This window comes from Lentzea sp. NPDC004782, assembly GCF_040609115.1.
GTDB lineage: Bacteria > Actinomycetota > Actinomycetes > Mycobacteriales > Pseudonocardiaceae > Lentzea.
The window spans coordinates 1-43,978 of sequence record NZ_JBEXJN010000070.1 but is presented as its reverse complement, the minus strand read 5'-3'; the positions used below and the strand labels follow the sequence as shown (position 1 = coordinate 43,978).

The following is a 43,978-nucleotide window of genomic DNA, read 5'->3' as shown; positions in this document are numbered from 1 at the left end:
CAGCTCCGCAATAGCAAACGGCCCTAGAAACCCCGCAGAGCCCACCCCGCAGCAGCGGGGTGGCCTCTCCGTCGTTTCGGCATCAGCCGACCGGCACCGCGATCTCGCCCCGCCGGGATCCATGTAGCGGACCTGCAGCGTGGCGCCGCCGGAGGAGCCATCGGCCCTTCGTCACAGATCCGGCTGGATCGGGCTGGTGTGGCTGCCCAGGTGGATCGGCAGCGAGTGCAGCCCGTAGACGATGGAGAGCTTGCGGAACGACAGCGCGCCCGGGTCGACCGCGAGACGCATCTGGGGGAACCGCCGGACCAGCGCCGGGTAGGCGATCCGCAGCTCCGTCTTGGCCAGCTCGGCACCGATGCAGCGGTGCGCGCCGTGACCGAACGCCAGGTGCTGCCCCGCCGCCCGCTCCGGGCGGATCTCGTCCGGCGAGGAGTACACGCTCGGGTCGCGGTTGGCCTGCGACAGCGAGCACGCCACGATGTCGCCCGCGCGCACCTTCGTCCCGGCGACCACCACGTCCTTGCGCGCGACGCGGAGGAACGCCACCTGCACGACGGACTGGTGGCGCAGCAGTTCGTCGACCACCCCGCCGATGGCCTCGTCGTCGTCGCGCACGCGGGCGAACAGGTCGGGGGAGCGCAGCATCGCGAGCGTGCCCAGCGAGATCATGCTCGCCGTCGTCTCGAACCCGCCGGTGAGCAGCCCGTCGGCCAGGCCGGCCAGTTCGTCGTCGTCGAGCTCGTCACCGTGCTTGCGGATGAGCTCGCCGAGCAGCCCGTCGTTCGGGGCGGTGCGCAGGGTGCGCACCAGCTCGCGGAAGTACGCGACGGACTCCGACACCGCGGACAACGACGCCGTGGCGGCACCACCGAGGTCGAACCGGGCGACGCTGCGGCGCTGGAACTCCTCGCGCTCGCTCGCGGGCACCCCCAGCAGCTCGCAGATCGTGAGCGCCGGCACCCGCATGGCGAAGTCCTCGACCAGGTCGACCGGAGCGTCCTTCATGGACATCAGGTCGAGCTGGTCGGCCACGATCGCCTCGATCCTCGGCACCAGCCGCGACAGCCGCCGCATGGTGAACTCGGGCGTGAGCACCTTGCGCAGCCGCGTGTGCTCCGGCGGGTCGCTGAACCCCAGGCCGCCCGGTGCCTCGTCGGCGAACAGGCCCAGCTCCTTGAGGTGGCCGAAGTCGTTGCTGAACGACTCGCTGTCCACGAGCACGCTCTTCGACGCCTCGTAGCCGGTCACGAGCCACACCGTCACCGGCAGCGGCAACCGCGTGACCGGCCCGTGGGCCTGCATCCGCGCGAGCTCCGGCACCGGGTCCAACCCGTTGCGCCGCAGCGGTGCCAGCACGCGCGACGGCACGAACCAGGACGACTCCAGGTCGAACCCGGTCTTGCTGAGGTGCGCGAGGAACCTCCGCCCCATCCACCCGGTCACCTTGGACCGGACGTCGGTCGCTGACTGCAGAACGTCCCTCATGACGCGGCTGTCCCTTCGGCGGAAAGGGTGAGGTGATCGCTGATGACCACAGGACCGGACAATAACGACGACGCCGCTCGCGCGTCGTCATACCCAGGCCTAACGCGCCGTCATACTTTGGTCCAGAGGTCGATCAGAACCAGTGCAGGCAGTGCGGAGGACGTGCCGCGCGGAACAGGAGATCGGCCGTCGCGGCCGCCCGGGCGTTGTGCGCCCGGACGTGTCCTGCCCTGATCAGCGTGCTCGGCGTGGTGCCGCCGAGGTAGACCGAACCCAGGTCGCGCACGTCGAACGACAGGTCCGGCTCCCGGTCCGTCGCAACGCACGACGCCTCGCCGTCCCGGACGGACAGCAGGTGCCGGCCGTGCTCGCCGAGGAACGGGTCGCAGACGTCGAGCACCAGCTCGCCGTCGCTGAGGTAGCGCCGCGCGGTGAGCGCTCTCGGCACGTCCAGCAGCCGCACCCACAGCCAGTCGATCTCGCTGCTCAGCTTGCCGGCGTTGAGGTCCGCGAGCTGCCGGCGCAGCGGATGCCCGGTGGGGAAGTGCCGGAACGTCACCTCGGTGACCAGGTCGTGCTCGCGACGGCGACCGCTCCGCGCTGATCAGGGGGCAGCGCCCTCCAGCAGCTTGCCGTCCTCCAGGCGCAGCCACCGGTCGATCCGCACCTCGTTCAGGAACCGTTCGTCGTGGCTCACGACGACGAACGCGCCCTGGTAGGAGTTCAGCGCGCTCTCCAGCTGCCCGGCGCTGACCAGGTCGAGGTTGTTCGTGGGTTCGTCGAGCAGCAGCAGTTGCGGCGCGGGCTCGGCGAACAGGACGCATGCCAGCGTCGCCCGCAGGCGTTCGCCGCCGGACAGCACACCCACCGGCAGATGAGCCCGCGCGCCGCGGAAGAGGAAGCGCGCCAACAGGTTCATCCGCTCCGCCGGTGGCATGGCCGGGGCGGCCGCGGCCAGGTTCCCGGCCACCGTGCGGGCGTCGTCGAGCAGGTCGAGCCGTTGCGACAGGTACGCGACGCGGCCGTCGGCCCGTTTCACCTCACCGCTGTCCGGCGTCAGCGAGCCGTGGACCACCCGCAGCAACGTGGACTTCCCCGCGCCGTTCGGGGCGGCCAGCGCGATGCGTTCGGGACCGCGGACGGCGAAGTCCACGCCGTCGAACAGGTCGCGGACCCGGATGCCCGTGCCGAGGAACAACGTGCGGCCCGCGGGCACGGCGGTCCGCGGCAGTTCCAGGCTGATCCGCTGCTCGTCCTTCAACGCCCGTTCGGCCTGGTCCAACCGGGTTTTCGCGGCACTCAGCCGAGCCGCGTGCGTGCCGTCGGCCTTGGCGGCGGACACCTCGGCGTTGCGCTTCATGTTGCCCGCGAAGATCCGCGGCAGACCGGCGTTCGAGAGGGTGCGCTGGGCGTTGCTCGCCCGGCGGGCCGCCCGTTCGCGGGCCTGCTGCATCTCCCGCTTCTCGCGTTTGACCTCCTGCTCGGCGCTGCGGATGTTCTTCTCCGCGACCTCGCGCTCGGCCGCGACCGCGTCCTCGTAGGCGCTGAAGTTCCCGCCGTGGAACCGGATCTCGCCGCCGTCGAGCTCGGCGATGCGGTCCATCCGGTCGAGCAACGCGCGGTCGTGGCTCACCACCAGCAGGCAGCCGCGCCAGTCGTCCAGCACCGCGTACAGCCGATGCCTCGCCTCCAGGTCGAGGTTGTTGGTCGGTTCGTCGAGCAGCAGCACGTCCGGCTGCCGCAGCAACTGCGCCGCGAGACCGAGCGAGACGACCTGGCCGCCGCTCAGCGTGTCGAGCCGCCGGTCCAGCGCGAGATCGCCCAGGCCGAGCCGGTCGAGCTGGGCGCGGGTGCGTTCCTCCAGGTCCCAGTCGTTGCCGATGACCGTGAAGTGCTCCTCGCCGACGTCGCCGGACTCGACGGCCGCGATGGCGTGCAGGACGTCGGCGATCCCGAGCACCTCGGCCACGGTCAGCCCGGCGGTCAACGGCAGGTCCTGCGGCAGGTGGCCGAGCACGCCGTCGACGGACACGCTGCCCTCGGCGGGGCTCAATGCTCCGGCGATGAGCTTGAGCAGGGTGGACTTCCCGGCACCGTTCGGGGCGACGAGACCGGTGCGGCCGCCGGGCACCGTGACGGAGAGGCCGTCGAACACCGGGGTGTCGTCCGGCCAGGCGAAGGACAGGGCGGACACGACGATGCATGCGTCGGACATGGATGAGACCTCAAGACGTGCTGCGCGCGAACCGAGATCGCGCGAGAGGAAAAGGGGACGACGAAACGGCCATCACGATCGATGGCCTGTCACATCTCGGGCTCACCCTGAGATGTCGTCTTCACCCACCAGCAGCACGTCGAGCTCCTCTTCGAGACGTTGATCTCCACGGTAGCAGCCTCGCGCTCGTTCCTCGGGGAGAATTCGACCGAGGTGCGGAGGGAAAGGGTGCGGAGTGACCGTTCTGGAGTTGCTGCGTGAGCGCAGGAGGCAGGGGAGCACACCGGGACAGCGGGCCGACGGCGCGCGCCTGGCGCTGCTGATCGAAGGCGGAAGCTCGCGCGGCGCCTACTCCAGCGGCATGACCGTCGCCCTCGAACGGCTCGGTCTGCTGCCGCTGTTCGACGCGGTCTACGGCAGCTCGGCGGGGTCGCTCAACGGCGCCTGGCTGTTGTGCGGACGTGCCGACAAGACGAAGCACGCGTGGTGGGACCCGAGAGTCATGCGCACGACCATCAACCCGATGCGCGCGTTCAGCCGGCAACCGGTCGTGGACACCAAGCACCTCGTCCACACGATCTACACACAGGTCATGCCGATGGGGTTCCAGGACGTCCTCGACAACCCCGTCGAGTTCCACCCGATCGCCACCGACGCCCTCACCGGCGACTCGGCCGACCTGCACGGCAAGATCCACGACGTGCCGAGCCTGCAGACCGCGCTGCGGGCGTCCACCGCGATGCCGCTGCTCGCCGGCCAACCGGTGGTGATCGACGGCCGCCCGTACGTCGACGCCGGGCTGAGCGAGATGGTCGGCGTGCGGTCGGCACTCGCCCAGCGGGCCACGCACATCGTCGCGTTGCGCACCACGACAGCGGACGAGCAGCCCGTGGCGCCGACGCGCGGCGAACGGGTCGTGCTGTCGCGCTGGTTCGCCCGGCACGCGCCGGGAGTCGTGCCGACCTGGTTGCGCCGCAAGGAACTCCGCGTCGAGGAGGAGGAGCTGCTCGCGACGCATCCGGCGTGCCTGCAGATCCGGCCCCCGCTGGGCAGCCTCCGGGTCGGGCGCACCGAACGCCGTCCGGAGGTGCTGAAGGCCGTCGTCGACATCGGCATCCGGGTCGCGACGGACGAACTGGGGGCGGTCTGCGGGGCGGTCGAGCGTTTACCTTGACCGGATGGACTTCGACGAGTACCGCAAACACGACGCCACGGGCCTGGCGCAGCTGGTGGCCGCGAAGCAGGTGTCCGCGGCCGAACTGCTGGCCGTGGCACGGCGGCGGGCGGCGGAGGTGAACCCGAGGATCAACGCGATCGTCCGCGACATTCCCGTCGAGCCGTCGGAGGACGCGACCGGACCGTTCGCCGGGGTGCCGTTCCTGATCAAGGACCTCGGTCAGGACTACGCGGGCCTGCCCACGTCGAACGGCTCGCGGTCGCTCAAGGCGCACCCGGTCGCCGAGCACTCGACCGTGGTGCGGCGGTGGCTCGACGCGGGCCTGGTGATCTTCGGTAAGACCAACCTGCCGGAGTTCGGCGCGAAGGCCATCAGCGAGTCGCTCGCCTGGGGACCCGCGCGCAACCCTTGGGACCTGTCACGCACGCCCGGTGGCTCGTCGGGCGGGTCGGCGGCCGCGGTCGCCGCGGGGATCGTGCCGTGCGCCGGTGCGAACGACGGCGGTGGCTCGACGCGGATCCCGGCGGCGTGCTGCGGTCTCGTCGGGCTGAAGCCGGGCCGCGGGCTCACGCCGTTCGGCCCGGAGACCGCCGAGATGATGCACGGCGCCGCGGTGCAGGGTGTCGTGTCACGAACCGTGCGGGACACCGCGGCGATGCTCGACGTCATCTGCGGTGGCGAGTTCTCCGGCCCGTACTCGCCCGCGCTGCCGTCGTCGTCGTTCACGTCGTGCGTGGGCGAGAACCCCGGGAAGCTGCGGATCGGCGTGCGGGTGCCGTCCGCGATCAACGCCCAGCCGCACGCCGAGGCGTACGCGGCCGTCGAGAACGCCGTGCGGGTGCTGACCGATCTGGGCCACCACGTCGAGGAGCTGCCCGAGGCACCGTTCGACGACGCCGCCCTGGCCCGCGACTTCCTGCTGACCTGGTTCGTGAACCTCGCGTGGAAGGTCGCGGACGCCAAGCGGGTGTCCGGGGCACCGGACGCCGCGTTCGAGCGCGACACGTTGCTCATGGCCGCGCTGGGCCGCGCCACGAGCTCCGTCGACTACGTGGACGCCGTGCAGCGGCGGCACGAGCACACCCGCCGGCTCAGCACGTTCTTCGAGTCCTACGACCTGCTGCTGACGCCGACCCTGGCGACTCCGCCGCCCGTGGTCGGGGCGTTCGACCTGCCGCTGTCGTTGCAACGCGCGACCGACGTGCTGCTGAAGACCCGCACGGCGCGGTTGCTGCGCTACACGTCGATCCTCGACGACATGATCTCCGACAACCTCGGCTGGGTGCCGTACACGCAGCTCGCGAACATCACCGGTCGTCCCGCGATCTCGTTGCCGTTGCACTGGACGGCGGACGGGCTGCCGCTGGGTGTCCAGTTCGTCGCGCCGCTGGCGGGGGAGTCGTTGCTGATCAAGCTCGCGTGCCAGCTCGAAGAGGCGTTGCCGTGGGCGGACCGGATGGCCGTCATCCGCTGAGGAAGCGCAGCAGCTCCGCGGCGACGAACTGAGGGTTTTCCTCGACGAGCCAATGTCCTGCGTGCGGAACGTCCACCGCGCGCACGATGTTCGTCAGCCGCGGGGCTGCGGTGTCCCTGACCGCCTCGGCCTGGCCCTGGGCGGCCATGATCAAGGCCGGTGCCTCGACCGGTGTCGCGGCTTCGTTGTCCCGGACGTCCTGATCGAGCGCGCGGTACAGGTCGAAGCCGCCTTTCAGCGCTTCCGGCCTGCGGTAGGTGCGCGCGTACTCGTCGATCTCGGCGTCGGTGAACGGCGACTGCGTGGCGGTGCCGCCGAACGCCCTGCCGTTGAAGGAAACCTGCGGGTAGAAGAGCTCGAGGTACTCGCGGACGTCGTTGCCCACCACGGCTTCCGGCACGTCCGGCTGCGAGTGGAAGGCGATGTGCCAGCTCAGGTTCCGGTACGCGGTGACGCTGACCCGCGGGCCGGGCAGCGGCAGGTCGAGGTAGCCGAGGCGAGCGGTGTCCCGGGGGAACTGGCTCGCGTACTGGAACGCGACCGCCGCGCCGAGGTCGTGGCCGACGATCGCGGGGCGCTGCAGGCCGAGCTTCGTGGCCAGCGCGTGGACGTACCGCGCCAGGGTGGCCTTGTCGTAGCTCGTCGCCGCGCCGGTGCTGTCGCCGAGACCGGGCAGGTCGATCGCGTAGACGGTGTGGCGTCCGGCGAGCGCGGGCATGATCGGCCACCAGCCGTACCAGGTCTGCGGCCAGCCGTGGACCAGCACGACCGGGGTGCCGCTGCCGCCGGTCACGTAGTGCATCCGAACGCCGTCGACGTCGGCGAACCCGTGCCGGAAACCGTCGAGGTCCTTCAGCGGCGAGCAGGCGGTGATCAGCAGCAGCAGTGCGAGCAGCAGGCGTTTCATTCGCCCAGCGTCAGCCGTGCCACCGCGATCTGGCACGAAAACTTGCCGCCCTGGCAAGATGTGCCGCCGTGAACCGCGAAACCGAGGAAGTGCTCGACGGGGTGGGGCCGAGGCTGCGCGCGTTGCGGCGCCATCGCGGCGTCACGCTCGCCGACCTGGCGACGACGACCGGCATCTCGGAGAGCACGCTGTCGAGGCTGGAGAGCGGGCAGCGCCGCGCGACCCTGGAGCTGCTGCTCCCGTTGGCGCGCACCTACAACGTGCCGCTGGACGACCTCGTCGGCGCCCCGCGCACCGGTGATCCGCGCATCCACCTGAAGCCGATCCACCGGTTCGGCATGACGTTCGTGCCGCTGTCGCGGCGGCCGGGCGGGGTGCAGTCGTTCAAGATGCTCATCCCGGCGTCCGGGGAACCGCTGGAGCCGGTACCGCAGACGCACGACGGCTTCGAGTGGCTTTATGTCCTCAACGGACAGTTGCGGCTGGTGCTCGACGACCTCGACCTGGTCGTGCCGCCGGGCGAGGCCGCCGAGTTCGACACGTCCTCGCCGCACTGGCTGGGAAGCGCGGACGGTGGCGCGGTCGAGCTGCTGGTCCTGTTCGACCCGCAGGGCGTGCGCGCGCACGTCCACGCCGATCCGCACCCGAGACCTACCGCTTGACGCCGGCCGTGGCGAGCACGCCGACCAATGCCACGATCGCCGTGACGGCACCGAACCCGGCCGCCATCGAGGCGGCGCCGACGGCGCCGATCACCAGGCCGGCGACCACGGCGGAGACGCCCATCGCGAGGTAGCCGACGAGGTAGATCGCGGTGAACAGGCCCGCGCGCTGGTGCTGGGCGACCTCGGGCACGAGCCCGCGGGTGGTGCCGGCGAACCCCGCGCCGATCCCGGCGCCACCGACCAGCGCACCCGCCCACAACAGGGGCAGCGCGTGGGCACCGATCGCGCCGGCGAACAGGATCGCGCCGATGGCGAGTCCGCTCGCGCCGACGAGCCGCAGCCGGTGCGGCCGCACGGAGCTGGTGGTCGCCGAGACCGCCGCACCGGCCGTGAACATCACGAACGCGGCCAGGGCGCCCACGAGCGGGCTGCTGACGTGGAAGACGGCCCGCAGCACGACCGGCACCAGTCCCAGGTAGAGGGCCATCAGCATGAACGAGGCCACCACGCCGGGCATCGCCGACGAGAAGAGGCGACGCACCTGAGCGGGCACGGACACGCGCGGGATCAGTGAGGCGAGCGCGCCCGGCTTGGGAGTCGCGGTCTCCGGCGTGAACGCCGCGAAGGCCGTGCCGAGCGCCATGACCGCGGCGAGCACGAGCCACACCGCGAACGCCGCGTCGGAGGCGTATTGGGCGACAACGCCCGAGAACAACGCGCCGATGCCCAGCCCCGCGAGCGGCGCCATGCTGGTCATCTGCGCACCGAGCTTCTTGTGCCGCTCCGGCGCGAGCTCCACGACGGCCGCGCTGAGCGAGCTCGACGCCGCCGCGGTCGCGACGCCCTGCACGACACGGGCGGCGATGAGCCAGCCGATCGACGTCGAGGACAGGAACACCAGCATCGCCACGAGGTCGAGCGCGAGCGAGCCGATCATCAGCGGCCGTCGTCCGACGTAGTCCGACAGCGAGCCGATCACCGGGATCGCGGCCAGCAGCGCGAACGCGTAGACGCCGAACGCCAGGGTCAGCATCGACGGCGGGAGTGCCCACTGCGCCTGGTAGATCGGCAGCAGCGGGGTGGGGGCACCGGCCGCGACGAGGATCGCGACCATCGCCGCCGACATGCCCGCGAAGCCGACGGTCCGGGACAGGTACGGCCTGCGCGCCACCGGGGTGGTGACGCGGTCTAGGACTGCGGTCATGGCGCTTCCTTCGGGTCGGGGTCGAGGACATCGACGCTAACGACCGCGCTTCGTTTTTGCAAGTAAACTTTGTTTTGAAAAGTTTGCAGGTTGGGTGCAAGCTTGCTATGGTCGTAAGGGTGAAGCGACGTGACTTCGGTCAGTACTGCGGTGTCGCCAGGGCGCTGGAGCTCGTGGGCGAGCGCTGGGCGCTGCTGATCGTGCGCGACCTCCTGGTGCGCCCGCGCCGCTACACGGACCTGCAGGAAAACCTGTCGGGCATCCCGACGAACGTGCTGTCCACGCGCCTGAAGGAGCTGGAGCAGGCGGGTGTCGTCGAACGGCAGGTCGCCCCGGCGCCGCAACGGGGCGTGGTCTACGCGCTGACCGCGGACGGCCAGGGGCTGGAACCCGCCATCCTCGCGCTGGGCCGCTGGGGAGCGGTGCACCTCGGCGACCCGCAGCCGGGCGACCGGATCAGCGTCGAAGGCGTGACCCTGAACCTCCGCTCGTCTTTCCAGCCCGCCGAGGCGGTCGGCGTCACGGCGTCGTTCGAGATCCACGCCCGCGACATGGTGCTGCACGCGATCGTCGCCGACGGCGAGCTGACCACCGGCGTCGGTCCGGCCCCCGGCAAGCCCGACCTCACGATCACCGCGCACCTCGCGGACGACGAGCTGGCGTCCTACCGGGCGATCGTGCGGGCGGTGCGGGACGGGCGGGCCGAGCTCGCCGGCCGTCGCGAGCTGGTCGACACGTTCCTGCGCCTGTTCATCGTTCTGCAGCCTGCCTGAGCCCTGAACGAGCCCCCGAACGACGTCGATGAAGGGCTCATTGCTCCACCTCAGGTCGATGAAGGAGCCCTTCATCGAGCACGGGTGACCCTCCGAGCGCGGTGTGCGCGGCGAACATGGGTGTTGCCACGGATGGACACGGGGTGGCATCGCCGGTCAGTCTGCGCAGGCGTGGCGGGAAGTGATCACGGAGAGGCGGGCGCGCGTGTCGTTGTTCGGGCGGATCTTCCTGCTCAACGCCCTGGTTCTGGTGGCGGCGGCCGCGTTGCTGGTGTTCGGGCCCTTCACCGTCTCCACCCCCGCGCTGCTGGGCGAGGTGCTGGTGCTCGCGGCCGGGCTCGTGGTGATGCTGATCGCCAACGCCGTGCTCATCCGCGTGGGCCTGGCGCCGCTCGGCCGGCTGACCCGCGCGATGACGACCATCGACCTGCTCAGGCCGGGGCCCCGGCTCACCACGCGCGGGCACGGCGAGATCGCGGAGCTGATCACCACGTTCAACAGCATGATCGACCGGCTGGAGGCCGAACGCGGCCACAGCGCGGCGCGGGCGTTGTCGGCGCAGGAGGCCGAACGCCGCCGGGTCGCGCAGGAGCTGCACGACGAGGTCGGCCAGTCGCTGACCGCGGTGCTGCTGGGCCTCAAGCGGGTGGCGGACCAGTCGCCGGAGCCGGTGCGTGAGGAACTGCGGCAGGTGCAGGAGACGACGCGGTCCACTTTGGACGAGATCCGGCGCATCGCGCGGCGGTTGCGGCCCGGGGTGCTGGAGGAGCTCGGTCTGGTCAGCGCGTTGAAGGCGCTGGTGGCGGAGATCTCCGAACCCGCGGGGCTCACCGTGCGGCGGTCGTTCGACAGGGACCTGCCCGCGCTGGACGCCGAGACCGAGCTGGTCGTCTACCGCGTCGCCCAGGAAGGGCTCACGAACACGGTCCGGCACGCCGGTGCCGACGCGATCGACCTGTCGTTGCGGGCCCTGGAGTCCGAAGTGGAGCTGTGCGTCCGGGACAACGGCCGCGGGCTCGGCTCGTCGGCGGAAGGCGCGGGAATCCGGGGCATGCGGGAACGCGCGCTGCTCGTGGGCGCCGAGCTGACGGTCGGTGCGGCTCCCGGTGGTGGCACCGAGGTCCGGCTCGTCGTGGAGGCACGGGCATGACGGTGCGCATTCTTCTCGCCGACGACCACGCGCTCGTGCGCCGCGGCGTCCGGCTGATCCTGGACAACGAGCCCGACCTGACCGTGGTGGCGGAGGCGGGCGACGGCGCCGAGGCGATCGCGAAGGCCCGTGCGGACCGGCCGGACCTGGCGATCCTGGACATCGCGATGCCGCGGATGACCGGGCTCCAGGCCGCGCGTGAGCTGTCGAGGCTCATGCCCGACCTGCGGATCCTGATCCTGACGATGTACGACAACGAGCAGTACTTCTTCGAGGCGCTGAAGGCCGGTGCGTCCGGTTACGTCCTGAAGTCCGTCGCCGACCGCGACCTCGTCGAAGCGTGCCGGGCGGCGATGCGCGGCGAGCCGATCCTCCACCCCGGCGCCGTGAACTCGTTGATCCGCCACCACCTCGACCACGCTCGCGCGATCACCGACCGCGAGGAGGAGATCCTCAAACTTGTGGCGGAGGGCCACTCGTCCAAGGAGATCGCCGACCTGCTGGTGATCAGCGTCAAGACCGTGGAGCGCCACCGGGCCAACCTGCTGCAGAAACTCGGACTCAAGGACCGGCTCGAACTCACCCGGTACGCCATCCGCGCCGGGCTCATCGAACCCTAGGAAACCCCAGCGTGAACGTCGAAGTGACGCCCCTGCCCGGCATCGGGGTCAGGCAGGACTTCTCCCTCCGCTCCGGCCGCCGGGTCGGCGTGATCTCGCACCGCGACGGCAGGTTCGACCTGATCCTGTCCAAACAGGACGACCCGGACGCCACCGCCGCGTCGATCCCGCTCGCGCCGGAGGAGGCGGGCACGCTCGCCGGGCTCCTCGGCGCACCCCAGCTGGTCACGCAACTGGCGCGGCAGCACCGCGACATCACCGGCATCACGACCCGCCAGCTGCCGGTCACCGCGTTCGCGGGACGGACTTTAGGCGACACGGCACTGCGCACTCGCACCGGCGCGTCCATCGTCGCCGTGCTGCGCGCGGGTACCGCTCACCCGTCGCCGGGGCCGGACTTCGTGTTCGAGAACGGCGACCTCGCGGTCGTCGTCGGCACCGCGGCGGGTCTCGACGCCGCCGCGGACGTCCTGACGGGCGGCTGAGACGGTGCACGAGACCACGATCGCGCTGATCCAACTGGGTGCGGTCTTCTTCGGCCTCGGCCTGCTGGGCCGCCTCGCCTGGAGGTTCGGCATCTCGCCGATCCCGCTGTACCTGGTGGGCGGCCTCGCGTTCGGCTCGGGCGGGCTCGTGCCGTTGCACGGCATCTCCGAGTTCGCGCACCTGGCGAGCGAGATCGGCGTCGTGCTGCTGTTGTTGCTGCTGGGCCTGGAGTACTCGGCGTCCGAGCTGACCACCGGCCTGCGCAGGTCGTGGATGGCCGGGGTGCTGGACATCGTGCTGAACGCCGCGCCCGGTGCCGTCGTCGCGGTGCTGCTCGGCTGGGGCCCGGTCGGCGCGCTGGCGATGGCCGGTGTCACGTACATCTCGTCGTCCGGGATCGTCGCGAAGGTGCTGGGTGATCTCGGCCGACTGGGCAACCGCGAGACGCCCGTGGTGCTGTCGGTGCTGGTGTTCGAGGACCTGGCGATGGCGGTCTACCTGCCGGTGCTGACCGCGGTGCTGGCCGGCGTGAGCTTCCTCGGCGGACTGACGTCGGTCGCCATCTCGCTGCTGGCCGTCACGGTGGTGCTGGTGGTGGCGCTGAAGTACGGGCGGGTGATCTCGGCCGTGGTGGACAGTCCGGATCACGAGGTGTTCCTGCTCAAGCTCCTCGGCTCGGCGTTGCTGGTCGCCGGGATCGCCTCCGGGCTCCAGGTCTCCGCGGCCGTGGGGGCGTTCCTGCTCGGCATCGCGATCTCCGGGTCGACCGCGGAGAACGCGACCCGGTTGCTGGAGCCGTTGCGCGACCTGTTCGCCGCCATGTTCTTCGTGGTGTTCGGGCTCAACACCGACCCGCGGACGATTCCGCCGGTGTTGCTGATGGCGGTGCTGCTCGCAGTGGTCACGACGTCGACCAAGGTCGCCACGGGCTGGTGGGCGGCCCGCCGGCAGGGGATCGGGGCGATGGGCCGGGCACGTGCGGGGGCCGCGCTGGTGGCGCGCGGCGAGTTCTCGATCGTCATCGCGGGGCTGGCCGTCGCCTCCGGGCACGTCAGCGCGCAGCTGGCAGCTCTGGCCACGGCTTACGTGTTGCTGATGGCGATCATCGGGCCGATCGCGGCCCGGTATGTCGAACCGGTGGGGGAGTTCTTCTTGCGCAGGCGGGCTTCAGCTTCGTGAGGTGGTCCGGGGTCCTGCTCGCGCTGCTGCTGGTGTTCGTCGGCGGCAGCGCGCGTCAGGACGTCGCCGACTCGGGCGCGGGCTCCGGGCTGAGCGCCTCCGTTTCCGCGGTGCACGTGCTTTCCGTGCCGTCACCGGATGCCTGCTGGGCGTTGTGCAGGACGGGGGAGTGGCCGCCTCCGCCGCACGTCCAGGCCTTGCCCGACGTCGGTGGCGAGGTCGCTCCTGAGGTCGTCGCCTCAGGTCGGGGATCGATCCGCGCGCCGCCCCGCGATGCGATCACCGGTTCTGCCGATCCCTGACCTGAGGACTTCCGCATGTCGATTTTCGTGATGGTGTTGCTGGTCGCGTCCGTCATCTTCGGTGCCGGCGCGCTGGGCGCGATGGTGGTGAAGAAGGAGCCGTTCTACGGCGTGGTCGGTCTCGTCACCATCTGTCTCCCGAGCACCTTGCTGGCGTTCGCCTACCTGGCCGTCGCCTGACCGGCGCGGGTGGTGGTCAGCGCAGGTCGACCACCACCCGCCGCCCGGCGTGGACGACCCGGCTGGACCCGTCGGCCCGGTGCACGACGACCGTCCAGTCCCGTGTGGACGGTCTGGTGGGCTGCACCACCAGAATCCCGTCGCGCTGGGTGAGCCGCGTCCGGCCGCCGTCCTCGTACAGCGTGAAGTCGGCACGAGCCCCGGCGGTCACGTGCACGGTCAACGCGTCGGTCGAGCCCTCGCCGCGCTCGACCAGCATCCCGCCCGCGCGCAGGAACACCGGCATGGTGTCCCAGCCCGCGCTCACCGTCGCCCAGCTGTTGCCCTGGTAGACCTGACCGGTGAAGTAGTCGGTCCACTGACCCGGCGGGAACCACACCCGCGTCGACCCGACCTCACCGGGCGTCGTGATCGGCGCCACCAGCACGTCCGGGCCGAGCAGGAACTGACTGTCCGCGGTGGAGTAAGCCTCCGGGGTCGACGGGTGGTCCAGATAGGCCGGGCGCACCACGGGCACGCCGGTGCGGTTCGCCTGCTCCGCCAGTGTGTAGATGTACGGCACCAGGCGCTCGCGCAGGTTCAGGAACTTCGTCGCGGAGGCCTGCGCGGCCGGACCGTACTGCCACGGCAGGCGGTCGCTGTGGTTGCTGTGCAGCCGGGTGATCGGCTGGAACGCGCCCAGCTGCACCCACCGCGCGTACAGGTCGTCCGGCAGCTTGGTCGTGTAGCGCACCTGGCCGTTGTCCAGATAGGTCTCCGAGCCGCGCAGGCCGGTGGTGTCGTTGTGGCCGCCGATGTCGTGGCTGATCGCGGACATCCCGGTCGACGCCGCCTCGGCCGAGGTGTAGCCGATGGTTCCCTTCAGCGCACCCCAGGTGGACGACGTGTCGCCGGTGAAGTGCAGGGTGGTGCGCTTCTCGGCCCACGGTCCGGTCGGCAGCGGGCCGGAACCGCTGTACCCGCCCGCCTGCAGGGAGCCGAAGCCGCGCGAGAACGCGAAACCGCCGAGCTTCGCGTACTGCTCGTTGATCCACGAGTCCGGTGTGACGCCGCGCAGCGACGAACTGGAGCCGTCGCAGCACCAGTCGAGCCACCAGAAGTCGGTGGGCATGCCGCGGTGCAGTTCGAGGTACGCGCGCAGCTGGTCCGGGTCACCCCAGTCGAACACGTAGCAGTCGGCGCAGGAACCCCTGGCGAGCTTGCCGCGGGCGATGCTCTGCGCCTTGGCGAAGTCCGGGTCGCTGCCCTGGATGCTCGGGTGGATGTTGAGCGTGGTGTGCAGGCCTTCGCGGTGTGCCCAGTCCAGGAAGCCCTGCGGGTCGGGGAACTTGGCGGTGTCGAACTGCCACCCGTTCCACGTGTTGCGCGCCTTGAAGTCGGTGTCGACGACCAGGACGTCCAGCGGCACGCCGTGCTCGCGGAACGCGGGCAGGATGCGGTCGCGGTAGTCGGCCGCGGTCCGGTCGATGTACTCGGAGTACCAGACGCCGTAGGCCCACCGCGGCAGCAGCTTCGGCCCGCCGGTCAGCCGGGCGAGATCACCCAGGGCCGCCTTGAGGTCCTGGCCGTACCCGAACACGTACCCGTCCTGGTACGGCCGCGCGCCGCGGTCCGGGCGCGGGGTCGCGGTGCTTCCGTTGTACAGAGCGGAAACCGTGTCGTCCAGCAGGTACCAGCCGTCCCGGTACAGCAGTCCGGGGAAGAGGCGCGGATCGCCGGACGTGCCGGTGTAGCCGTCCAGCGAACGCCGGTAGCCGCCGAGCGCCAGGTGTTGCCGCTCCGAGCTGATGCCGATGGTGTCCAGGTTGACGTGGCAGCCGCTGTCCGGGCACGTCACCACGAGATCGGAAGTGCCTGCGGGCAAAGGGAGCTGGACCGTCGTGGTCGCCCACGTCGTCCAGTCCGCCGTCACCGGCACGGTGATCGCCTGCCCGTTCAGCAGCACGGTGCGCGGCTCGTGCCTGCCGTCGCCGCCGACGCCGTTGGCATAGCGCAGGGTCACCGGGTAGGTGCCCGCCGCCGGCACCCCGGTGATCCGCTGGCCCAGCCGCGTGCCGCCGACCAGTTCCGCGACGAACCCGGTCCCCGCGAACCCGGCGTGGTCGTCCGCGATCGTCGCCGCCCCGGTGAGCGCGCCGTTCTCGGCCTCGCAGGTGGTGCCGAACCGGCAGTCGTCCACCGCGCGTTGCGGCGTACCGGGAAATGCCTGGCCCGGAGTCAGCAGGGCAAGGCTGTCAACGTTGACATCGCCCGAGTCGGCCGTGCTCTTCACCAGCGTGACGCGGTGCTCTCCGGCCGCCAGGTCGACCTCGGTCTCGACGAGCTTCCAGTCGCGCCAGTCCGCGGTCGCGGGCACGGTGATCTGCCGCGCCCGCCCGTCGACGCCGAGGCTCAGCGTCCGGTTCTCGTGCTTGCCGTCGCCGCCCTGCCCGTTGGCGTACCTGACGACCACGCGGTGTCTGCCCGCGCTGGTGGCGTTGACGGTCGCGGTGATTCCGTTGTTGGTGGCCGAAAATCCGGCGACGAAGCCCACACCGGTGTAGCCGGCGTGGTCGGTCGCGACGAGCATCCCCTCCCGCTGCTGGTCTTCGGCTTCGCAGAGCTGCCCGGTCGCGCAGACCACCCGCCGCCACGGGGACGCGGTCGTGTCACGGGTGCGGAGTTCGAGGTTGTCCGCGCGGAACGGACCGGAACCCACCCGGTAGCGCAAGGTCAGGGCGGACGTCGTGATGACCAGCCACCCGTCCTGGACCCGCGAGCTGTAGGCCGTGCGGGGGAACGACCGATTTACAACGTTGTAAGTGGAGGCGTTCTCGAACCCGCCGTCGCCGGCGTACTCGGTGCGCACCAGGGTGGGGGAGAGGACCTGGAACCTGGCCTGGCCGGACACGACCGTGCCGCTCGGACCGGCGGTCGCCGGAACGGGGAGAACCAGGCTGAGCAGAGCCAGCAGGGGTGTGAGTGTTTTGCGCATCCATGCTCCTCGTCTGACGCCATCGGCTGCCGAGGTGGTGCTTTCAGGTACCTGAACCATTCCGGGCCGTGGTGGAGCGATCAAGAGCCCATTTGCCGCACCTCGATCACTCGTCGGGCAGCAGCGGCACGGAGATGCCCGGGTCACGGCCCAGCAGCACCGCTCGGGTCACCGATGTTGCGCCGTACCGGTTTTTCAACCGGTCCACAGTGGCGTCGAGCGCGCCGGGCGGTCGTTCGCCGAACGGCAGCATCAGCTGGATCGTGTTCTCGTCGCTCAGGTTCGCCAGGGACACGCCGAGCAACGTGATGCCGCGCGCGGTGATCTCCGGCGTGGCGGTGGCGAGCAGCTGCCGTGCGGTCGTCAGCAGCAGTGCGGTGTCCGCGCTCGGGTGGATCAACGTGTGCGAGCGCGTGGCGCGCGTGAAGTCGGCGAAACGCAGGCGCAGCACCACGGTCCGGCACGCGCGGTGTGCGGTGCGGAGGCGTCGGCACACGCCGTCGACCAAGGACACGAGGACGGCGTCCAGGTCGTCCGGCGTGCGGCCGAGCGCGCGCTGGGAGCCGATCGAACGGCGGCGGCGCCCCACCTGCACCGGGCGCGGATCGCGGTTGTGCGCCAACGCGTGCAGGTGCCGGCCCGCGGCCTTGCCCAGGATCGAGACCAGGTCGCTCTCGTCGAGCCGCGCGACCTGGCCGACCGTGCGCAGGCCCAGCGCGTGCAGCTTGGCCGCGGTGACCTTGCCGACGCCCCACAGCCGTTCGACCGGCAACGGGTGCAGGAACTCGAGCTCCGCGTCCGCCGGCACGACGAGCAGACCGTCCGGTTTGGCCACCGCGCTCGCGACCTTGGCCAGGAACTTCGTCCGCGCCACCCCGACCGTGATCGGCAGCCCGACCTGGTCGAGCACGCGTGCGCGCAGCCGCCGCGCGATCACGTCCGGCGGTCCGGAAATCCGGTGCAGGCCACCGACGTCCAGGAACGCTTCGTCGATCGACAAACCCTCGACCAGCGGTGTGGTGTCGCGGAAGATCTCGAACACCGCCTTGCTCGCCGCGGCGTAGGCCGACATCCGGGGCGGCACGACGATCGCGTTCGGACAGAGCCGCAACGCCCGTGCGCCGCCCATCGCCGTGCGGACGCCGAAAGCCTTGGCCTCGTAGCTCGCGGCCAGCACCACCCCGCCACCCACGATCACGGGACGGCCGCGCAGGCGCGGGTCGTCGCGCTGCTCGACCGACGCGTAGAACGCGTCCAGGTCGGCGTGCAGGACGGGTGTCGGGCTCACGAACACATGTTCGCATCCATCACTCGTTCAGCACAGTGCCGTTGGGGCTGCCACCTCGTTCGCGCTCAGCCCGGGTAGTGACTTGCCGACGGGCCGCCGGTATAACTTGTTCTCATACAGCAAGAGTGAGGAAGATCACATGAACCACACAATGAGGTGTGACAACGGTTCCAAGGGTCCCTCCCGACGCTCATTCCTGACTGGAACTGGTTCTATTCTTGGCGCTGTCGCCCTCGGCGGCCTGAGTTCCCCGGCCCGGGCGGCCGTCCCCGAGACCATCGCCGACGCCGCCACCGTGCCCGCCCTCGTGATCGGCACCGGCTACGGCGGGTGCGTCGCGGCGCTGCGCCTGGCCCAGGCCGGTGTGGACGTCCACATGATCGAGATGGGCATGGCCTGGGACACCCCCGGCGCGGACGGCAAGATCTTCGCCACCACGACGTCCCCCGACCAGCGCTCCTACTGGCTGCGCACCAAGACCAAGCAGCCGCTCAGCAACTTCCTCGGGTTCCCGATCGACCGGACGATCCCGCGCTACACCGGGGTTCTCGACGCCGAGGAGTTCGCCGGCATCACCGTCTACCAGGGCCGCGGCGTCGGCGGCGGCTCGCTCGTCAACGGCGGCATGGCGGTGACCCCGCGCCGCGAGTACTTCGGCGGGATCCTCCCGACCGTGAACCCCGACGAGATGTACGACGTCTACTACCCGCGCGCCAACACCGAGCTCGGTGCGAACCTCATCGACCCGGAGTGGTTCGAGACCACCGACTGGTACCAGTTCGCGCGGGTGGGCAGGAAACAGGCGCAGCGGTCCGGGTTCCCGTTCGTCTTCGTGCCCACGGTGTACGACTGGGACTACATGGAGCAGGAGGCGGCCGGAACCGTCCCGAAGTCGGCGCTGGCGGGGGAGATCCTGTACGGCAACAACTACGGCAAGAAGTCCCTGCAGAAGACCTACCTGCCGAAGATCAGGGCGACCGGGCGCGTGACGATCTCACCGCTGCACCGCGTCACCACGGTCGAACCGACGTCCGGCGGTTACACGGTCACGATGGAACAGCTCAACACCACGGGTGACACGGTGGCCACCAAGCAGGTGACCGCGGCCAGGGTGTTCTTCGCGGCCGGCAGCGTCGGCACGAGCAAGCTGCTGGTCAAGCTGAAGTCCACCGGTGCGCTGCCCAACCTCAACGGCGAGGTCGGCAAGGGCTGGGGCGACAACGGCAACGTCATGTGCGGCCGCGCCAACCACATGTGGGACCCCACCGGCCCGTCGCAGTCGACCATCCCCACGCTCGGCATCGACAACTGGGTCAACGGCGGCGCGTTCGCGGAAGTCGCGCCGCTGCCGACCGGCATCGAGACCTACGCGTCGTTCTACCTGTCGATCACCAAGACGCCGAACCGCGGCGAGTTCAGCTGGAACGCCGCCACCGGCAAGGCGGAACTGAACTGGCAGACCGCGTGGAAGCAGACGTCCATCGACGCCGCCAAGTCCATCTTCGACAAGATCAACGCGAAGGAGGGGACGATCTACCGGACCGACCTCTTCGGCGTGTACAAGGTCTGGGGCGACCAACTGACCTACCACCCGCTCGGCGGCGCGATCCTCAACCGGGCCACCGACAACTACGGGCGCCTGCACGGTTATCCGGGCCTGTACGTCATCGACGGGTCGCTGATTCCCGGCAGCACCGCGGTGAACCCGTTCGTCACGATCACGGCGCTGGCCGAGCGCAACATCGAGAACATCATCGCGACCGACCTCTAGGCCCTCCCGTCTCGTCGCGCCTCACCGCTCCGGCCGCCCCGTTGTCGATGAAGGGCGCCTTCATCGACACCAGGTGGATGAAGGCGCCCTTCATCCACGACGACGAACGGCCGGAGCGGGCGAGGTCCTTTGTGGACGCGGCTCAGAACTTCGGCAGCACGCACCGGGTGTCCAGGCCCAGCACGTGGTTCAGCCTGCCGAACGCGAGCCAGGAGCCGATGCACATGCTCAGCTCCGCGATCTCCACCTGGCTGTAGTGCGCGGTCATGCGGGACCAGAACTCCTCGTCGAGACCGTGGTGATCCAGTGCGTACCGCTCGGCGTACTCCGCGGCCAGCCTGGCGCGGTCGTCGAGGGCGTCGGTGGTGCGCCACTGGGTCACCGCGTCGAGGAACGTCTCCTCGACCTTGCGCCCGTCCTGTTCGGTCCGCCAGTCCAGGCAGAACAGGCACCCGTTGATCTGCGCGATCCGCAGCCGTGCCGCCTCGAACTCGCGCAGCCCGAGCGTGGTGTGCGAGTACACCGCGAGCGAGAGGTTCGCGGCGGCGACACCGATGCCGGGCACCATCTCGCCCCACACGTAGGCGATCGGGTCCTTGCCCTCGGGGACGTCGAGGTTCATCGTGCGGTCCTCCCGAGCTTGCCGGTGGCGGGGCGCAGCGGGACGTCAAGTGCGTCGTAGAGCCCGGGACCCGCCTCGACCAGCCGGTCGATCGCGTTGACCAGGCGGCCGGCCGCGGTCGCGTTGCCGCCGGCGGAACGGTTCTCGCCCTCGTCGGTGGCCTCGACGGAGACCTCGATGCGCGGGCGTCCCTCGATGATCACCTTGTGCGCGCCGTCGCCGGACGGTGGCATCGGCCAGTCCGTCGCGCACGACGCGTGGATGCGCGTGACGTGTTCGATGACGATGAGCGGTTCACCGCCGACGACGCCCTGTACCTCGAACCGGATCGCGCCCTGGGTACCCGCCTCGAACTCGCCCATGGTCCGAGTCGTCACTCCTGCGTCGAGCGCGCGCCGGTCGACGGTCTCGCGGATCTCCTCGACCTCGACGCCCAGCGCTCTGGCCATCAGCCGGATCTGCCCGCCCCACACCATGGTCGGCACCGTCGGCATCAGCATCGGCGCCTGGTAGTCGAGCGGCTGTCCCATGCCGATCAGCCACCGCACGGCGTCGGGCTGGTCGTAGGTGGAGTAGTCGAAGATCTCCTGGCAGCGGATCGCGTCGATCTCGCTGCCGAGTCCGCTGACCAGCAACGGCAGCACGTCGTTGCCCCAGCCCGGGTCGACGCCCGAGACGAAGAGCGATCCACCGCCCTCCTTGATCGCGGCTAGAACCGGTTCTCGCAACTCCGGCGGTGCGCTGCGGTGGTCGTAGAGCGCGTACAGCGAGGGCGTGACGACCGCCGCCCCGGCCCTGATCGCCCTGGTGATGTCGGCGAGCGCGTCGTCCGGCCGGATGTCGCCCGACGCCGCGTACACCACCGCGCCTGGACTCGTGGCGAGCACCGCGTCGACGTCATCGGTTGCGGTGATCCCGAGTTCGGCGTCGAGACCGGCGAGGGTGCCCGCGTCGCGCCCGGCCTTCTCGGGGTTGTGCACGACCACGGCCGTCAGCTTGAGCCCCGGATGTGCCTCGACGGCTCGGATCGCGGCCCGGCCGACGTTTCCCGTGCCCCACACCACTGTGGCGATCATGCCGGCCAGCATAACTAGAACACGTTTCAGTTGTATAGCCTGCGGTTCGGGGTGCCGGGGCCCGCCGGGTGTGGTCAGGTGGCTGGTGTGACCACCGAGCAAGCACAGTGGGTGGCGGTCGAGCACCGCTTCCTGGGCCTGGACCGGCGGACGTTCCGGCCCGCGCTGATCGCGTTCGCCATCGCGGTCCTGCTGGCGTACGGACTGCCCGCGCTCAACGCCGCGATCCCGTGGCACAACGAGATCAAAGCCGGCGACGTGCTCGATCTCGGTGACGGCGCGACCGCGGTGCCACCGGTGGGCTGGCAGCTGGAGAACGGCACGCTGACGGGCGCGTCACCGACGAGCCTGCAGATCGACCTCGCGACCGGCGGCGCGACGATCGCCCTGCGCGGCGCGTCGTTCACTTCAACCGCGGACGCGTTCCTCGACCAGGTGCTGCGGTCGCAGGGCAGTCCCGGGGTGAACGCCGCGCGCGGGACCGTGACGGCCGCGGGAGGACTGGTCGGCGTCGCGCAGAGCAGCAGTGCTCCCGGAGGGGACGTGCTGCAGGTGGCGTTCAAGATGTCGGACCGCGTGGCGCTGCTCGTGCGGGTGCGGACCGCGCCCGGCCAGTTCGAGCGCTACCAGGACACCGTCGGCGCGTTGCTGCGCTCCATCACGCCGGGAGCGGGCCGATGACCGCCGCCAAGACCGCCCAGCTGACCGCCATCGGGCAGTCCGGCTGGGGGCAGCCGTTCCGGTTGTTCCAGCCGCAGAACCTCGCGTTCTGGGTCTACGCCGCGGGTGTGGGCGCCGGCGCGCTCGCGGTGCTGCGGTACTTCGGGCCCGGCGCCGACTTCTACCGTCCCGCGCTGACCGGTGGCGTGCTGCTGTTCGGCCTGTACCTGGTGCCGTGGCTGCTGCTCCTGCGCCGCCAGAACCGCTACACCGCACAGCCCGGCGGCCTGCTCGCCGCGGCGTTCTGCTGGGGCGGGGTGGCGGCGACGTTCTGGATCGCGCTGCCCGCCAACTCCGCGCTGCTGGAGATCTGGGCGAAGGTGGGCGGCACCCGGTTCGCCGCCGACTGGGGTGCCGGGCTGGCCGCGCCGATCAACGAGGAGATCGGCAAGGCGCTCGGGCTCGTGCTGCTGATCGGGCTGGCGCCGCGGTTGGTGCGCGGCGCGTACGACGGGTTCATCATCGGCGCGTTCATCGGCCTGGGGTTCCAGGTCTTCGAGGACGTGCTGTACGTCTACAACGGTGCCGCGCAGTCGTTCGGCGTCGACCAGATCGGGTCGTCGCTGCAGATCTTCGTGGTCCGCGGCGCGACCGGGATCGTGTCGCACGCGTTGTTCAGCGCGATCTTCTGCGCCGGTCTGATGTGGGTGATCGGCAGGACGCCCGGCGAGCGCAACGTGGCGCGCGGCCTGCTCACGATGCTCGCCGCCATGGTCTTCCACTTCGCGTGGGACGACATGGGCGTCATCGGCGGGGTGCCGGCGGTCGTGCTGCCGTTCCTGATCGGGGCGGTCGAACTGTGGACGCTGTTCTACGTCATGCGGCACGCCGCGCGGCAGGAACGCGCCTGGATCCGCGACCTGCTCGCACCCGAGGCCGAGACGGGAGTGGTGGACCCGGCGCTGCTGAGCGCCGTCAGCGGGCTGCGCAGGGAGCGCAAGGCGTTCCGCAAGCTCGTGCGCAACCGGCGCAGGGCCCGTCACCTCGTCGAGGCCGCCGGCGACCTGGCCCGCGAACTGGCGCTCGCCGGTGGTCACGAGACCGCGCGCGTCGCGCACGCCAGAGCCGAAGTGCTCCGGCTGAGGGGAGCGTGACAACCGAACGGCGGGGCACCCCCGTTCCATGAGTGTGATCTCCACTCGCGAGCTGCCGAGGACAACCGCCGCGCCCGCTGTGCACGGTCAGTGGACGGTCGTGGTCGTGCTGCTCGTGCAGATGGCGATCGCGATGGTCACGGCGGCCGTGCAGCAGACGCCGACGATCGACGAGCCGGTGTACGTCGGTGCGGCGGTGGTCCAGGCGCAGCAGCACAGCCTGCGCTACAACCCGGAACACCCGCCGCTCGGCAAGCTGATCATGGCGACCGGGCTGGCGTTCGCGGACGTGCGGCTCGACCCCGCGTTCGACGGCGACCAGACCGAGCTCGGATGGCACGTGCTGTACGAGTCGGGCAACGACCCTGCGCGGCTGTTGCTGCTGGCCCGGTTGCCGATGGTCGTGCTGACGCTGCTGTTCGGGCTGGTCGTGTTCCTGTTCGCCAGAGACCTGTCCGGACCTGTCGGCGGGATGGTCGCGCTCGCGTTGTACGCGCTCTCACCGGACGTGATCGCACACGGTTCGTTGGCGACGCTTGACGTTCCCACGGCGGGATTCCTGCTGACCTCGGCCTGGTTGCTGTGGCGGGCTCGGACACGGGCGGTCCACCTGCCCCTGGCCGGACTCGCGCTGGGAGCGGCACTGGCGACGAAGATGAGCGCGCTGGCCGCGGTCCCGGTGTTGCTGGTGCTCGCCGCGCTGTCGGTTGAACGCGCACGGCTCAAGGCGGCCGCTGTCGTCGCGCTCGTGGCGGTTGCCGTCGTGTGGGTGTCCTACCTCGCCGTGGACCCGTTCCTGCGCTGGGACATCGACGTGCCGCCGGTGTCCGGGGTGCGCGCTGTCGCCGACTGGTTGCCGTTCCCCAAGCCCTACCGGGACGGGATGCACGTTCAGTTCGGTCTGGAAGACCGCGTGTGGGGCGGGTTCCTGTTCGGCACGCACTACTCCGGTTCGCGCTGGTACTACCTGCCGGTCGCGCTGCTGGTGAAGGCACCGCTGGGCGCGCTGGTGCTCTGGCTCGCCGGTGCCGCGGTGATGGCGCGTCGCCCGGCTGCGCCCTACGTGCTCGCTCCGGCGGGCGTGCTGCTCGCCGCGGCGATGACCGGCAGTCGTGACCTCGGGGTGCGGTACGCGATCTTCGTGCCGATGTTCCTGGCGGTCGCCGCCGGTGCCGTGGTCGCCGTGCGCCGACGGTGGGTCCATGTCGCGGTGGCGGGTCTCGTCGCGTTGGTCGCCGTCAGTTCGTTGCGTGCGTTTCCCTACTACTTGCCGTATTCGAACGAGGCGTTCGGCGGGCCGGAGGAGACTTATCTGCGGTTGCACGATTCCAACGTGGACTGGGGCCAGGACCTCGGACGGCTGGCCGACCGGCTGCGGGACCGTTATCCGGGCGAGCGGATTTGGCTCGTCTACAAGGGAGCGGGCGTGCCGTCGTACTACGGCATCGACGCGGCCGACCCGCGCACCGCGCCCCCGAACCGGGTGCGGGGACTGCTCGTCGTCTCCGACTCCGCCATCGCCAAGGCGGACGACCGGCTCAAGGCGCTGATCGCCGGCAGCACGCGCATCGACGAGGTCGGCCACTCGATCACGATCTACCGCCGCCCTGCACCAGCCCGTTGACGTGGGCGTAGGCCACGGCGTGCACCCGGTCGCGCAACCCCAGCTTGGCCAGCACGCGGGACACGTGCGTCTTCACGGTCTCGTCGCCGACGTGCAGCTGAGCGGCTATTTCGGCGTTGCTGCGGGCCTCCGCGACCAGCTGCAGCACCTCGCGTTCCCGCGCGGTGAGCAGGGCGAGCTCCGGCGGCGCCGGCGGAGGGGCGAGGCTGACCGCGAACCGCGCGATCAGCCGTTGCGTGACGGACGGGTCGATCAGCGCGTCGCCGCGGGCCGCCACCCGGACCGCGGAGATCAGCTCCTCCGGCGGCAGGGACTTCAGCAGGAACCCGCTGGCACCGGCGTTCAGCGCCCGGTAGACGTACTCGTCGCTGTCGTAGGTCGTGAGCAGGACGATCTTGGTGCGGTTCGCCGGGTCGGCCAGGATCATCTCGGTGGCGTCGAGCCCGTCCAGCTTGGGCATGCGGATGTCCAGCACCGCCACGTCCGGGCGCAGCCGCGCCACCTCGGTCACGGCCGCCCTGCCGTCGGCGACCTCGGCGACGCAGCGCAGGTCGGACTGCGTCTCGAAGATCGCGCGCAGGCCCGAGCGCAGCATCGCGTGGTCGTCGGCCAGCAGCACCGTCAGGGTCATGACGCCTCCAGCGGGAACGTGACGGCGGTCCGCCAGGTCCGCCCGTCCGGTTCGAGCCCGTACCGCGTGGTGCCCGCGAACATGCCCGCGCGGTTGCGCATCCCCACCAGGCCGCGGCGCACCGAACCGGACTGGCCGTCACCGGCGCCCGCCGTGTTGGCCGCGGCGATCGTGAGCGAGTCCGGCGCGTACTCCAGCGTCACCGTCACGCCCGACGCGTCGCCGTGCCGCAGGGCGTTCGTGAGCATCTCCTGGATGATCCGGTAGACCGTGATGTCCAACGACTCCGGCACGTCGCGTTGCCGCCCGCGCACCTCCAGCCGGGCCGGTGTGCCCGCCGCGCGCACCCTGTCGAACAGCTCGTCGAGGTTGTCGAGACCGGGTTGTCGGACGCCCTCGGATTTGTCGCCGTGCAACAGGTCGAGCAGGTGCCGCAGGTCCACCATGGCCGCGCGGCTGGACGTCTCGACCGACCGCAACGAGGTGGCGAGCTTCAGGTCGCCGTTCGGCAGGCTCAGCCTGGCGGCACCCGCGTGCAGGCCGATCGCGCTGACGTGGTGCACGATCACGTCGTGCAGGTCGCGGGCGATCGCGCTGCGCTCCTCGGTGATCGCCTTGGTGACCGCCGCCTCCGCGTCCGCCTTCTCCATGGCGGAACGCTTCTCCAGCTCGGCCAGGTAGGCGCGGCGGGCCGTGGTGTACCGGCCGACGAGCCACGGCAGCACCGCGATCTTCGCGACCACGAGCAGCGTCCGCACCGGGTCCGAGCCCATCACCAGCGAGCAGGTGGCGCCGCTGGCCGCGAGCACGCCGAGCGAGACCCACGCCGGTGCACCGCGCAACCAGGCACCCGCGCGGTAACCGGCGATCAGCAGGCCCGCCTCGTTGGCGTGGATCCGGCCGCCCGTGGTGAACAGCAGCAGCACGGGGACGGCCGCCTGCACCGCCGCGACCCAGCCCGCCGACTTCGGGGGACCGGCCAGCAGCGCGTCCACCGCGAGCGTCAGCACGAGCACGGCGGCGGCCTGCCACGGCGGGCAGCGGGAGAACAGCACGAAGCCGCCGTCCGCGACCATGCAGGTGGCCGCGACCAGCCACGACTGGTGCTTCAGTGACAGCTTGATCGGGTACATCGCCGCAAATCCTGCCGCATCCCGACCCTGAGAACGTCCTTCTTCGCAGGGGTCGGATGTCCCCCGCGCGGGGGAGGAGGTTTCAGACCGTGCAGTGACGCGGCCGACCGGCCGTGATCGCTACCTTCGGCCACGATGAAGCGAAGCGTTGCGGTGCTGCTGCTGGCGCTGGGCGCGGTCCTCGGGATCGCGGCCCCGGCGCAGGCCGACGGCGCCCAGTCCGGTGCGGACCTCCACGTCGCCCAGACGCTCGGCGACCGCGACCTCACGGTGATCATCCGGCGGGTCGCGGAGGTGCCCGGTCCCGTGCACGTCGACGTGGTGACGCACGCCGGGTCGCCGCCGGGCGAGATCACGCTGACCGCGCGGGCGGCCGGTGCCGCGAGCAGCACGGCGAAGGTCGTGCTCGGTGCCGGGCCCGGCTTCTACTCGGGTGTGGTCCAGGTGGACCGGCCGGGGCCGTGGGAGCTGGCGGTCGACGAGGCGACGATCCCGTTCGTCGTTCCGGCGCTCGTGTCGTCACCGTGGGAGAACACGACCTACGGCGGGTTCATCGCGGCGGGGCTGTTCCTGTTCGCGGCACTGCTGCTCGCGGCGCTCGGCAGGCCCCGCCTCGCGCTCGTGCCCACGGCCGGCCTGGTCGCGGGGGTCGCCGTCGCGGTGACGGCGGCGCTGCTGTCGCCGAGCATCCCGCCGGTCGCGGCTCCCGGCACACAGCTGGACCCGACGTTCGACAACGTCAACGACCCGTACCAGCGGACGTCCGCGGTGGACTTCTCGCGGCCGCCGGTGAACCTCGTGCCGACCATGAAGGACGACGACCTCGTGCTCAGCCTGACCGACGGGTCGTCCGGCCGGCCCGTGGACGACCTGCTGGTGCACGACAGCGCGTTCATGCACCTCGTGGTCGTGTCGCCGTCCGGGCAGCTGCGGCACCTGCACCCGATCCGCACGGCGCCCGGCGAGTACCGCGCCCGGTTGCGGGCGTCCGAACAGGGCACGCACGCGATCGCCGCCGAGATCGCCCGGCGCGGCGGGGGAGTGCAGCTGCTGCGCTCCAGCATCGACGTCTCCGGGAGTGCCGCCCGGCCGGACGACGGAAAAGCCGACCTGAAAACGGAAATCCGGGAGGCGGGGCGGCCGAGCACGATCACCGCCGGGTTCGGCCGGCGGGACCTGCAGCCGTGGCTGGGCATGCTCGGGCACATGATCGTCGTCGGCCCGGTCTCCGGCAGCCCGGTGACCGCGCCGATCTGGGCGCACGTGCACGCCATGATCCCGCCGGCGCCCGGCATGCCCGACAAGCCGGACGAGAGCGTCGCCGCGTACGGGCCGGACGTGCCGTTCACCTACTCGTTCCCGTTGCCGGGCAAGTACCTCGTGTGGATCCAGGTCGAACGGGACTACTCGGTGGTCACGGTGCCGACGGTGGTCGAGGTGCCCGCGGGGAAGGGGGTCTCCGAGAAGTGAAGCGTTCCGTTCTGGTCGCACTGGCCGTGGTCGTCGCCGTCGTCGGTGCGTTGATCGTGCTGTGGCCTCGTGGTGTCGAGGCCCAGGCGCACCTGGCCGAAAGCGCGCAGCTGCGGTTCGTGCTGACGCCCGCGAGCACCAAGAGCGGCGTGAACTCGTTCGACCTGCGGATCACCGATCGCGCGGGCAATCCCGCGCAGGGCGACGAGGTCGTCGTCGAACCGGCAATGCCGCAGATGGGCCACGCGATCGCCCCGATCACCGCGGGGCCGCTCGAACCCGGTCACTACCGGGTGGGGGACGTCGGCCTGTTCATGGCAGGCCAATGGGAAATCACCGTGTCACTCAGCGCGGAGCGGGTGGTCATCCCGCTGCTGCTCACCTGAAGGGGGATCACCAATGGACATCACGGCCGTGGCGCCGTCGTCGAGGACCGTCCCGAAGGGGTTGGTGCCGGCGGGCCTGGTGCTCGGGGGCACCCTGATCTCGCTCGTCGGCCTGACCTGGGACATCCAGTGGCACTCCGACGTCGGACCGGACACGTTCTTCACGTTGCCGCACCTGTTCCTGTACGCGGGCAGCGCGATCTCCGGACTCGCGAGTCTGGTCGTGGTGCTGATGACGACCGCGGACACCAAGCGCGCGAAGGACGTCGACCCGATCGTCGGCGGCCGCGCGGTCGGCGTCTTCGGCCGCACGTTCGCCGCGCCCGTCGGCTACCTGATCTCCGGCACCGGCGCGGCCCTGTTCCTCGTGTACGGCCTGTGGGACCAGTGGTGGCACGGCCTGTACGGCTTCGACGCCGTGATCGACTCGCCACCGCACATCGGTCTGCTGCTGTCGATCTCGATCACCATGGTCGGCACGGTCATGGTCTTCGCGGTCGCCCGCGAGCAGCGCTGGGGAACGTACGGCACGGTCGTGGGCGCGGCGGCGCTGCTCGTGTTCAGCATGGTGACGTCGCTCGGCCTGCGCGCGGTGCCCAGTGCGCTGGTCAACCCGGTGTCCGTGGGCACGGCGTTCTTCTCGGTGATGATCCTCGTGATGGCCGCCCACGCGCTGGACCGGCGCGGCGGCGCGCTGGCCGTCGGCGTGACGGTCGCGGTGCTGCAGGCGGTGTTCTGGTGGTTCTCGCCGTGGGCCGCCGAGGTCTACGCGAACGCCACCGGCCTGCCGCTGCGCGACTACACCGACGGCATCCCCGGCATGCCGAACATGATCCCGATGTGCCTGGTCGTCGTCGCGGTGGCGGTGGAACTGCTGCACCGGCTGCCCGTCTGGGTCCCAGGCGCGGTCGGTGGCGCGCTCATCGCGGCCTGCGCGCCGTTGCAGCGCCTGCTCACCTACGGAGCGCCCTTCCACGCCAACGCCCGCTACCTCGCCACCATCGTCGTCGCCGCGGCGTTCGGTGCCCTCGCCGCCCTGCTCGGCCGCCGCTTCGGGCACATGCTGCGCCTTCTCGCACCAGCAAAGGAAAACCGCCATGCGTAAGACGTTGCTGGGACTGCTCGGCACGGCCGCCCTCCTGCTCGGCCTCGCCGCACCGGCGCTCGCCTTCGAGCCGGTGAACGTCGTCCACACCGAGAAAGTGCAGGCGGGACCGTACGACCTGACCGTCGGCTTCAGCACGTGGCCGATCAAAGCCATGCAGTCACTGGACTTCACGTTCGCGCCCGAGGGCGGCGTCGCGGACAAGAAGGGCACCCTGACGATGCTCCACGGCGAGAAGCTGGTGGACGACGAACCGTTGGCGCGCCATCCCCGCAAGCGCGAGGTCTGGGGCCTGGACGTGCGGTCGCTGCCGGAGCAGGGGACGTGGACGTTCAAGTTCGACCTCGACGGCCCGGCCGGTCCCGCGACCGGTGAGCTCAAGAACCTCCAGGTGATGGACCAGCCCGGCCCGCCGATGGGGCTGTCGTGGGCGATCAGCACGATCCCGCTGTTCGGCCTGATCGCGTTCATCGTGATCGCGTGGCGGCGGACCAGGACGCCTTAGCTCCGGGCGGGCGCGAGCACCATCCGGCCGTGGCTGGTGCCGCCGGACTGACGTTGCCAGGCATCGGCGACCTCGGCCAGCGGCACCACCTCGTGGTCGACGCTGAGCCGCCCGTGCGCGGCCAGGTGGGCGACGGTCGAGATGGCCTCGGCTCGTTGCTGCGGGCTGAGCTCGTTGTTGGTGTAGCCGGACAGCCGCAGTGACCGGCTGCGCAGGGTGGCGGACGTGACCGGGCACGTCTCACCGGCCGAGCTGCCCAGGTTCACCCAGCGCCCGCCCGGCCGCAGTGCTTCGGCGGCGGCCGCGGCGGGCGGTCCGAAGAGCGGGTCGAGCAGGAGGTCTGCGTCCGGGGCGGCCTCCCTGAACTGCGCGGCGAGGTCGTCGGTGGCCAAGTCGATCACGGCGTCCGCGCCCGCGCGCAGGGCTCGTTCGCGGCTTCGGCCGGACCGGGTGGCGGCGACCACGCGTCCGGCACCGGCGATGCGGGCGAGCTGGATCGCGGCCTGTCCGACCGCGCCGCAGCCGAGCACGATGAGGCACTCGCCCTGCTCGAGCTCGCCGCGCCACGTCAGCGCCATGTGCGCGGCGACGGCGGACAACCCGAGCGCGCCCATGGCGTACGGGGGCACGTCGTCCGGCAGGAACACCAGATCTTCCTGCCGCACCAACGCCTTCTCCGCCATGCTGCCGTCGCCCGCGGCCATCCCGGCGGAGGTCGGGAACCACACCGTGCGTTCACCGACCGTGCCGATGCCCTGCACGCCGGGCACGTAGGGCGTGGCGGGCGCGCCGAAGTACGAGGTTCCGCCGGCGCACAACAGGTCCAGCGGCGTGATCGGGGCCGCGAGCACGTCGACCACCACGTGGTCGGCCAGCACGGCGGGCTCGGTGCGGTCGGCGGGCTCCGGCGGCCGGCCGAGCTGTGAGATCACTGCCGCGCGCACGGCTGCAACACGAAGTCGTAGCGGGCTTCCAGCCAGGGCACGTCGGAGGTGCCGCCGTCCGGTGTGGGACCGGGCTCGCGCGGTTCGAAGGCCACCACCAGTTCCTGCTTGGTGCCGAACACGACGTCGCTGTCGAGGTACTCGGCGCCCTCCTCGAACAGGTGAGTGATCAGCGGCTCGTGGCCGTCGGCGGTGACCAGGAAGTGGACGTGCGCCGGGCGGAAGTGGCTGATCTCGGTCTGGCTGATCAGCGCGCCGACCGGGCCGTCCATCGGGATCGAGTAGCCCTTCGGCGCGATCGTGCGCACGCAGTAGGAGCCGTCGTCCGGCGCGGCGTGGTACTTGGCGCGCAGCCGGGCCTCGTCGACCTCGGGGAGCTGGGCCTCGTACGCGCCGTCGGCGTCGGCCTGCCACACGTCGAGGACGGCGGGCAGCGGGGTGCCGTCGAGCGAGCGGACGACTCCCGTCAGGTAGAGCGGGGTTCCGGCGACGCCGTCGGACATGTCGCCGCCGAAGCCCAGCTCGGGGGAGCCGTCGATGTGGAACGGGCCGAGCACGGTGGCGGGCGTGGCTTCGGGGTCGAAGCGGTGGTTCATCTGCACGACCAGCATGCTCAGACCGAGCACGTCCGAGGCGAGGATGAACTCCTCGCGCTTGGCGTCGCTGATCTGCCCGGTCGCGGTGAGCCACCGGACAGCGGCCATCCACTCGGCCTCGGTGAGCCGGACCTCGCGGGCGAAGTCGTGCAGGTGCCGGACCAGGGCGGTGAGGAGCTCGGCGGTGCGCGGGTCCTTCGCGGTGGCCCAGCGCTGCTGCGCCAGTTCGGTGATGTTGTCCTCGGTGACGAGCTGCATTGCTCATTCCTCCAGCGGCGCGACGGACCGCGTGTTCGAGTCCACGGACAGGAAGATCTGGTTGGCGACCGGGTGGCGCAGCTCCTCGGCGAGCTGGCCGATCAACCCGGCGGTGCGGGCGAGCAACGCGAAGCCGCGCAGCAGCTCCAGCGGCAGGCCGAGGTCCGCGAGCACCGCGCCGCACGTGCCGGCGCCGTTGAGCGGCAAGGTCTTGCCGAGCACCTGCGGGTGCACGCGCCCGATCGCGGCGAACAACGACAGGTGCGGTCCGACGAGGTTCTCCTCCTCGGCGATCTGGAACAGGCGGGGCGTGCGCGGGTCGCCGTTCTTGTGCACGTGGTGGCCGAGGCCGGGGATGCGGGCTTTGCCCTGCGCCTGCAGGGTTTCCAGAGCGAGCGCGTCCCAGTCGTCCACCGGCCCGGCCTGGCTGACCACGGCGTTCAGGAACCGGCCGCAGTCCTCGGTGACGCCGAGGAACCGCGAGCCGCCGCCGAGCAGGCCCGCCGCCAGCGCACCCTGCACCGAGTCCGGGGCGGACAGGTAGGTCAGGCGGCTGACGATCGCGGTCGGGGTGAAACCGTGGTCGGCCAGCGCGGCCAGGACGGCCTCGAAGAGCCGGGTCTCGCCTGGGCTCGGCCTGCGCTGGGTGGCGAGCCAGAACGCGAGCTCGCCGAAGCCGACGGTGCCCATGACGTCGCGGGCGAGGTCGTGGCCCAGCAGGGTGATGGTGTCGGGGGTGGACGCGCCGAGCGCGGTCTCGTAGGCCTCAGTCACCGGCGTCTCCCTTCAGCCACGCGCGCAGCTCCTCGCCGTGCTCGTCGAGCTCCGGCGGCGGCAGCTCGTACACCGCGGGCGTCCGGGAGAACCGTATGGGATGCCGGGTCGTCGGCACGTCCCCGACCACCACGACCGGGTCGAGCCCGAACCGCTCCGCCATCGCGAACCCACCGTCGATGGTGTTGATCGGCCCGCACGGCACTCCGGCCGCGACCAGCAGGTCGAACCACTCGACGGCGCCACGGGTGCGCAGCCGGGAGACCAGGACCGGCCGCAGCTCCTCGCGGTTGCGGGTGCGGTCGGCGTTGCGCGCGAACCGCGGGTCGTCCGGGACGTCCGGCAGGTCGAGCACCTCGCACAGGCGGCGGAACTGGCCGTCGTTCGCGGCCGCGACGATCAGGTCGTTGTCGGCGGTCGGCAGCGGCTCGTACGGGAACACGCTGGGGTGCGCGTTGCCCATCCGGAACGGGACGACGCCGCCCGCGACGTACGCCGAGCTGTGGTTCACCAGGCCCGTCAGCGCCGACGACAGCAGGTTCACCTCGACGAGCTGGCCCTCGCCGGTGGCGTCGCGGTGCCGCAGCGCCGCGAGGATGCCGATCACCGCGTGGTTGCCCGCCATGACGTCGAAAACCGAGATGCCCGCGCGGTACGGCGGCCCGTCGGGATCGCCGGTGAGGCTCATCAGACCGGAGATCGCCTGCACCATCAGGTCGTAGCCGGGGACGTGCGAGCCGAGGCCCGAGCCGAATCCGGTGATCGACGCGTAGATCACCCGCGGGTTCGCCTCGGACACGGACCTGTGGTCGAGGCCGTACTTGGCCAGGCCGCCCGGTTTGAAGTTCTCGATCAGCACGTCCGCGCGCCGGGCGAGCTCGCGGGCCAGCTGGGCATCGGTCTCGTCCCGCAGGTCCAGGGCGATGGACCGCTTGCCGCGGTTGATGCCGAGGTAGTAGGTGGAGACGTCGTCGCGCACGGGCGGCATCCACGTGCGCGTCTCGTCTCCTTGCGGCCCTTCGACCTTGACGACCGACGCGCCCATGTCGGCCAGCAGCATCGTCGCGTACGGGCCCGCCAGCACGCGGGAGAAGTCGGCGACGAGCAGGCCTTCGAGTGGACCACCCATCAGACGGACGTCCTCGTGTCGCCGCGGTAGTCGGTGTAGGTGTACGGGTTGTCCAGCACCTTCGCGGTCGGGATGTCGGGGTTCATCCCCTTCTCCCACGCCTCCTCGCCGAGCTGCCCGCGCAGGTAGTCGACGGTCTTCTCCACCTCGCCGCGGATCCGGTGCAGGTCGACGCCGACGAGGCGGTGGTCGCGCTTGACGATGCGACCGTCGACGATCACGGTGTCCACATCGGACCGTTGTGCCTGGAACGCCACGTGCCCGTACGGGTTGAGGACCGGGAACATCGCGGGCGAGTTCTCGTTGCGCAGCAGGACGACGTCGGCTTTCTTGCCGACCTCGATGCTGCCGAGGTCGTCCCGTCCCAGCGCTTTCGCACCGCCCAGGGTCGCCCACTCGACGACGTGCTCGGCGCGCAACGACGAGTGCGTGACGGTGTCGTTGCGGGCGTGCGCGGCCATGTGTTCGCGGGCTCGGTCGGCGCCCAACGTGGTGCGCATGGCGGAGAACAGGTCACCGCTCCACCACACGGAGGTGTCCATCGACAGCGAGACCGGGATGCCGTGTGCGCGGATCGCCCAGGTGGGCGGGTAGCCCTGGCCCGCGCTCTGCTCGCTCTCGGTCGACACGGAGATCGAGCCGCCGGTCGCGGCGATGCGGTGGTAGGAGTCGGCGGACAGCGTCGCGGCGTGCACGTAGATCGACCGCGGGGTCATGAACCCGTTGTCGTACATCAGCTTGATGCCGTCGTCGTTCGTCGCGCCCCACACGCCGGCATGCGTCGTGACGGCGACACCGAGCTCACGGGCGACCTCGAACGCGGGCTTCTCGGGGAACGACGGGTCGCCGGTGACGTCGAACGCGAGCTGGAAGCCGAGCATGTCGTCGTCGGTGATGTTGCGGCGCACGAAGTCGAGGAACTCGGGCTTGGCCGTCCAGGCCGCGGGGGAGTCCTGGATGTTGCCGTAGGCCAGCACGAACCGGCCCGGCACCGCGCGCAACGCGTCGAGGGCGGCGCGGGCGTGGTCGGTCGTCTGCAGGCCGTGCGACCAGTCGACCGTGGTGGTGACGCCCGCGTCGAGCGCCTCGGCCGCGGCGAGGAGGTTGCCCGCGTGGACGTCGTCCGGCCGGAAGATCTTGCCCCACTCCAGGTAGTACCAGACGAAGTACTGAGTGAGCGTCCAGTCGGCGCCGTACCCGCGCATGGCCGTCTGCCACATGTGCCGGTGCGTGTCGATCATGCCCGGCATGACGATGCCGCGCGACGCGTCGATCTCCTCGGTGCCTTCCGGCACGTCCAGCGCCGGTCCGATCGCGGCGATCCGGTCGTCGACGACCAGGACGTCGTGACCGGCGAGGACCTTCTTGGCGCTGTCCATCGTCAGGACGGTGCCGTTTCTCAGGACAACAGGACGTTCACCCGCCATTGGGGACCTCCTCGACCGGCATGCGGACAACTGTCCGTTGAATCGTCAACCTTCGCCGGTCGTGCGTCAACCCCGCTCAGGCAACGACGACGTGCGGCACGGTGCCGAGCCGCGCGAAGTCGGAGCTGATGTCCCCGGCCGTCTGCAGCAGCAGCGGCAGGTGGTGCTCGACCATGCGCTCGATCGACGTCTCCGCTGCGTGGCAGTTGACGTTGATGCCCGCGATCACGGTGCCGTTGCCGTCCCGCAGTGGTGCCGCGATCGACCGGATCCCCGGCGCCAGCTGCTGGTCGGTCAGCGCCCACCCGCGGGCCCGCACGTCCCTCAGCTCGGCGTCCCGCTCGGCCCGGCCCGGCTGCCACCGCGGCGTCAGCCCCGAGCGCGTCGGCTGCGCGAGCACGGTCTCCAGCTCGTCGGCCGGCAGCGCGGCGAGCTGGACCTTGCCGAGCGAGGTCGGCAGCGCCGGGAACTTGGTGCCGATCTGCACGGACAGCGTGACGATCTTGGGCACCGCCACCCGTGCCACGTAGACGATGTCCGACCCGTCGAGCTGGGCGATCGACACCGACTCGTTCGTGCGCGCGCCCAGCCGTTCCATGTGCGGCCGCGCCACCTCCCACAACCCGGTCGAGCGCACGTAGGCGACCCCCAGCTCCAGCACCCTGGGGGTGAGCGCGAACCCGTTCTCGTCCTGCCGCGCGTACCCCAGCTCCACCAGCGTGAGCAGGATCCGCCGGGCGGTGGGCCGCGCCAGCCCGGTGGCCGCCGCGACCTCGCTCAGCGCCATCACCGGCCGCCGGGGCTGGAACGCGCGGATCACGTCCAGCCCGCGGGCGAGCGCCTCGATGAAGTCGGGGCCGGTGTCGGGACGGGGCATGACCCCAGGCTAACGGACATCTGTCCGAACCACGGCCGTGACGGTGACGTCGACATACGCGCCGATCATGAACCGCGGCGCCCGAATGCCCAGCTTCCGCCGGTCGAGCCGGGCGGTCGCCGTCAACACCGGTTCACCCTCCTGGGTGGACAGCCGAACGGTCCCGCTGAGCTCCGTCGAAGTCCCGCGAGCGGTGAGCGTCCCGGTGACCGCCCACCCCGCCCGCAACCGGCGACGCCGACGTGGCCGTGAACGTCATCGCAGGATGCCGGTCGAGATCGAGCAGGCCGGGTTTGCGCAGGTCCAGGTCGCGCTTCGCGATCCCGGTGTCGATCGAGCCCAGGTCCAGCGTCCCGTGCACCGCGAGCAACGCCCCGTCGGCCCCGACCTCCACCGTCCCGCCCGTGACGGGCACGGTCCCGCGTGCCTTGCGCCCCAGGTTGCCGACCACGAACGACGCGGTGGACCGCGTGAGATCGACCTGCCACACCCCGGCACCCAGCACACCGGCGGCGGTCACGACCGCACCTCGCCGAGCTCGAAGACCTCGTGCACCGCGCAGATCTCGACCCGGTCGGCGCCCGTCAGCAGCGCCGGGTCCTCACCGGGCAGCAACTTCGAGCTCATGATCGCCTTCTGGGTGTCGAGCAACGCCTGCTCGGTCTCGGCGATCGACACGACGACGGCCGAGCCGTCGTCGCGCCGCAGCGAGTACGTCCTGATGTTGCCCGGCACCGCCAGCGCCGCCGGCACGATCCGGTGCTGGACCGCGAAGTCCTCCGCGGCCAGCTGCTCGGGACTGCGGGGGCGGTCGAAGTAGGTGAGCTGTGCGTACATGGTGCCTCCCTTGTCGTTGGCCCTGAGTCTTGGCCGGGTGGGCGGGAGGCGGATCAGTGCCAGTACGCAGCGCGGTACTGAACGGGCACCGGGCGCTCGATGATGGGTTCCTTCCTCCACTCGAGGTGGAAGAAGGAACCCGTCATCGACAGCGAACGCGAGTGCAACGTGGGTCGGGGCAGTGCCGTACCGAAGTGGTACCGGGCGGCGATACTCGTCAGGTGGAGGTCCCGATCCTCGGCCGCGACCGCGAGCTGGCCGAACTGCGCGCGGCGCTGGTGGCGGCGACGGGCCGGTTGGTGCTCGTCGGCGGGGACGCGGGCATCGGCAAGACGACGCTGGCCACGGCTGCGATGGCGATGGCTGCCGAGTACGGCATTCCGGCGGTGCGCGGTCAGGCGGTCGACGACCCCGGTATGCCGCCGTTGTGGCCGTGGCGCCGGTTGGCCCGGGACCTGCCGCGTCTGGAACGGGTGCTGGCCGGGTCCCACTTCGACCCGGCCGATGCGACGTCGAGGTTCGCGATGGTCGCCGACGCCACCGACGCCCTGATCGCCGAGGCGGCCCAGAACGGACTGCTGGTCGTCCTGGAGGACGTGCATTGGGCGGACCGGACGTCGTTGCGGCTGCTGACCCACTTGGCGGGGGAGCTGGGCGACGCCCGCGTCGTCGTCATCGCCACCTACCGCGCCGAACCGCTGCCCGAGCTGCTGCGGGCACCGGGGGCGCACGTGCTGCGGCTCGGTGGCCTGACCCGCGCGGACGTGGCGGGCTGGGTTCGCCGCGTCACCACCGTCGCCGATCCCGGGGCGCTGGCCGCGCGGCTGATCGACCACACCGGCGGCAACCCGCTCTACGTGCGGATGCTGCTCGACCGCGTCGAAGCCGACGGTGAGCTCACCGTCCACCCCGAGCTGCACCGGCTGGTGCTGTCGGGGCTCGACGGCCTGAGCCCGCGCGCCCGCGAGGTGCTGGCGGCGGCGAGCGTGCTGGGCGAGCGGATCGAACCGGACCTGCTGGCGCGCGTCACCGGCGTGTCCGAGCTCGGGCCGCTGCTCGACGAGGCCGTCGCCGCACGGGTGCTGGAAGCCCGCTCCATGGCCTTCACCCACGCCCTGGTCCGTGACGCGATCTACCAGGACGTGCCCGTGTCGACACGCCTGGACCTGCACCGGCGGTGCGCAGAAGCCCTCGCGGCCACAAGAAGCGCGCCTGGGCGCATCGCCACGCACTGGAACCGCGCGGGCGTTCCGGACGAGTGCACCCGCTGGGCCACCGAGGCCGCGCGCGCCGCCACCGCCGACCTGGCCTATGACGACGCACGCCGTTTTGCCGCGCTGGCGCTGTCGTCCGGCCAACGGACATCTGTCCGGGAGCGTGCCGTGCTGACGCTCGACCTGGCCAGGGCCGAGTTCCTGTGCGGCGAGGTCGACAGCAGCCTCGACCACTGCCGCACCGCCGCCCGGCTGGCGCAGGACGCGGGCGAACCCGACCTGATGGCCGAGGCCGCTCTGGTGATCACCGGGCTCGGCGACGCCGTCCTGCTCACCGCCGCCGACCACCTGTGCGTGCAGGCGCTTCAGCATCAGCCGTCGGACGCCCTGCGCGCCCGGCTGCTGGCCCGCCGCGCGATGGCCGCCACCACGACGGGGTCGGGCGAGCTGGCCAGAACGCTCTCCGCCACCGCGCTGGAGCTGGCTTCCCGCAGCGGCGACCCGGACGCCGAACTGGACGGCATCCACGCCCGGCACCTGGCGTTGTGCGCTCCCCAGTTCCGCGCCGAACGCGTGGAGCTGGCCCATCGGGCGGTGGAACTGGCTTCCGCGGCACGCCAGCCCCACGCCGCGCTGTGGGGCCACGTCTGGCTGGTGGACGCGGCGTTCCAGGCCGGCGATCTCGCCGCCGTCGACCACGAGCTGGCCATGATCGAACAGTTCGCCGCCGCACGCCGGCACCCCATCGCGTGTTGGCACCTGCACCGCCTCAGCGCCACCCGCGCGGCGCTGGTGGGCCAGTTCGCCGTCGCGGCGGAACACAACGAGGCCGCCCGCGCTCTCGCGGAACGCATCGGTCCCACCGCGGCCAAGGGCATGTACTACGCCTTCCAGAACTGGATGGCCTACGTCCGCGGCACCATCGACGCCGCATCCGCCGACGAGGCCTTCGAGGCCCTCAAGGAGGCCGCCGAGATACCGCTGGTCCGCGTCTTCGCCCCGTTCCTGCACGCCCTGCGCGGCGACCTGGAGCAGGCGCGCGCCACGTTCGAGGAGTTCCGCACGATGCCCGCCACGATGGAGGTGGGACCGCTGTGGGCGCCTCTGGTCAGCATGATCGGCCTGGTCGCGGTCATGGTCGACGACACCGCGACGGCGGCCCTCGTCCACCGCATACTGTCCACAGTGGAGCCCGGATTCGCCGCGGACGGCTCCGGCACGGTGTTCTGCAGCGGCGCCTCACCCCAGCTGCTCGGCGACCTCGCGATGACGTGCGGCGAGGTCGAGGTCGCCGTCGGCCACTACCGCCTGGCCGCCGAGATGAACGCCCGCGTCGGCGCCCGCCCGTTCCTCGCGCTGAGCCGGCTCGGCCTGGCCCACGCCCTCGTGGAACTGGGCGACCTCGCAGAAGCGCGGACCCCGGCCGCGCAGGCGGCCGCCGAGTTCCGGGCGCTGGACCTCCCGGTGCGCCTGGCCGCCGCGGACCGCCTGCTGCGCCGCATAGGGACGGCCGAGCAGGCCGCGAACCCGTTGTCGCCGCGGGAGTCCGAGGTGGTCGAGCTGATCGCGCAGGCGTTGACCAACCGGCAGATCGCGACCCGGCTCGTGCTGTCCGAGCGGACCGTCGAGACGCACGTGCGCAGCGTGCTGGCCAAGCTGGGGCTGCGCACCAGGACCGAGATCGCCGCCTGGTCGTTGCGCGACCAGCGATGACGCTGTTTCGGCACGAGCGGTAACGGCACCGTTGCGGGCGGCGAGCACCTGGCGTGGCCAGCCCGTCCACGTCGGCTCGGCCCGGGACTGTCCGGCCACGCCGACCGCGTGGCCATCCTGTGGGACATCAAGGACGCCGGTCACCCCCGGCGCCTCGGCGATTCGCTGGTTCCGCACGGCACGCTGGGCTCCGTCACGGCTGAGTTCGCCCCGTCGACCGACATCGCGGCCACCGATCCTGCCGCAGCAGCTCGGCACGGCCCTGACCGGCGACGGCTACGCCGTCTTCCACCTGGAGTTCTCGGCCGCGGGTGACCTGCCGGCGGCTCCAACGGCACCGTGGTGCTGCGGGACCTCAAGCCGGCGTACGAGCTGCGCGGCAAGCTCGACGAGACCGCTCCGTGTCAGGCCCGGACTTCCGCGAAACGTGCCAGCCCGACCGCCAGCGTCAGCTCCAGCACCCGGCGCGGCGAACCGAGATCCGGGAACACCTCGCGCAGCTGCGACATCCGGTACCGCACGGTCTGCGGGTGCACGAACAACGCCGCCGCCACCTCCTCCCGCCTGCCGTGGTGCAGCAGCCACGCCCGCAGCGTCTCCTCCAGCCGCCGGGCGGTGCCGGAAGGCAGCGCGCGCAACGGTGCGAGGGCGCGAGCCCGCAGGTCGGCGTAGGCGTCGACGTCGGCGCTCAGCACCAGCTCCGGCAGGTGCTCCTCGGTGTCGCGGATGTCTGGGGAGAGGGAACGCGCGCGCACGACCCGTGCGTACGAGGCGGACGCACGGGTCCAAGGACGGGCCGGGCCGACCACGGCGGCGCGGCCGGTGAGCTGGCGCAGCAGGTGGGCGCGGTCGGCGTCGGGTACGAGCAGCACGCCGAGGGTGTCCGGCAGGTCGTCGAGGACCAGGGTGCCGGGGTCGAGCAGGCGGTACGCCGGCCGGGCCTGGGCAGCGGGCAGCAGGACCGCGGTGAGCGTGCCGGGCGGTTGCCAGCCGGCCCGTTGCGCGGCGGCGAGCAGCACGTCGGCGCCCGCGCCCGCGAGCAGGTCGCGGGCCAGTTGTTCCAGGTGCCGCTCGTGGGCCAGGCCGCGCGCGGCAAGCTCGTCGGCGTGCCCGGCGGCGCTGGCGGCGGACAGCTCGTCGATGTAGGCGAACGTCAGCTCGGCGAACTTCGCGACCTCCTCGGCGGGCAGACCCGCCGGCACGGCCCCCGCGGCCAGTCCGCGCCAGGCCACCCGCGCACCGACGCGGTAGGCGCTGAGCAGGGCGTCCATCGAGCGCCCGTCCCGCACCTCGCCGCGGCCCAGCTCGTACGCGGCGTCGCTCGCGTCACCGCCGGTGGCCTTGCCTTCCGCCAGGTCCAGGTAGTGGCCGAGGGCGGTGCGGACGGCGCGGCGGATGGTGCCGCCCATGCGTCCGGAAAGTGCGTTGGCGTACGACGGGACTTCGTCGATGATCGCCTGGACGACCTCGTCCGCGGTCGTCCTCAGCACCGCCCGCAACGCGGTGATGGTCCTCTCGTCCAGGGCCAGTTCGGTGGCCCTCCGGATTGCTTGGCTCACGTTTTGTTCCCCGCGAACAATTCAGCCGACCAGATTCACGTCCTGCGGACAGGACTTTACGCCCTGAGGCGCATCAAGCTGGAGTCATGACGAGTACCGCCCTTCGCAGCAGGGCGTGGAAACTGCTGGAGATGGTCACGACGCCGCTGCTGCCGTCGGACTACCTCGACCTGTTCAGCCCCCTGCGTGCGGGTGCTGACCTGCGAGGACGCATTGAGGCCGTGCACCGGGAGACCCCCGACGCCGCGACCGTCGTGATCAGGCCGGGCAAGGACTGGAGAGGCCATCGAGCCGGCCAGTACGTCCGGATCGGCGTCGACGTCGACGGCGTGCGCCTGTGGCGCGCCTACTCGGTGACCTCGCCGACGAGCCGCCAGGACGGCCGCATCACCATCACCGTGAAGGCCATCCCGGACGGCAAGGTGAGCAACTACCTGGTCCGCAGGGCGAAGCCGGGCACGGTGATCCAGCTCGACCAGGCGACCGGTGACTTCGTGCTGCCGGCGACGAAGCCCGCGAAGGTGCTCTACCTGACCGCGGGCAGCGGCATCACGCCCGCGATGGGCATGCTGCGCGACGCGCAGCTCGACGACGTCGTCATGGTCCACTCCGCCCCGCGCAAGGAAGACGTGATCTTCCGCAACGACCTGCACGACATGGTCGCGGACGAGAGCCTCCGCCTCGTCGAGCTGCACACCGACACCGACGGCATGCTCGACATCGCCCGTCTCGGCGAGCTCGTGCCCGACTGGGCCGAGCGCGAGACGTGGGCCTGCGGGCCCGCGGGCCTGCTCGACGCCGCCGAGGAGCACTGGGCCCGCCACGGCCGGTCCGAACTGCTGCACACCGAGCGCTTCCGCCCGTCCGTCGTCGTGGTCGGCGACGGTGGCGAGGTCACCTTCAGCACCACCGGCAAGACCGTCGACGCGGACGGCGCCACGCCGTTGCTGGACGTCGGCGAGGAGGCAGGCGTGCTCATGCCGTCCGGGTGCCGCATGGGCATCTGCTTCGGCTGCAGCACCCCGCTCAAGGCAGGCGCCGTCCGCGACCTGCGCACCGGCGAGATCACCGAGGCCGAGCCCGGTGTCCTGGTGCAGACCTGCGTGTCCGCCGCGGCGGGCCCCTGCGAACTCGAACGCTGACCCTCCCCCCGCGAAGTGGCCTTCCCCCAGCCACTGCACCCCGAAAGCGAGCTGTATGACCGCCATCGACCCCACCGCCCACCTGACCGCGGAGCAGATCGAGGAGCTCGGCCGCGAGCTCGACGCCATCCGCGACGAGGTCATCGCGAGCCGCGGCGAGAAAGACGCCGCCTACATCCGCAAGGTCATCTCGGCGCAGCGCAAGCTGGAGCTGGCCAGCAGGGCGGTGCTGCTGTTCTCGATCTTCCCGCCGGCGTGGCTGATCGGCACCGCCGGTCTGTCCGTCGCGAAGATCATGGACAACATGGAGATCGGTCACAACGTCCTGCACGGCCAGTGGGACTGGATGCGCGACCCGAAGATCCACTCGTCCACCTGGGACTGGGACCACGTCTCGCCGTCCGAGCAGTGGAAGCACTCGCACAACGAGCTGCACCACAAGTACACCAACGTGATCGGCAAGGACAACGACCTCGGCTACGGCATCATGCGCGTCGACGAGGACCAGAAGTGGCACCCGATCCACCTCGGCCAGCCGCTGTGGAACTTCATCAACGCCTGCTTCTTCGAGTACGGCATCGCCGCCTACGACCTGGAGCTCGGCAAGAACCTGCACAAGCGCCGCCGCAAGAACCCCGAGTTCCGCGCGCGGGCCAAGGCGGTCGGCCGCAAGATCCGCAAGCAGGTGCTCAAGGACTACGTGATCCACCCGCTGCTGTCGGGCCCGTCGTTCCTCACCACGCTCGCCGCCACGTTCACCGCGAACCTGGTCCGCAACCTGTGGTCGCACTCGGTGATCATGTGCGGGCACTTCCCCGAGGGCGTGGCGGTCTTCGAGCGCCGGTCCATCAACGGCGAGACGCGCGGCCAGTGGTACCTGCGGCAGATGATGGGCTCGGCGAACATCAGCGGCAGCAAGGCCATGCACTTCATGACCGGCAACCTGTCGCACCAGATCGAGCACCACCTGTTCCCGGACCTTCCGAGCAACCGCTACGCCGAGGTCGCGGTGAAGGTGCGCGCGCTGTTCGAGAAGTACGAGCTGGAGTACGTGACCGGGCCGCTGCCCAAGCAGGTGTTCTCGGCCTGGCGCAAGGTCTTCCGGCTCTCGCTGCCGAACAAGAAGCCCAAGGTCAAGACGCCGGACCGCGAGAAGGAGCTCGTCGCGGCCTGAGTCGCCTGGAACTGGCCGTGCCGGCCGGCGCATTCGCCGTCGATGAAGGGCTCCTTCCTCCACCTGGTGTGGATGAAGGGCGCCTTCATCCACGTCGCCGCGCACCTGACGTGGA

General features: G+C 71.1%; 42 protein-coding genes. 22 read left to right on the top strand and 20 right to left on the bottom strand.

The genetic code is table 11. The annotated features are described in order from the left end of the window. Positions 1-171 precede the first annotated feature (171 nt). From ABZV40_RS40145 to ABZV40_RS40135, 3 genes are all read right to left on the bottom strand, one after another. Complete coding sequence (locus tag ABZV40_RS40145) at positions 172-1,488, bottom strand: cytochrome P450 (protein WP_355454378.1); 1,317 nt, start codon at positions 1,486-1,488, stop codon at positions 172-174. Between the two features lie 133 nt (positions 1,489-1,621). Then, positions 1,622-2,047 (bottom strand): sterol carrier protein domain-containing protein, encoded by a 426-nt coding sequence (locus tag ABZV40_RS40140; RefSeq protein WP_355454376.1) that lies wholly within the window; start codon positions 2,045-2,047, stop codon positions 1,622-1,624. A gap of 45 nt (positions 2,048-2,092) precedes the next feature. After that, positions 2,093-3,703, bottom strand: coding sequence for an ABC-F family ATP-binding cassette domain-containing protein (locus ABZV40_RS40135; protein ID WP_355454374.1), 1,611 nt, complete (start codon positions 3,701-3,703; stop codon positions 2,093-2,095). Between the two features lie 235 nt (positions 3,704-3,938). Here ABZV40_RS40135 and ABZV40_RS40130 point away from each other — a divergent pair, with 235 nt between their 5' ends. Next, positions 3,939-4,877: a patatin-like phospholipase family protein gene (locus ABZV40_RS40130; RefSeq protein ID WP_355454372.1), complete on the top strand. Its 939-nt coding sequence runs from the start codon at positions 3,939-3,941 to the stop codon at positions 4,875-4,877. 4 nt (positions 4,878-4,881) lie between these two features. Continuing rightward, positions 4,882-6,354, top strand: a complete 1,473-nt coding sequence (locus ABZV40_RS40125) for an amidase family protein (RefSeq protein WP_355454370.1) — start codon at positions 4,882-4,884, stop codon at positions 6,352-6,354. On the opposite strand, the gene ABZV40_RS40120 is transcribed toward ABZV40_RS40125, so the two are convergent. Next, on the bottom strand, positions 6,344-7,261 hold the full coding sequence (locus ABZV40_RS40120; protein ID WP_355454368.1) for an alpha/beta hydrolase: 918 nt from the start codon (positions 7,259-7,261) through the stop codon (positions 6,344-6,346). The genes ABZV40_RS40125 and ABZV40_RS40120 overlap by 11 nt on opposite strands. A 68-nt stretch (positions 7,262-7,329) precedes the next feature. Here ABZV40_RS40120 and ABZV40_RS40115 point away from each other — a divergent pair, with 68 nt between their 5' ends. Further along, on the top strand, positions 7,330-7,923 hold the full coding sequence (locus ABZV40_RS40115; protein WP_355454366.1) for an XRE family transcriptional regulator: 594 nt from the start codon (positions 7,330-7,332) through the stop codon (positions 7,921-7,923). On the opposite strand, the gene ABZV40_RS40110 is transcribed toward ABZV40_RS40115, so the two are convergent. Further along, a complete protein-coding gene (locus ABZV40_RS40110) occupies positions 7,913-9,130 on the bottom strand; it encodes an MFS transporter (protein ID WP_355454364.1) in 1,218 nt (405 codons plus the stop codon). The two genes, ABZV40_RS40115 and ABZV40_RS40110, sit on opposite strands and share 11 nt — an antisense overlap. Positions 9,131-9,249: 119 nt before the next feature. Here ABZV40_RS40110 and ABZV40_RS40105 point away from each other — a divergent pair, with 119 nt between their 5' ends. The 7 genes from ABZV40_RS40105 (at position 9,250) to ABZV40_RS40075 (ending at position 13,820) form a co-directional block, all read left to right on the top strand. Beyond that, positions 9,250-9,903 (top strand): helix-turn-helix domain-containing protein, encoded by a 654-nt coding sequence (locus ABZV40_RS40105; RefSeq protein ID WP_355454362.1) that lies wholly within the window; start codon positions 9,250-9,252, stop codon positions 9,901-9,903. A 181-nt stretch (positions 9,904-10,084) separates the two neighbouring features. Beyond that, positions 10,085-11,053: a histidine kinase gene (locus ABZV40_RS40100; protein ID WP_355454360.1), complete on the top strand. Its 969-nt coding sequence runs from the start codon at positions 10,085-10,087 to the stop codon at positions 11,051-11,053. Then, the gene (locus ABZV40_RS40095) at positions 11,050-11,673 is read left to right on the top strand and encodes a response regulator transcription factor (RefSeq protein WP_355454358.1); all 624 of its coding nucleotides are present in this window, start codon (positions 11,050-11,052) and stop codon (positions 11,671-11,673) included. The genes ABZV40_RS40100 and ABZV40_RS40095 overlap by 4 nt, the downstream gene beginning before the upstream one ends. Positions 11,674-11,684: 11 nt before the next feature. Beyond that, on the top strand, positions 11,685-12,158 hold the full coding sequence (locus ABZV40_RS40090) for a TrkA C-terminal domain-containing protein (protein WP_355454356.1): 474 nt from the start codon (positions 11,685-11,687) through the stop codon (positions 12,156-12,158). A 4-nt stretch (positions 12,159-12,162) separates the two neighbouring features. Next, the gene (locus tag ABZV40_RS40085; protein WP_355454354.1) at positions 12,163-13,338 is read left to right on the top strand and encodes a cation:proton antiporter; all 1,176 of its coding nucleotides are present in this window, start codon (positions 12,163-12,165) and stop codon (positions 13,336-13,338) included. Continuing rightward, positions 13,335-13,640, top strand: a complete 306-nt coding sequence (locus ABZV40_RS40080) for a hypothetical protein (RefSeq protein ID WP_355454352.1) — start codon at positions 13,335-13,337, stop codon at positions 13,638-13,640. Before ABZV40_RS40085 ends, ABZV40_RS40080 begins: the two co-directional genes overlap by 4 nt. Positions 13,641-13,655: 15 nt before the next feature. Beyond that, positions 13,656-13,820 (top strand): hypothetical protein, encoded by a 165-nt coding sequence (locus ABZV40_RS40075; protein ID WP_355454350.1) that lies wholly within the window; start codon positions 13,656-13,658, stop codon positions 13,818-13,820. Positions 13,821-13,836: 16 nt separating this feature from the next. Here the strand turns inward: ABZV40_RS40075 and ABZV40_RS40070 are convergent, their stop codons facing one another. Then, positions 13,837-16,794: a TIM-barrel domain-containing protein gene (locus ABZV40_RS40070; protein WP_355454348.1), complete on the bottom strand. Its 2,958-nt coding sequence runs from the start codon at positions 16,792-16,794 to the stop codon at positions 13,837-13,839. A 106-nt stretch (positions 16,795-16,900) separates the two neighbouring features. After that, on the bottom strand, positions 16,901-18,088 hold the full coding sequence (dinB, locus tag ABZV40_RS40065) for a DNA polymerase IV (RefSeq protein WP_355454346.1): 1,188 nt from the start codon (positions 18,086-18,088) through the stop codon (positions 16,901-16,903). 289 nt (positions 18,089-18,377) lie between these two features. Between dinB and ABZV40_RS40060 the strand changes: the two genes are divergently transcribed. Next, positions 18,378-19,853, top strand: a complete 1,476-nt coding sequence (locus ABZV40_RS40060; protein ID WP_355454344.1) for a GMC oxidoreductase — start codon at positions 18,378-18,380, stop codon at positions 19,851-19,853. A gap of 142 nt (positions 19,854-19,995) precedes the next feature. On the opposite strand, the gene ABZV40_RS40055 is transcribed toward ABZV40_RS40060, so the two are convergent. Next, on the bottom strand, positions 19,996-20,475 hold the full coding sequence (locus ABZV40_RS40055) for a carboxymuconolactone decarboxylase family protein (RefSeq protein ID WP_355454342.1): 480 nt from the start codon (positions 20,473-20,475) through the stop codon (positions 19,996-19,998). After that, the gene (locus tag ABZV40_RS40050; RefSeq protein ID WP_355454340.1) at positions 20,472-21,551 is read right to left on the bottom strand and encodes a dihydrodipicolinate reductase; all 1,080 of its coding nucleotides are present in this window, start codon (positions 21,549-21,551) and stop codon (positions 20,472-20,474) included. Before ABZV40_RS40050 ends, ABZV40_RS40055 begins: the two co-directional genes overlap by 4 nt. Before the next feature lie 87 nt (positions 21,552-21,638). On the opposite strand from ABZV40_RS40050, the gene ABZV40_RS40045 reads away from it, so the two are divergent. Genes ABZV40_RS40045 through ABZV40_RS40035 form a run of 3 tightly spaced genes read left to right on the top strand, consistent with a single transcriptional unit; the run spans position 21,639 to position 24,989 of the window. Next, positions 21,639-22,232, top strand: coding sequence for a hypothetical protein (locus tag ABZV40_RS40045; protein WP_355454338.1), 594 nt, complete (start codon positions 21,639-21,641; stop codon positions 22,230-22,232). Next, on the top strand, positions 22,229-23,365 hold the full coding sequence (locus ABZV40_RS40040) for a PrsW family intramembrane metalloprotease (protein WP_355454336.1): 1,137 nt from the start codon (positions 22,229-22,231) through the stop codon (positions 23,363-23,365). Before ABZV40_RS40045 ends, ABZV40_RS40040 begins: the two co-directional genes overlap by 4 nt. Positions 23,366-23,393: 28 nt before the next feature. Continuing rightward, positions 23,394-24,989 carry a phospholipid carrier-dependent glycosyltransferase gene (locus tag ABZV40_RS40035; RefSeq protein WP_355454334.1) on the top strand — a complete coding sequence of 532 codons (1,596 nt, stop codon included), beginning with the start codon at positions 23,394-23,396 and terminating at the stop codon, positions 24,987-24,989. Here ABZV40_RS40035 and ABZV40_RS40030 read toward each other — a convergent pair. Further along, entirely contained in the window at positions 24,955-25,620 is a 666-nt protein-coding gene (locus ABZV40_RS40030; protein WP_355454332.1) for a response regulator transcription factor, read from the bottom strand. The genes ABZV40_RS40035 and ABZV40_RS40030 overlap by 35 nt on opposite strands. Beyond that, positions 25,617-26,753 (bottom strand): histidine kinase, encoded by a 1,137-nt coding sequence (locus ABZV40_RS40025; RefSeq protein ID WP_355454330.1) that lies wholly within the window; start codon positions 26,751-26,753, stop codon positions 25,617-25,619. The genes ABZV40_RS40030 and ABZV40_RS40025 overlap by 4 nt, the downstream gene beginning before the upstream one ends. Before the next feature lie 135 nt (positions 26,754-26,888). On the opposite strand from ABZV40_RS40025, the gene ABZV40_RS40020 reads away from it, so the two are divergent. The 4 genes from ABZV40_RS40020 to ABZV40_RS40005 are packed head-to-tail and all read left to right on the top strand — an operon-like array spanning position 26,889 to position 30,219. After that, the gene (locus ABZV40_RS40020) at positions 26,889-28,223 is read left to right on the top strand and encodes a hypothetical protein (protein ID WP_355454328.1); all 1,335 of its coding nucleotides are present in this window, start codon (positions 26,889-26,891) and stop codon (positions 28,221-28,223) included. Next, entirely contained in the window at positions 28,220-28,609 is a 390-nt protein-coding gene (locus tag ABZV40_RS40015) for a FixH family protein (RefSeq protein WP_355454326.1), read from the top strand. Before ABZV40_RS40020 ends, ABZV40_RS40015 begins: the two co-directional genes overlap by 4 nt. Before the next feature lie 13 nt (positions 28,610-28,622). Further along, positions 28,623-29,714, top strand: coding sequence for a hypothetical protein (locus tag ABZV40_RS40010; RefSeq protein ID WP_355454324.1), 1,092 nt, complete (start codon positions 28,623-28,625; stop codon positions 29,712-29,714). Next, positions 29,707-30,219: a hypothetical protein gene (locus ABZV40_RS40005; RefSeq protein WP_355454322.1), complete on the top strand. Its 513-nt coding sequence runs from the start codon at positions 29,707-29,709 to the stop codon at positions 30,217-30,219. Before ABZV40_RS40010 ends, ABZV40_RS40005 begins: the two co-directional genes overlap by 8 nt. Here ABZV40_RS40005 and ABZV40_RS40000 read toward each other — a convergent pair. The 8 genes from ABZV40_RS40000 to ABZV40_RS39965 all read right to left on the bottom strand — a co-directional run bounded on the left by ABZV40_RS40000 (position 30,216) and on the right by ABZV40_RS39965 (position 37,061). Next, positions 30,216-31,163 (bottom strand): zinc-binding alcohol dehydrogenase family protein, encoded by a 948-nt coding sequence (locus tag ABZV40_RS40000; RefSeq protein WP_355454320.1) that lies wholly within the window; start codon positions 31,161-31,163, stop codon positions 30,216-30,218. The genes ABZV40_RS40005 and ABZV40_RS40000 overlap by 4 nt on opposite strands. Continuing rightward, positions 31,148-32,017, bottom strand: a complete 870-nt coding sequence (locus ABZV40_RS39995; RefSeq protein ID WP_355454318.1) for a dioxygenase — start codon at positions 32,015-32,017, stop codon at positions 31,148-31,150. Before ABZV40_RS39995 ends, ABZV40_RS40000 begins: the two co-directional genes overlap by 16 nt. Before the next feature lie 3 nt (positions 32,018-32,020). Further along, complete coding sequence (locus ABZV40_RS39990) at positions 32,021-32,791, bottom strand: citryl-CoA lyase (RefSeq protein ID WP_355454316.1); 771 nt, start codon at positions 32,789-32,791, stop codon at positions 32,021-32,023. Continuing rightward, positions 32,784-33,920 (bottom strand): CoA transferase, encoded by a 1,137-nt coding sequence (locus ABZV40_RS39985; RefSeq protein WP_355454314.1) that lies wholly within the window; start codon positions 33,918-33,920, stop codon positions 32,784-32,786. Before ABZV40_RS39985 ends, ABZV40_RS39990 begins: the two co-directional genes overlap by 8 nt. Continuing rightward, a complete protein-coding gene (locus tag ABZV40_RS39980; protein ID WP_355454312.1) occupies positions 33,920-35,347 on the bottom strand; it encodes an amidohydrolase family protein in 1,428 nt (475 codons plus the stop codon). Before ABZV40_RS39980 ends, ABZV40_RS39985 begins: the two co-directional genes overlap by 1 nt. Before the next feature lie 76 nt (positions 35,348-35,423). Further along, positions 35,424-36,224: an IclR family transcriptional regulator C-terminal domain-containing protein gene (locus ABZV40_RS39975; protein ID WP_355454310.1), complete on the bottom strand. Its 801-nt coding sequence runs from the start codon at positions 36,222-36,224 to the stop codon at positions 35,424-35,426. A 133-nt stretch (positions 36,225-36,357) separates the two neighbouring features. After that, positions 36,358-36,744, bottom strand: coding sequence for a YceI family protein (locus ABZV40_RS39970; protein ID WP_355454308.1), 387 nt, complete (start codon positions 36,742-36,744; stop codon positions 36,358-36,360). After that, positions 36,741-37,061, bottom strand: coding sequence for a hypothetical protein (locus ABZV40_RS39965; protein WP_355454306.1), 321 nt, complete (start codon positions 37,059-37,061; stop codon positions 36,741-36,743). The genes ABZV40_RS39970 and ABZV40_RS39965 overlap by 4 nt, the downstream gene beginning before the upstream one ends. A gap of 221 nt (positions 37,062-37,282) precedes the next feature. Between ABZV40_RS39965 and ABZV40_RS39960 the strand changes: the two genes are divergently transcribed. Then, on the top strand, positions 37,283-39,988 hold the full coding sequence (locus ABZV40_RS39960; protein WP_355454304.1) for an AAA family ATPase: 2,706 nt from the start codon (positions 37,283-37,285) through the stop codon (positions 39,986-39,988). Between the two features lie 108 nt (positions 39,989-40,096). Continuing rightward, positions 40,097-40,303, top strand: coding sequence for a hypothetical protein (locus ABZV40_RS39955; RefSeq protein WP_355454302.1), 207 nt, complete (start codon positions 40,097-40,099; stop codon positions 40,301-40,303). Between the two features lie 89 nt (positions 40,304-40,392). On the opposite strand, the gene ABZV40_RS39950 is transcribed toward ABZV40_RS39955, so the two are convergent. Beyond that, the gene (locus ABZV40_RS39950; RefSeq protein ID WP_355454300.1) at positions 40,393-41,547 is read right to left on the bottom strand and encodes a helix-turn-helix domain-containing protein; all 1,155 of its coding nucleotides are present in this window, start codon (positions 41,545-41,547) and stop codon (positions 40,393-40,395) included. Positions 41,548-41,633: 86 nt separating this feature from the next. Between ABZV40_RS39950 and ABZV40_RS39945 the strand changes: the two genes are divergently transcribed. Continuing rightward, positions 41,634-42,689: a ferredoxin reductase gene (locus tag ABZV40_RS39945; RefSeq protein WP_355454298.1), complete on the top strand. Its 1,056-nt coding sequence runs from the start codon at positions 41,634-41,636 to the stop codon at positions 42,687-42,689. 55 nt (positions 42,690-42,744) lie between these two features. Further along, a complete protein-coding gene (locus ABZV40_RS39940) occupies positions 42,745-43,863 on the top strand; it encodes an acyl-CoA desaturase (protein ID WP_355454296.1) in 1,119 nt (372 codons plus the stop codon). Positions 43,864-43,978: the final 115 nt, after the last annotated feature.

Bases quoted from the DNA above. Each gene is read 5' to 3' on its own strand.
- ABZV40_RS40145 (WP_355454378.1), bottom strand. From the start codon at position 1,488: ATGAGGGACGTTCTGCAGTCAGCGACCGACGTCCGGTCCAAGGTGACC.
- ABZV40_RS40135 (WP_355454374.1), bottom strand. From the start codon at position 3,703: ATGTCCGACGCATGCATCGTCGTGTCCGCCCTGTCCTTCGCCTGGCCG.
- ABZV40_RS40125 (WP_355454370.1), top strand. From the start codon at position 4,882: ATGGACTTCGACGAGTACCGCAAACACGACGCCACGGGCCTGGCGCAG.
- ABZV40_RS40120 (WP_355454368.1), bottom strand. From the start codon at position 7,261: ATGAAACGCCTGCTGCTCGCACTGCTGCTGCTGATCACCGCCTGCTCG.
- ABZV40_RS40110 (WP_355454364.1), bottom strand. From the start codon at position 9,130: ATGACCGCAGTCCTAGACCGCGTCACCACCCCGGTGGCGCGCAGGCCG.
- ABZV40_RS40095 (WP_355454358.1), top strand. From the start codon at position 11,050: ATGACGGTGCGCATTCTTCTCGCCGACGACCACGCGCTCGTGCGCCGC.
- ABZV40_RS40075 (WP_355454350.1), top strand. From the start codon at position 13,656: ATGTCGATTTTCGTGATGGTGTTGCTGGTCGCGTCCGTCATCTTCGGT.
- ABZV40_RS40070 (WP_355454348.1), bottom strand. From the start codon at position 16,794: ATGCGCAAAACACTCACACCCCTGCTGGCTCTGCTCAGCCTGGTTCTC.
- ABZV40_RS40055 (WP_355454342.1), bottom strand. From the start codon at position 20,475: ATGAACCTCGACGTCCCCGAGGGCAAGGACCCGATCGCCTACGTGTGG.
- ABZV40_RS40050 (WP_355454340.1), bottom strand. From the start codon at position 21,551: ATGATCGCCACAGTGGTGTGGGGCACGGGAAACGTCGGCCGGGCCGCG.
- ABZV40_RS40040 (WP_355454336.1), top strand. From the start codon at position 22,229: ATGACCGCCGCCAAGACCGCCCAGCTGACCGCCATCGGGCAGTCCGGC.
- ABZV40_RS40035 (WP_355454334.1), top strand. From the start codon at position 23,394: ATGAGTGTGATCTCCACTCGCGAGCTGCCGAGGACAACCGCCGCGCCC.
- ABZV40_RS40030 (WP_355454332.1), bottom strand. From the start codon at position 25,620: ATGACCCTGACGGTGCTGCTGGCCGACGACCACGCGATGCTGCGCTCG.
- ABZV40_RS40025 (WP_355454330.1), bottom strand. From the start codon at position 26,753: ATGTACCCGATCAAGCTGTCACTGAAGCACCAGTCGTGGCTGGTCGCG.
- ABZV40_RS40020 (WP_355454328.1), top strand. From the start codon at position 26,889: ATGAAGCGAAGCGTTGCGGTGCTGCTGCTGGCGCTGGGCGCGGTCCTC.
- ABZV40_RS40010 (WP_355454324.1), top strand. From the start codon at position 28,623: ATGGACATCACGGCCGTGGCGCCGTCGTCGAGGACCGTCCCGAAGGGG.
- ABZV40_RS40005 (WP_355454322.1), top strand. From the start codon at position 29,707: ATGCGTAAGACGTTGCTGGGACTGCTCGGCACGGCCGCCCTCCTGCTC.
- ABZV40_RS39995 (WP_355454318.1), bottom strand. From the start codon at position 32,017: ATGCAGCTCGTCACCGAGGACAACATCACCGAACTGGCGCAGCAGCGC.
- ABZV40_RS39985 (WP_355454314.1), bottom strand. From the start codon at position 33,920: ATGGGTGGTCCACTCGAAGGCCTGCTCGTCGCCGACTTCTCCCGCGTG.
- ABZV40_RS39980 (WP_355454312.1), bottom strand. From the start codon at position 35,347: ATGGCGGGTGAACGTCCTGTTGTCCTGAGAAACGGCACCGTCCTGACG.
- ABZV40_RS39975 (WP_355454310.1), bottom strand. From the start codon at position 36,224: ATGCCCCGTCCCGACACCGGCCCCGACTTCATCGAGGCGCTCGCCCGC.
- ABZV40_RS39965 (WP_355454306.1), bottom strand. From the start codon at position 37,061: ATGTACGCACAGCTCACCTACTTCGACCGCCCCCGCAGTCCCGAGCAG.
- ABZV40_RS39945 (WP_355454298.1), top strand. From the start codon at position 41,634: ATGACGAGTACCGCCCTTCGCAGCAGGGCGTGGAAACTGCTGGAGATG.
- ABZV40_RS39940 (WP_355454296.1), top strand. From the start codon at position 42,745: ATGACCGCCATCGACCCCACCGCCCACCTGACCGCGGAGCAGATCGAG.